The organism is Ruegeria sp. CG11 (assembly GCF_056537245.1).
The window spans coordinates 1-55,333 of record NZ_JBQFRE010000008.1 but is presented as its reverse complement, the minus strand read 5'-3'; the positions used below and the strand labels follow the sequence as shown (position 1 = coordinate 55,333).

The following is a 55,333-nucleotide window of genomic DNA, read 5'->3' as shown; positions in this document are numbered from 1 at the left end:
GAGCCGCCTCCAAATCCGGCCAGAGCGATAGCCACCGCGCTTTCGGACAAGCCCAGATCGGCGCGGACGATGACCACGGTGTTGACGATGACCATCGAACTCAGCGCCGCCGCCGTCCAGTTGAGCGCCAGCAGACCCCGCAGGCGAGGCGTGTTCAGATACAGGCGGATGCCCCGTGTGGTTGGGTCATAGATGCCCCGGCGTTGAGTTGGTTTGGGAGAGGGTAGTGCGACCGACACCACAAGCAGGACCGAAGCGATGAACCCCAGCCCGGTGCCCCAGAACAGGCTGTCAAAGCTGACGATCAGCAGCAGCGCGGCGGCCAGCATCGGGCTCAGCAGGCTTTCCAGATCATAGGCCAGCAGCGCCAGCGCCACGGTTGCCAGACTGGTGCTCGTCAGGGCAACCAGTTGGGCCGCCAGCAGGTGGCGATACGTTTGATTTCGCAGGACACTCAGCATCGGCAGGCTGGATCTTTTGGCCATTTGGACCACCCCAGAGCCCTCTGTGATCCGGGGCGTTGTGCCCGAAGCCATTTTCCCGCCAATGCCTTCGGGGTCAAGAAATCCGCGCAACTTGGTCGCATTCTATTGATAGCGTTGAGTTCGGGGGCCAAACCTCCTATCTCGGGGACGATACCGGACAAAGGAAGACCTGCGTGGCGAACCATCTCTATAAAAACGACCTGCCGGACGGGTTGGACCTGGGCCCTGTTGTGGCCATCGACTGCGAAACCATGGGGTTGAACCCGCATCGCGACCGCCTGTGCGTGATCCAGATGTCGGGTGGCGACGGCAACAGCCATATCGTGCAGGTCGAGAAGGGCCAGACCGAGGCTCCGAACCTGTGCGCGATGCTGGAAAACCCCGATGTGCTGAAACTGTTCCATTTCGGCCGGTTTGACATTGCCGCGATGTACCACACCTTTGGGGCGTTGGCGGCACCGGTCTATTGCACCAAGATCGCCAGCCGTCTGGTGCGTACTTACACCGACCGCCACGGCTTGAAGAACCTGTGCCAGGAGCTGATCGGCGTCGATATCTCGAAGCAGCAGCAGATGAGCGACTGGGGCGCCGAGACCCTGACCGACGCGCAGCTGGACTACGCGGCTTCGGATGTTCTCTACCTGCACCAGCTGAGCGAAGCGCTGGACGGGCGTCTGGCCCGCGAAGGGCGCTCTGAGATGGCGCAGGCGTGTTTTGACTTCCTGCCGATGCGTGCGAAACTCGACCTCGCCGGTTGGCCCGAAACGGATATTTTTGCGCACTCATGACCGATACCGAAGCATTCCTGAAAACCGCCCGGCAGGTCGTCACTGACGAGGCCCGCGCGCTGGACGTTCTGGCCGACAGTCTGGACGAACATTTTGCCGAAGCCGTGCAACTGATCCTGCAGGCCCCGGGCCGGATCATCATCAGCGGGATCGGCAAGTCGGGCCATATCGGCCACAAGATTGCCGCGACGCTGGCCAGCACCGGCACACCCGCCTATTTCGTGCACCCGGCCGAGGCGAGCCACGGCGATCTGGGCATGGTGTCCAAGGGCGACGTGGTTCTGGCTATTTCGAACTCGGGCGAAGCGCCGGAACTGGTAAACCTGCTGGCGTTCACCCGCCGTTTCAGCATTCCGTTGATCGGACTGTCCAGCAAGCCGGAAAGCACGTTGATGAAACAGGCCGATGTGCATCTGCTGATCCCGTCGATGGGCGAGGCCTGCGGCTTCGGCATGGTGCCCTCGATCTCGACCACGCTGACGCTGGCGATGGGCGATGCGCTGGCGATTGCGCTGATGAAGTATCGCGATTTCAAGCCCGAGGATTTCCGCGCCTTCCACCCCGGTGGCAAGCTGGGGGCGCAGCTGTCCACCGTGCGTGATCTGATGCACAAGGATTTGCCGTTGGTTTCGGTCGGCACCCCGATGAGTGAGGCTTTGCTGGTGATGAGCCAGAAGAGCTTCGGCGTCGTCGGTGTAACGGATGAAGCGGGCCGCCTGATGGGCATCGTGACTGATGGCGACTTGCGTCGAAACATGGACGGGCTTCTGAACAAGACCACCGAAGAAGTGATGACCGAAAATCCGCTGACCATCGCACCCAATGCGATGGCGGAAGAGGCGGTGGCGATCATGAACGATCGCAAGATCACCTCGCTGTTCGTGGTCGACCCCGAAACGCAGGGCCCGGCACAAGGGTTGCTGCACATCCACGACTGCCTGCGCGTCGGTCTGGGTTAAGCGGAGGGATACGCGGTGGACGGACATTCCCGCATGGTTCAGTTCTTCAAGGTGGTGCTGCCGTTGGTGGCCATCTTGATGCTGTCCACCGTTTTCCTTCTGTCGCGCAGTATCGAAACCAATGTCAGCGTCCCGTTTACCCAGCAGGACATCGACGAACGGCTGGCCGATCAGGTGGTGACACAGCCGAATTACCGCGGCACCACCCGCAAAGGCGAAGAGGTTCAGATCGAGGCAATCCGGGCAACGCAGGGCAGGGAAGGCTCTATTCCGACCGCAGCCGAATTCCGGGGCAGCATGAGCTTGTCTAGTGGTGGTGTCATTACGCTGGATTCCAATTCGGGCATGATCCGGCCCGACAAGAACACGGCCACGTTTGTCGGCGATGTCGTCATCACTTCGACCGATGGCACGGAGATCACCACCGACCTGCTGAACACCTCATTGGACGAAATCCGGGGCGATGCGCCCGGCCAGGTCAACGGAACCGGGATCATCGGCAATTTTACCGCTGGCAGCATGAGCTTTGGTGCGGAAAAAACCGATGGCCCTGTGCATATTCTTTTTACAGATGGCGTTAAGCTGATATACGAGCCTCAAAAAGCAGAAAGATAACCTGTGTTCGATTTCCGATTTGTTCCACTTTGCCTTTTTGTGATCCTTGGCGCCTTTTCTGCGGCGGCGCAGGAGACTCAGGTTGCGTTTGGCGCGACCCAGGCCGACCCCAGCCTGCCGGTTGAAGTGACCTCGGAAAAGCTGAACGTCAATCAAGAGGACGGATCGGCCGAATTTCTGGGCAATGTGATCGTCATTCAGGGTGAAATGCGCCTGACTGCAGAACGGGTGTTGGTCATCTACAATGAGGACCGCTCGGGCATCGAGAGGATGGAAGCGACCGAGAATGTAGTTCTGGTCAGCCCGCCCGATGCGGCCGAGGGCGACTCGGCCGAATACACCATCGATTCTGGCGTGATCGTGATGAAGGGCAACGTACTGCTGAACCAGGGTCCCAGCACCATTAGCGGCGATCAGATGAATGCCGACCTGACCGCAGGTACCGCGACGATGACCGGCAATGTCAAAACCATTCTGCAGCAGGGCAACAACTGATGGCGCGCCCTGAACTGACCGTGGCCGAGGGCAATTCCGGCCTCAGGATCGAAAAGTTACGGAAATCCTACCGCAAGAAGACGGTGATCCGGGACGTGTCGATGACGCTGGACCGGTCCGAGGTTGTGGCGCTGCTGGGGCCGAACGGGTCGGGCAAGACGACCACATTCTACTCGGTCGCCGGGCTGGTTTTCCCCGAGGCGGGCACGGTCACGATTGACGGGCAGACGGTGACGACCCTGCCGATGTACCGCCGCGCGCGGCTTGGGATCGGCTATCTGCCGCAGGAAATGTCGATCTTTCGTGGCATGAGCGTCGAGGACAACATCGCCGCCGTTCTGGACATTACGGTGCGTCACGCCCACCGCCGCAAGGAACGGCTGGAAGAGCTGCTGTCGGATTTCTCGATCGAACACCTGCGCCGGGCACCTGCCCTGGCCCTGTCGGGCGGTGAGCGTCGCCGCGTCGAGATTGCCCGCTGTCTGGCGGCTGACCCGAAATATCTGCTTTTGGATGAACCCTTTGCAGGTGTTGACCCGATCAGCGTCGGCGATATCCGACATCTGGTTGCGGACCTGAAAAAGCGCGGCATTGGCGTTCTGATCACCGACCATAACGTGCGGGAAACGCTGGAGATTGTGGATCGCGCCTATATCCTGCATGACGGGCAGGTGTTGATGTCCGGTTCACCGGATGAAGTGGTCGAAAACGAGAACGTTCGCCGCGTCTATCTGGGCGAAAATTTCCGGATTTCATGAGCTTGCGCAGAAATGCGCCGAATGCATGGCGGAAATCACGTATATACACGTCTGTTTTGATTGACTCTTCGGCCGTCTCTTGCCTCAATTGGGCCATGGCATTTCTTCGGTTCCCGTCTGGATCACGATGCCCCCTTGTCGAAGGGGGAACGATGCGGCTACCGCGGGAAATGTCTCTACCCCCCACCCGATAAAAACAAGCGCGTCGCGTTACGTGACGTCAGAATGGGTGTGAATTGTGAAGGAGATCACATGCGTTACCAAATCAGCGGAAAACAGATCGACATCGGTGTAGCACTCCAGACCCATGTGCAGACCGAACTGGGCGAGGTCGTGGGTAAATACGCCCAGCGTCCGACCGATGCCAATGTCGTCTTTTCCCGTTCTGCGCATGAATATGTATGCGAAACAACCGTACATCTTTCCACCGGCCTGACGGCGCAGGCCAAGGCTCACGCAACCGAAATCTACGCGGCGTTTGAGGCCTGCTGCGACAAGATGGAAACCCAATTGCGCCGCTACAAACGCCGCCTCAAGGATCACCATAAGGATCGGTCCGAGCCGGTTGAACTCTTTGGGGCTTCCTCATATATCCTCGCTTCTGACGAGTCTGAGTCGGCAGCAGAGCCGGAATCCCTGCAGCCGATGATCGTGGCTGAGATGGAAACCAAGATCCCATCGCTGAGTGTTGGTGAAGCCGTTATGCAGATGGAACTGGCCGGCGCTCCGGTGCTGGTGTTCCGGAATGAAAACAAGGACGGATTGAACGTCGTGTACCGCCGCGATGACGGCAACATCGGCTGGATCGATCCGTAACAGGCAAGAATAGCAAAGGCTCGCCCCTGCATCCCGCGGGGGCTTCGCCATGGAGCGTAATCATGGAGCTTTCGAGCATACTGAAGCCCGAAGCAGTGCGTGTACTGTCAGCCGCGTCCAGCAAGAAGCGGCTGTTTCAGGAAATCGCCGATGTGGCAGACGCAACTCTGGGCCTTGAGGCCCAGATCGTTGTGGACGGGCTGCTGGAGCGGGAAAGCCTGGGGCCCACCGGTGTCGGGCATGGCGTGGCTTTGCCACATGCGCGCATGTCCGAGCTTGAGGCCGTTGCCGGTGTCTTCGTGATGCTGGAAAAGCCGATTGATTTTGGTTCTGTGGACCGCCAGCCGGTGGATATCGCCTTTGCGTTGTTCGCGCCGGACGAGGCTGGGGTGGATCACCTGAAGGCGCTGGCTCTGGTGTCGCGGACCCTGCGCGACACTTCGGTTTGTGCGAAATTGCGGGCCAACCCTGATCCGGTCAAACTGTACGCCATTCTGACCGAAGCGCAGTCCATGCAAGCGGCCTAAACCGCTGTCGATACGAAAAAAGCCCCCGGTTTTCCGGGGGCTTTTTCTTTTTCGGATAGGGTTGCGGTTACCCGCCCGCGCCCATTTCCAGCGTCCACCAGATTTTGCCGCCGCCTTCCTGGTGCCAGGCAAAGCCCATCTGCGTGGCCTTGGGGTCCATGATCACCGAACGCGGGCCGGGTTCCTGCATCCAGGCGGCCAGAGTTTCGGTCTCAGTCTCATAGGTTTCCGAAATCGCCTCACCCAGGAAGGTGCCGTAATAGCCAACCCGCTGGGCGCGGTCGATCGGCGATGAGCCGTCCGAGCCAAAGTGCCAGGGGCGGTTCTGGCGTGCCATGTCCTTGGCATGCGTAGCGGCAGCGGCGTTGAGCTGCGAATTCAACTGCACCGCCTGCAGGCCCTGCGCCTGACGTAGCGCGTTGACCGAATCAAGCATACGGAACTGCAGTTTTTCGGGGTTGCCCCGGATCTTATAGACTGTCGGCAGCGGCCGTCCGTCCGATCCATAGGTTGGAGTGCTGCCGGGGGTACATGCGGCCAGCCCGACAAAGCAGGCAAATAGTAAAGAAATGATACGCGTCATGATCGACCTGATATTTGGTTTAACCTAGGGCATAGCGCGACAGACCGCCTTGGGCAAACGCGCATTGGCCCGGTTCCGCGTGATTCTGCCGGTTTGATTTGCGACTGACGCATTCTGGCCATAAAATACGCTTGAATTTCAGACTGGCCTTAGAAAAGGACCGCCCGTCATGGTCAAAAAACACATTCATGCGCCCTCCCGCCGGGGATTCCTAGCCGGAGCGTCGGCTCTGCTGGCCACGCCTGCGGTTGCCCAATATATTCCTGGCGACCCGCTGCGCCCCGCTCCCGAGCCGGAACCAGAGGTGCGTCGCAATATTTCGGGATTCCGTGCGCTGGACTGGCAGCCCTATTTTTCCAACACGAATAATGGGGCCATTCTGGTCGATACCGTCTCGCGCGCGCTGCACTATTGGTCCGAGGATCAGCGTGTGTACAAATTATACCCCTCTTCCGTGCCTCTGACCGAGGAACTGACCCGCCGCGGCCGCACCAGTGTGGTCCGCAAGGTCGAAGGACCCAGCTGGTCGCCAACGCCGTCGATGAAAAAGCGCAATCCGGAATGGCCGGACTATATCCCGCCGGGACCTGATAACCCATTGGGAACACACGCTTTGTACCTGAGTTGGAAATATTACCGAATCCACGGCACCCATGATACGCGCAAAATCGGTCGCAGATCGTCAAACGGCTGTATCGGCCTGTTCAATGAAGACATCGCGGAACTGTTTTCTATGGCGAAGGTCGGCACGCAAGTGTTGCTAATTTGACGACATTTTCGCGCACGAACCCGCTTGTGGCGCAAGTTGCAATTGCATTCCAGTTGGATAGCTGATTAGAAAAAACGTACGAGGTAAGTCTTGGATGTGCGGTTTCGCTATTTGGAACCGTGCAAATTCTGGAGGTTAATATGAAGAAACTCGTTCTCGCCGCTGCACTGACCGCTGCTGCTTCGACCGCTTATGCCGGTAACCTGGAAGAGCCGGTTGTAGAAGCACCGGTTGTTGTTGAGGAAACTCAAGGTACGTCGCAGGGCATCATCCTGCCGCTGATCCTGCTGGTCGTAGTTGCCGCAGCTGTTGCAGCAAGCTAATTTGACAAGCGTCATCTAGAGAAAAGGCGGTGGAGCAATCCACCGCCTTTTTTCATGCCTGGTTGGGTGGGCCTGATGGAAGGGCCGGTCAGTCCAGCCAGCCCTTCAGGTTGTCTTCGATCACCTTGCCGAGCGCCGCGATATGCGAATCATCGTCGTTGAGGCAGGGGATGTAGGTGAAGCTTTCACCGCCCGCCTCTTCAAAGCTTTCCCGGATCTCTTCGTTGATCTCTTCCAGCGTTTCGATGCAATCGGCAGAAAATGCAGGAGCGATGACGGCGATGTTCTTTTTGCCCTGCTTGGCCAGTTCGGCCACGTGGTCGACCGTATAGGGCTTCAGCCATTCTTCGGGTCCGAATCGGGACTGGAAGGTTGACACAAGCTGGTCGTCCGACCAGCCCAGCCGTTCTTTCAGCAACCGCGAGGTTTTCGCGCACTGGCAGTGATAGGGGTCACCCTGCTGCAAATAGCGTTCCGGCATTCCGTGGTACGAGACGACCAGAATATCCGGCCTGGTCTCCATCGCCGCATAGGCCTGTTCCACCGATCCGGCCAAAGCGTCGATGTAAGCGGGTTCGTCGAAATAGGCAGGCACGGTGCGGGTTGCCGGTTGCCAGGCTTCCTCCATCAGCGCGCGGAAGAACTGGTCATTTGCGGTGGCGGTCGTGGCACCGGCGTATTGCGGATAGAGCGGGAAGAACAGGATGCGGTCGCAACCTGCGGCCACCATCTCGCGCACTTTGGATTTGGTCGAGGGGTTGCCGTAGCGCATGCAGAAATCGACCAGCACACGATCGCCATAGCGCGCCTGCATCACGTCGCGCAGCTTAGCGGTCTGGTCCTTGGTGATCGTCATCAGCGGGCTTTCGCCCTTGTCGTGGTTCCAGATCGACTTGTAGGCCTCGCCCGAGCTGAAGGGGCGTTTGGTCAGGATGATGCCCTGCAGGATCGGCTGCCATTTCCACTTGGGATAGTCGATCACGCGCTGATCCGACAGAAACTCGTTCAGATAGCGGCGCATCGGCCAATAACTGTAGTCGTCCGGTGTGCCCAGATTGGCCAGCAGAATGCCGACGCGGCCCATCTTGACCTTGGGGTGGTCGGCGGGGGCGTGGGATGGGCGAGTGGCGTCAAACATGTCGAGCTTCCTGAGATTTCTCTATGCCAAGCTGAGATAACCGGAAAAACCCGGTCGTCAATCGGGCAGTTTGCCTTCTTTTGCACCCAGCGCATCGGCCAGACGCGCTTGGGCCGATCCGGGGCGCAGGGGTTTGGGTTGGCTGTCGTCGGGCGACCAGCCGGTCAGGCAGATCAGCTCGTACGTGGCGGTCAGGCGGCCCTGAGGGGTGGTGAAGTGGTCGGCATAGATCTGCTGCGCCCGGGCAAAGACCTGCCGTCTTGTGGGGCGTTTCACGCGGCCGGACAGGCTGTTGGTCTCTCCCATCGCTCGAAGATCGCGCATCAGGTGGGTCAGGTCGCGGTATTCCGCCGTCAGGTGCGCGGTGTCGGCGACCGGCAGCGCAAGGCCCGCCCGTTGCAGTAAACCGCCCAGATCGCGAAGCTCGGCCATAGGCGCGATGCGCGGGCTGAGGCCGCCTGCGATTTCGATCTCGGCCTGCCCAAGGGCGGCGCGCAACTCGTGCAGGGTCTCTCCGCCCAGACAGACCACCAGCAGCAGACCGTCGGGGCGCAGGGCGCGGTGGCATTGGATCAGCTGCCCAACCGGGTCATTGGCCCAGTGCAGCGCCATGGCGTGAATCACCAGATCATGGGCGCCGGGCGTCAGGTCCAGCACCTCATCATCCGCAACAATCCGCGCCCCGGGCACCACATCCTGCCAAACCTGTGCAAACGGCGTCACCACTGCGGGCGCCGTAAAGGTTTTGTTAACCATGGAGAGCCGATCCTGCACCTCGTCCACGGCGGCGTGGTGCAGAAACAGCGCGTCATCCTGCGCGCGGGCGCGGTGCCGGGTCAGGGCCAGGCGGTCGAACATAGAGGGTGCATTGGAGTCAGGCAGCTTCATAGGGCGCAATTATCGCATGTGGCAGCGGATTCAAACCGCTGTTCAACTGATCTATCCACCGCGTTGCCTGGGGTGCGGCGATCTGACCGAACAGGATTTCGGTCTGTGTGGCCAATGCTGGCGCGACACGCCCTTTATTGGTGGGGTGGTGTGCGAAAGCTGTGGCGTGCCCTTGCCGGGCGAGGCGGACGGACACCGGATCGAGTGTGACGACTGCATGAAAACGCCCCGCCCCTGGCAGGACGGGCGCACGGCGCTTTTATATGACGGCAAGGCGCGGTCCCTGATTCTGGCGCTAAAGCATGGGGACAGGCCGGAACTGGCAAAGCTGGCGGCCCACTGGATGGCGCAGGCTGGGAGGGATTTGTTCCGCGATGACATGCTGATTGCTCCGGTGCCGCTGCATTGGTCGCGGCTGTTGAAACGGCGTTACAACCAGTCGGCCTTGTTGGCGCAGCACTTGGGGCGTCAGACCGGGCTGGATGTCTGCCCTGATCTGCTGGTGCGACGGGTGCGGACCCCGGTTCTGGATGGCAAAACTGCTGCGGAACGGGCCGAGACTCTGGCGGATGCCATTATGACGCATCCCAAACGGCGTCACCGGATGCAGGGGCGCGATGTTTTGCTGGTGGATGATGTGATGACCTCGGGGGCAACTCTGTCGGCCTGTGCGCGTGTCTGCCTTGCCGCGGGAGCAAATCATATTTTCGTGTTGGCACTGGCGCGCGTTGCCAAGGATGCCTAATTCGCTCAGGATTGCGCGAAACCCGAAGGGACGGAATATGAAGCCGGTTGAACTCTACACCTCGCCGCTGTGCGGTTATTGCCATGCGGCCAAGCGGTTGCTGAAACAGAAAGGCGTCGAATTCAAAGAGATCGACGTCTTGCTGCACCCCAAACGCAAGCCCGAGATGATCCAGCGCGCGGGGGGCAAACGCACCGTGCCGCAGATTTTCATCGGCACCGAACATGTGGGCGGCTGCGATGACCTTTATGAGCTGGAGCGGCAGGGTAAGCTGGATCGCCTGCTGACAGCCTGATGAAAACCGCGCTGCTGCAGCTTTGCTCGTCGGATGATCCGGCCGAAAACCTGGCAACCGTGCGCGCCATGATGGCCGAGGCTGCCGGGCAGGGCGCGCGGTTCATCCTGACGCCCGAGGTGACGAATTGCGTGTCCACCAGCACGACACGGCAGCGCGAGGTGTTGCAGCACGAAGAAGATGACCAGACGTTGGTGGGCCTGCAGGATCAGGCCGTCGCGCTGGGCGTATGGCTGCTGATCGGCTCATTGGGGATCAAGACCCACGATGCCGACGGGCGTTTCGCCAACCGCTCTTTCATGATCGACCCGCATGGGCAGATCGTGGCGCGGTATGACAAGATCCATATGTTCGACGTACAGGTCTCGGACTCCGAGACTTTTCGCGAATCCAAGAACTACCGCCCCGGCGACCGCGCGGTGCTGGCGCAGACCGATTTCGGCGCGGTCGGCATGACCATCTGTTACGACATTCGGTTCCCGCACCTTTATGCAGCTTTGGCGCAGGCAGGGGCGCGTATCCTGACCGTTCCCGCGGCGTTTTCACCGGTGACCGGCGCGGCCCATTGGCAATCTCTGCTGCGTGCCCGGGCGATTGAAAACGGCTGTTGGGTGCTGGCATCCGCGCAGACCGGAACCCATCCGAAAACCCGCGGCAAGACGCGCCATACTTACGGTCACAGCATGGTTGTGGCCCCATGGGGAGAGGTCGTCATCGACGCAGGCACCGATCCGGGCATTCACTTTTTCGATTTGGATGATAGTTCTGTGACAGAGGCGCGCCGCCGCGTGCCCTCACTGACGCACGTGCGGCCTTTCGACGGGCCCTGACCCAGAACCGAGACATGACTGACGAACACAATGCCCTTGCGGTCACGCTTTTCAGTGAGATCCTGACTGCCGACCAGCTGTTGCGGAACCGGCTGAGCCGGGTGCTGCCCAAGGGCATGGAAATCTCGCATTTCTCGGTGCTGAACCATCTGGTGTTTGTGGGCGACGAGCGCACCCCAGCGCAACTGGCCAGCACGTTCCACGTCACGCGCGGAGCGATGACCAACACCTTGGCCAAGCTGGAATGGGCCGGATACATCCACATCCGCCCCGACTGGGACGACGCCCGCCGCAAGATGGTCGCGATCAGCCCCGCCGGTCGCCGGGCGCGGGATCAGGCCATTTCCTCGATCGCGCCGCTGATCAACCGCGTGGTCGGAGAACTGGGGCTGGAGCGCGTTCGTAGCACGCTGCCCGTGCTGCGGGATTTGCGGTTGCAGCTTGAGGGGGAGTAGGGTTTCTTCCATTTGATTGATTTGATCAAGCTGGGGATCAACCACGGCGGGAAGAAGCTAATTGAGATTTTACATAGTCATATTCGCCGTCATGGCCGTTCTGTTGACAGGTTGCGCTAAAAGAGCGGACTGGCATCAGAAAATGGTGCTGTACTTTGATACGCCTGACGGCCCCGTGACCGCGTCGAGTGTTACCAGGGTAGATGTTAGAGCCCCGATTGATTGGCTTGGTGGCATGGATTTTGGCCATATTGGTATCACTGGCGAGGCCGTCGTTGCTGATCTGGGCGGGCGATATCTGTTCGCATTGCTTGACGAGGGAGCCGGTCGGTTGATTTGGCTGACCATGCGGAGCGAATCCAAGAACGTTCCCGGGTTCAAAGATGCCATTCGTGAAGTGGAGAGGCAGACTAAACCTCTCGATGTACCTCCGAACTTATGGCCGCGAATGGTTACGTTCGAGAACATCGAAGACCCAACATCTATTCAACTGGTAAACCCTGACGAACTTGCTGACAGATTTGATGCTGGCTATGAACTTCACAGGTTGACGATCCAAGTCACGAAGGAACCGTTGACGGGGGGGGTAGAATCGGTTTTGCGATGGCTACCGACTTACAATGAGTGGCTTAAACCAATAGACGCTGATCTTGATCAACAATTGATCAGCCCGTTTGATTTCAAAACGGAACTGCGAAAGTGAGTAAGCGTAGGACGGGTGCTTGCACCCATAGCGTCTGGCTTGTCGTCGTAATGATAGGTTAAAAACCCATCCTACCCCGGCTTCACACTCGCCGTAACATAATTCACGCTCAAATCCCGGTCCGAGATCGACCAGCTCCACAGGATCGGGTTGAACACGAACCCCTTGCGGTCCACCGGCTCCATCCCGGCCTGACGCAGCAGGTCGAACAACTCATCGGGGGTGATGAATTTGTTCCACTCATGCGTGCCGCGCGGCAGCCAGCGCATGACGACCTCGGCCCCGAAAATGGCCATCGCATAGGATTTCGGGTTGCGGTTGATGGTCGAGCAGATCAGCAGACCGCCCGGTTTCAGCAAGTGCTGCGACGCAGTCAAAAATCCCGCGGGGTCGGCGACGTGTTCGACCACCTCCATGTTCAGAACTACGTCGAATTGCTCGCCCGCGGCGGCCATGTCCTCGGCGGTGGTGTGGCGGTAGTCGATTTCCAGCCCCGATTGCTCGGCATGGATGCGGGCGACGGGCAAGTTGCCCTCGGCAGCATCGGCGCCGACCACCGTGGCCCCAAGGCGCGCCATCGGTTCGCTCAGCAACCCACCACCGCAGCCAATATCCAGCAGGCGCAGGCCCTCGAACGGGCGCGGGGCCTTCAGATCACGGTCGAATTCGCCTGCAATCTGTTGTGTGATATAGTCCAGACGGCACGGATTCAGCATGTGCAGGGGCTTGAATTTCCCATGAGGGTCCCACCACTCGGCCGCCATCGCTTCGAATTTTGCGATCTCGGAAGGGTCCACCGTGTTCGGATGCGCTTGCATTCCTGTCTCCGTATGCTCTTTTACGTTTAAGGACTATATAGGGCCATAATGGACAAGTACCCGGACCAAAAGCGCGCAGTTCAATATCTGTACCCGCCGATCGATCCTTTCGATCAGCGCATGGTCGATGTGGGCGACGGGCACCGTATCTATATGGAACAATGCGGCAATCCCAACGGCAAACCAGTGGTGATCCTGCACGGTGGGCCGGGTGGCGGCTGCAGCCCGGCGATGCGGCGTTATTTCGATCCGGCCGTCTTTCGGGTGATTCTGTTCGATCAGCGCGGCTGTGGCCGGTCGCGGCCCCATGCTTCGGTGACCGACAACACGACGTGGCATCTGGTCGCTGATATCGAGCGGTTGCGGACCTTGCTGGATGTCGAGGATTGGACGGTGTTCGGTGGCAGCTGGGGCGCGACCCTTGCGCTGGTCTATGCGCAAACCCATCCTGACCGGGTGAACCGACTGGTGCTGCGCGGCGTGTTTCTGGCCACCAAGGCCGAGCTGGATTGGTTCTATGGCGGCGGTGCGGGCAAGTTCTGGCCCGAACCGTGGGCGAAATTCACCGCTCTGCTGACCGAGGAAGAGCTGTCCGACACCATCGGGGCCTACAACAAACGCCTGTTCTCGGGGGATCGCTCAACCGAGATTCTGTATGCGCGGGCGTGGTCGGCATGGGAAAATGCGCTGGCGTCGATTCACACCAATGGCGCGACAGGGGAAAGCCCCGGCGAATATGCACGCGCCTTTGCGCGGCTTGAGAATCACTATTTCACCAACGGCGCTTTCCTTGAGAAAGACGGGCAGATTCTGGATCAGGTCGAGAAGATCGCCCATATACCCGGCCATATCGTGCAGGGGCGCTATGACATGATTTGCCCACCGCAGGCCGCCTGGAATTTGGCGGAACGCTGGCCCAACGCGGACCTGAGGATGGTGCGCAACGCAGGTCACGCCTTGTCCGAACCCGGTATCAGCGCCGAACTGGTCCGGATCATGGACCGTGTGGCTGAGGGGGGGGCATGACCCGGATTGACCGCCGTGCATTGTTTGCCTCAGGTGCTGCCGCTGCGTTGCTGGCGGCGACGGGGGCCTCGTTGGCGGATACGCCCAAGAAAGGCGGCACGCTGCGCCTTGCGGTACCGCGCGACGACAGTCTGGAACAGGTGGCCCGCGGGGCCGTGTTCGACACTCTGACCGAGATTGCGCCCGACGGCACCCTGCGCGGTGAACTGGCGACTGGCTGGCAGACCGATGCCGACGCGCGCGTCTGGCGTTTTGACCTGCGCAGCGACGTGGCGTTCCACGATGGCGCGGCGCTGAATGTGGCCGACGTGGTCTCGGTGCTGCGCGAGGTCGGACGGGCCGAGGCGCTGACATCCGACTCGGTGCGGCTGGAACTGGCCGAGGCCAACCCGGGCCTGCCTTTCCTGCTGGCCGACAGCCGCTTTGTCATCACGCGCGAGGGTCAGGGCGTGACGCCTCTGCACGCGGCCAATGGCACCGGTTGTTATCGTGTCGAACGGGCCGAGGATGATCGCCATTTCCTGGGTCACAAGGTTGCCGGGCATTACAAGGACGGCGCCGCTGGGTGGGCCGACACCTTCGAGATCATTGTCATTCCCGATGCCCGCGTCCGGGCCGAGGCGTTGCGGGACGGCTACGTAGACGTGGCGGCCCTGCCCGAAGGCAATGATCTGAAAGGCCAGCGCGGTCTACGATACCACCCCAGCGAATCGGATGTGGCGCTGGCCGTGGCCCCGCATGTGGGTATGCCGCGTCAGATCGCGGCAAGGCACACGCTGGACGACGGACGCATTGCCGAACGGTGGTGGCGGGCGTAAATCCGTTCACGAAACCCACCGGGGGTTGCAGTTTCGGCAAACCCTGCGTATATGCAGTTTCAACAGCGGCGTGTCGGGCTTCGGTCCGGGGCTCCACCGGAAATTTCGACGGGCCGCGCGCCCGTTTTTTTGTGCCCGGCTGAAGGGTAGAGAACCTGATGACAAACGACCTTATTGCCAAAGCTGCCATTGACCGGCGACTGGCCGAGATCATCACCCCCGTGATCGAGGATCTGGGGTACGAACTCGTCCGCATCCGCCTGATGAGCGGCAAGCAGACCACGCTGCAGATCATGGCCGACAAGCCTGATGGCGGTATCGAAGTGGATGACTGCGCTGAGATTTCAAACGCCGTCAGCGCCACGCTGGATGTCGAGGACCCGATCCTCGACGCGTATACGCTTGAGGTGTCCAGCCCTGGCATCGACCGCCCTCTGACCCGTCTCAAGGATTTTGAGACATTCGAAGGGTATGAGGCCAAGATCGAGACCGCCGAGCTGATCGACGGCCGCCGCCGGTTCAAAGGTGAATTGGCCGGGATCGAAGGGGATGAGGTTTTGATCAACATCCCCGAAGGGGCCGAGACCATCACCATCGGTCTGCAATTCGACTGGCTGAGCGACGCCAAGCTGGTCCTGACAGATGACCTGATCAAGGAAATGCTGCGCCAGCGCAAGGACGCAGGTGCCCTGAACGAAAACGCTTTCGACGAGATTGAGACCGAAGGGTCCGAAGAGGAGACGAACTGATGGCAATCACCTCAGCCAACCAGCTGGAGCTGCTGCAGACCGCCGAGGCCGTGGCCCGCGAAAAGATGATCGACCCCGGTCTGGTTGTCGAAGCGATGGAGGAATCGCTCGCCCGTGCCGCCAAGAGCCGCTACGGCGCCGAGATGGACATTCGTGTCTCGATCGACCGCAAGACCGGTAAGGCGACCTTCACGCGCGTTCGTACCGTGGTCGAAGATGATGAGCTTGAGAACTATCAGGCCGAGATGACCGTTGAGCAGGCGAAACAGTACATGGAATCGCCCGAGGTTGGCGACGTCTTCGTGGAAGAAGTGCCGCCGGTTGAGATGGGCCGGATTGCAGCCCAATCTGCCAAGCAGGTCATCCTGCAAAAGGTCCGCGAAGCAGAGCGTGATCGTCAGTACGAAGAATTCAAAGATCGTGCCGGTACCATCATCAACGGTGCGGTTAAGCGCGAAGAGTTCGGCAATGTCATCGTCGATCTGGGCGGTGCCGAGGCCGTTCTGCGCCGCAACGACAAGATCGGCCGCGAAAGCTATCGCCCGAACGACCGCGTGCGCGCGTACATCAAGGAAGTCCGCCGCGAAGTGCGTGGCCACCAGATCTTCCTGTCGCGCACCGCTCCGGAATTCATGGCCGAGCTGTTCAAGATGGAAGTTCCGGAAATCTATGACGGCATCATCGAGGTCAAGGCCGTGGCCCGTGACCCCGGCTCGCGCGCGAAGATCGCTGTGATTTCTTATGATGGCTCGATTGACCCTGTCGGTGCCTGCGTTGGTATGCGCGGCAGCCGCGTGCAGGCCGTTGTGAACGAATTGCAGGGTGAAAAGATCGACATCATCCCGTGGAACGAAGACCAGCCGACCTTCCTGGTGAACGCGTTGCAGCCCGCCGAGGTTTCCAAGGTGGTTCTGGATGAAGAAGCCGGCAAGATCGAAGTCGTGGTTCCGGAGGAGCAGCTTTCGCTGGCCATTGGTCGCCGCGGTCAGAACGTACGTTTGGCCAGCCAGCTGACCGGTCTGGACATCGACATCATGACCGAAGCCGAAGAATCGGCGCGTCGTCAGAAAGAATTCGAAGCCCGCACCAAGCTGTTCATGGACAGTCTGGATCTGGATGAGTTCTTTGCGCAGCTGCTGGTGTCGGAAGGCTTCACCAACCTCGAAGAAGTCGCCTATGTCGAGCTCGACGAGCTGCTGGTGATTGACGGCGTCGACGAAGGCACCGCGCAAGAGCTGCAGACCCGCGCCCGCGAATTCCTGGAAGCACAGGCCAAAGCGGCGCTGGACAGCGCCCGCAGCTTGGGTGCCGAGGACAGCCTTATTGAATTCGAAGGCCTGACACCCCAGATGGTAGAGGCGCTGGCCAAGGACGACGTGAAAACGCTGGAAGACTTTGCCACCTGCGCCGACTGGGAGCTGGCCGGTGGCTGGACCACGGTCGATGGCGAACGTATCAAGGATGATGGTGTACTGGAGCCCTTCGGCGTGACGCTTGAAGAGGCGCAGGATCTGGTCATGACCGCCCGCATCATGCTGGGTTGGGTTGATCCGGCTGAGCTGGAGCAAGAAGCCGAAGAAGAAGGCGATGTTGCCGAAGAGGAGGCCGAGGCCTGATTTCAGGGCCTCGGGTGGCGCACATGGGTCGCGGTGGCGTCCATAAGGATCGGTCTGAAGGACCTGAGCGTAAGTGCATCGCCACGGGCGAGGTTCAGCCTAAATATGGGCTGATCCGCTTTGTGACGGGGCCGGACGGTCAGGTCTATCCGGATGTCGCGGCGAAATTGCCGGGACGTGGGGTCTATGTGGCGGCGGACCGCGCTGCGCTGGACAAGGCCGTGGGCAAGAAGCTGTTCGCCCGCGGGTTCAAGGCGCAGGTGAACGTGCCTAAGGACCTGACCGATGAGGTCGAAAAGCAGGTTGCGCGTCGCGTGGTTGAACTTCTCAGCCTGGCGCGCAAGTCCGGTGACGCGGTCGCCGGGTATGAAAAAGTCAAGACGTGGCTGGACCGGGAAGAGGCCCAGGTACTGATTCAGGCCTCTGATGGATCGGGGCGCGGCAAGTCGAAACTTAGCACGCCGCACTTCGGAAAATACATCGGATGGCTCACTGCGGACGAGTTGGGACAGGCATTTGGGCGCCAAACGGTGATTCATGCGGCCTTGGCCTCTGGTGGACTCGCCAAACGTGTTGTAGAGGAAGCGCAGCGCCTGCGTGGCTTGCGCGAAACGGATGACGGCGGCAGGGGCCGCGCGGAAGGGTAAGAAGCTTTATGAGCGATAATGACGGCAAAAAGACATTAGGTCTTCGTGGCGGGGCACGCCCCGGAAATGTGAAACAGAGTTTCAGCCACGGACGTACCAAGAATGTCGTGGTGGAAACCAAACGCAAGCGCGTGGTGGTTCCCAAGCCGGGCGCCGGCAAGCCGGGTGGCGGAGCAACGCCCTCGGGTGATCCGTCGCGCCGCCCTGCCGGGATTTCCGACGCGGAAATGGCCCGCCGGATGAAGGCATTGCAGGCCGCCAAAGCGCGCGAGGCCGAAGAGGCCGCAGCCCGCGAGGCCGCCGAAAAGGCGCGTGAAGAAGAACGCGCCCGTCGTCGTGCCGAGCAGGAAGCCAAGGAACGCGAACAGCGTGAAGCTGAAGAACGTGCAAAGGCCAAGGCTGAAGAGGAAGAGCGCAAGCGCAAAGAGGCAGAAGAAGCTGCCAAACGCGCCGCAGCCGCCCCGGCCCCCGCAGAGCCCAAAGCCGCCCGCGCCCCTGCCAGCAAGCCGGCGCCTGCCGCAGCTCCGCGCAAGCAGGAACGTGAACGCGAACAGCGTGGCCGTGGCAAAGGCCGTGACGACAACCGCCGTTCCGGCAAGCTGACATTGGGTCAGGCCACCGGTGGCGAAGGCAACCGCCAACGCTCGATGGCGTCGATGAAGCGCAAGCAGGAGCGTGCGCGTCAGAAAGCCATGGGCGGCCCGGTCGAGCGGGAAAAGGTAATCCGCGACGTTCAGCTGCCCGAGGCGATCGTGGTCTCGGAACTGGCCAACCGTATGGCCGAGCGTGTGGCTGACGTTGTCAAATCGCTGATGCAGATGGGCATGATGGTCACGCAGAACCAGACCATCGACGCCGACACCGCTGAGCTGATCATCGAAGAATTTGGCCACAAGGTCACCCGCGTATCCGATTCGGATGTTGAAGACGTCATCAAAGAGGTCGAAGACAGCGAAGAAGATCTGCAGCCGCGTCCGCCGGTCATTACCATCATGGGTCACGTTGACCACGGTAAGACCTCGCTGCTGGATGCGATCCGCGACGCGCGGGTTGTGGCTGGTGAGGCCGGTGGCATCACCCAGCATATCGGCGCCTATCAGGTGAAAACTGATGGCGGCACCACGCTGACATTCCTGGATACGCCGGGCCACGCGGCCTTTACCTCGATGCGTTCGCGCGGGGCTCAGGTCACGGATATCGTGGTTCTGGTTGTTGCTGCGGATGACGCGGTGATGCCGCAGACGATCGAGGCGATCAACCACGCCAAAGCGGCTGAAGTGCCGATGATCGTGGCGATCAACAAGGTCGACAAGCCGGGCGCGAACCCGGACAAGGTGCGTACCGATCTGCTGCAGCATGAAGTGATCGTCGAGAAAATGTCGGGTGAGGTTCAGGACGTCGAAGTGTCCGCCATCACCGGTCAGGGTCTGGACGAACTGCTGGAAGCCATCGCACTGCAATCCGAAATTCTGGAACTGAAAGCTAACCCGAATCGCGCCGCCCAGGGTGCCGTGATCGAGGCGCAGCTGGATGTGGGCCGTGGTCCCGTGGCCACCGTTCTGGTTCAGAACGGCACGCTGCATCAGGGCGACATCTTCGTTGTGGGTGAGCAATACGGTAAGGTCCGTGCGCTGATCAACGACAAGGGCGAGCGTGTTCAGGAAGCCGGTCCCTCGGTTCCGGTTGAGGTTCTGGGTCTCAATGGTACGCCCGAGGCTGGTGACGTTCTGAACGTGACCGAGACCGAAGCGCAGGCCCGTGAAATCGCCGAATACCGCGAGCAAGCCGCCAAGGACAAACGCGCCGCCGCCGGTGCCGCGACCACCCTTGAGCAGCTGATGCAGAAGGCCAAGGAAGACGAGAATGTGGCCGAGCTGCCGATCCTCGTCAAAGCCGACGTGCAGGGTTCTGCCGAGGCTATCGTTCAGGCGATGGAAAAGATTGGCAACGACGAAGTGCGCGTGCGTGTGCTGCACTCAGGCGTGGGTGCGATCACCGAGACGGATGTCGGTCTGGCCGAAGCGTCGGGCGCACCGATCATGGGCTTTAACGTCCGTGCCAACGCATCGGCACGGAACACCGCGAACCAGAAAGGTGTCGAGATCCGCTATTACTCGGTGATCTATGACCTTGTGGACGACGTGAAAGCGGCCGCATCCGGCCTGCTGAGCGCCGAGATCCGCGAGAAGTTCATCGGTTACGCCGAGATCCGCGAAGTCTTCAAGGTCACTGGTGTTGGCAAGGTTGCTGGCTGTCTGGTTACCGAAGGCGTTGCCCGCCGTTCCGCAGGTGTCCGCCTGCTGCGCGACAACGTGGTGATCCACGAAGGCACGCTGAAAACTCTCAAGCGCTTCAAGGACGAAGTGGCCGAGGTTCAGTCGGGTCAGGAATGCGGTATGGCGTTCGAAAACTACGACGATATCCGCGCAGGCGACGTGATCGAGATCTTCGAACGCGAAGAAGTTACCCGCACGCTTGACTGATTTGGTTCTGCACTGAAATACAAATCAGCGGCCCATTGGGGCCGCTTTTTTGTTTTGTGGTACTCCGTGTTCCATCGATGCCGCGTCCGGTAACTTCTGAATCCAGTCAGTACCGCGCAGCATACAATCCTGGCCCAAACCCCAAGTTAACCTGACTCAATGTCGGCTATGCGGACTTAGCTGTCCTTCAAGCTGCGCATTCAGTTCGGGCTGACCAGTAGAATGCCAAGGATCAGTTCTCCCCCCCAACATAACATGTCAATATTACTGACATGCTCAGCATGAGGGGCCATCAGACCACCGCAAATACTGGATATATGGTATACTGCGAAAACTGAACGCTTTCGAATCGAGGCTGGCCGAGCGTGTTCCTTCGGAAAGTGATTTTGTAGCTATTTCTTCATTGGCTGAATGTTCATTCTTGCAGGTTTGCGTGAAAGCCCGATCCATTCGTAAATGCTTGAATCAGGAGGTTAATATGAGAACAACATTTGTTTTTTTCTATACATGCCTAACCCTGCTTGCAGGTGCCCCGATGCTCCTTGCCGATACTGCCGCAATGATCGCCAGCGCTGAAAGCGCAGCCCCTCCAGTGGTGGCGTCGGACGCAACCATCAAGGCCCCGGACGGCACGGTCCTTCGTGACGGGACGAACGGTTATACATGTTATCCGCAACAGGAATCGATCGGGCCTATGTGTAATGACGCCACTTGGGATGCACTGATCGCTGCATTGATGAACAAGGAGGATTTTTCGCCCGATAAATTCAGCGTGTCCTATATGCTCGCGGGCGAAGGAACCGCCATCGGGGTCAGCAACAGCGATCCCTATGCCGACGATCCTGGCGCCAGCGACGATTGGATAAAGGAAGGCCCGCATCTGATGATCATCGTGCCGGACAAGGCAATGCTAGACGGTTTGTCGACGGACCCAAACGACCCGGTTTACGTAATGTGGAAGGACACACCCTACGCGCATATCATGGTAAAGATTGCTCCTGACAAATAATATCGTTTGTCAGATAGAGTGTGCGCCATTGTCAGCGGCCTAATTGTAGATTGGACAATAGTGGCAACAAGAATATTGCTGCTAGCGGGCAAGGCTGCTCGACTTGAGTTACTGCGCTGTAGTTTTCTTGATTGTTAAATTTGTTTGCGGCTGGTTGCCTGAAAGAATGCCAATCAACCGCCGAAGCTAATATTACAACCCTTCCGGTACTATTAAGTTGCCGAACAGGGAATTGTAACACGTCAAATATCTGCAAACACATACACCATGCCGAAAACGACCCGAATAGGATGGGCCACGCGCATGATCAAATAAGTTTTGCATTCAAAGGCCCTCCTGAGGCGAAGGTCTCATTTCGGCTAGAATCGGACATTCATGTCTCAGCAAAAAACGTCCGGTTCGTGGCGGTTTATTCAGCTTTGCGATGTAGAGCCAGATTTGTCTGCTGCCCAGCAATCATGACTACCGAGATGCGGGCAAAAACGTCCCCGGATGCATGATGATATCGAAATGCTGCATGCCTTTTTTAAGGTCGAAACTGACGGCGTGCCCACCTTTACGCAGCAACTCGGCATAGTCCCGGCTTTGGCGGATGAACTCGGGCGTGTCCCGCTCAGCCACAGTGACATGATAGCGCGGGCCAGGGGCAGGCAAGTGCCGGATTGGGGACAGGTCTTGAATTTCGACCGGCGTCAGTTGCAGCGGATCGTTGATCGGCGTCAGGCCGATTGGCTCCAGATCGTAGACGCCGCTGATCAGGATCACATCGCGCACCCGCATCCCGGCGCGGGCCAGCGCATCGGCCGACTCCGCCATGACCATGCTGACCAGATGCGCACCAGCACTGTGGCCGGACAGGGTGACGCGGGAGGGATCGAACCCCAGGTTAATTGCGTTCTCCGCCAACCAGAGCAGGGCGTTGCGACATTCCTCGATCATGTCTCCGATACGCGCATCCGGGGCGAGCGTGTAGTTGAGGGTGGCAAAGGACTGCTCGGCCTCGACCAGCGCCGGGGCCATCATCGCCGACTCGCGCTGGCTGAGGGCCTGCCAATAACCGCCGTGGATAAACACATGCAGCGGCGCGCCTGCGCCTTTGGCGGGAAAGAAATCCAGCACCTGAGTCGGGCTGTCGCCATAGGCCAGGTTCCCTTTCACCTTCATCTGTGCCCGGTGCTGTGCGCTGAGAGCGGCATAGCTGTCGATATAGGGGGTGAGATCACCGCCGATCATCGACCGGGGTGAGTACTCTTGATCCAGTTCCTCCTGCGTGAAACCCCGGTACAGCATCGCCTACTCCTGCTCGGTATACATCAGTTCGGTGCGCATGTCGTAGAGATCGTGGAAGAACCGCAAATCCAAGGCCTTGCGCAGGAACGCTACGCCGCTGGAGCCGCCTGTGCCGGGCTGGTTGCCGATCACCCGTTCCACCGCCGTGACGTGATCGAAGCGCCAGCGCTGGAACAGGGATTCCACATCCATCAGCTTTTCCGCCAGCGCATAGAGGTCCCAATACCGGTCGGTGTCGCGATAGACCTGTACCCAGATTTTGACCACGCGCGCGTCGCCGGAATAGGGCTGCGCATAGTCGCGATCCAGCAGGCCCTGCGGGACGTCGAACCCCTGACGCTCCAGCATGAACAGAACCTCGTCATAGAGCGACGGCTTGGTCAAAGCTGCGTTCAGTATCTCCATGACTTCGGGGTCATGTTCATGCACTTTCAAGGTCGAGGCATCTTTGTTGCCCAGAATGAATTCGATCTGACGATAGCCGTAACTTTGGAACCCCGAAGAGCTCCCCAATGCCTGTCGGAAGGTCATGTAATCTGCGGGTGTCATGGTCAGCAGGGTTTCCCATGCCGCGATCAACTGCCGCTGGATCGCCTTCACCCGGTCAAGGTTCTTCATCGCCGGGCCAAACGCATCCTGTTGCAGGAAGTGGCGTGTCTCGACCAGTTGGTGGTGCATCAGTTTCAGCCACAGCTCGCTGACCTGATGGATGATGATGAACAGCATCTCATCGGGTTGGGCGGGGTCCTGAAAGGTTTTTTGCAGGTTCAGCAAGGTCTTGAGCTGCAGGAAATCGCCATAGCTCTTGCGATGAGTCTGCGCGAAATCCGTGACCAGCGAGTCCTCGATCCCGCGTTCCAGATACCTGTCTTTATCGCCCATGTGCTCCTCCAAACGCGCGGGTTTTTCCCTGTTTAGGATCAAAACCCGCACGGTGCCAGAGCGTTAGGTCCAGTCAAGCACCACCTTGCCCGATCGACCCGATTTCATTGCGGCAAAGCCTTCGGCGAAATCGTCGACCTTCATCTCGTGCGTGATCACCCGGCTGACGTCCAGACCGTTCTGCAACATGGCAATCATCTTGTACCAGGTCTCGAACATCTCGCGTCCATAGACGCCCTTGATTGTGATGGCCTTGAACACGATGCGGGACCAGTCGACCGGAGATTTTCCGGGTGGAATACCCAGCAGGGCGATCTTGCCACCCATCACCAGCGCCTCGACCATCTGGTCCAGCGCGATTTGGGAACCGGACATTTCGAGGCCCACATCGAAGCCTTCTTTCATGCCCAGTTCGGTGATGACATCCTGCAACTCTTCTTTGGAGACATCGACAGTGCGGACGGTCGGCACCACACGCTCGGCCAGTTTCAGGCGATCCGGGTTGATATCGGTGATCACCACGTGCCGTGCGCCTGCGTGGCGCGCGACGGCAGCAGCCATGATTCCGATGGGGCCTGCGCCGGTGATCAGAACATCCTCGCCCAGCAGATCGAAGCTGAGGGCGGTGTGCACGGCGTTGCCCAGCGGATCCAGGATCGCTCCGATCTCATCCGGGACATCATCCGGCAGAGGCACCACGTTGAAGGCAGGCAATTTCAGATATTGCGCAAAAGCCCCCTGTTCGTTCACGCCAATCCCGCGCGTGCCCGGGTCCAGATGGAACTTGCCCGCGCGGCTCTGACGGCTGTCGGTGGTGATCAGGTGGCCTTCGCCGGAACAGCGTTGACCAATCTCAAGCCCTGTGACGTTGCGCCCAAGTTCGACGATCTCTCCGGCGAATTCGTGCCCGGTGATCATCGGAATCGGCACCGTCGCGGCGGCCCACTCATCCCAGTTCCAGATATGGATATCTGTGCCGCAGATTCCGGTCTTGTTGACGCGGATTAGAACCTCTTCCGGGCTGATTTCGGGCACCGGGGCCTGTATCATCCAAAGGCCCTCTTCGGGCTTGGACTTCTCAAGTGCTTTCATGGTGTTGGCTCGCATGAGTTTACTCCCACAAATCGGTGGACAGGTATTTCAGTCCGCTGTCACACATCACAATCGCAACGCAGCCGCCCTTTTCAGGCCCGCGTAACAGGTCGATGGCCGCAGCAAGGTTGGCCCCTGCTGAGAAGCCCGCGAAAATGCCTTCGGTCCGGGCCAGCAATCGCGCGCTGTCCCGTGCTGCGTCACCCGAAACCGACAGATGCCCGGCCAGAGTCGTTCCGTTCAGGTGGACCAGATCGCCCATGGCATATCCACCGCCCTGAATCGGGTGATCGGGGTTGCTGATGGCTTCTCCGGCGATGGCCCGCGCGCCTTCGGGTTCGACCGCATAGCAGCGCACGCCCAGCGGAGTCAGGTATTCTGCCGCCCCGGCCAGAGTACCGCCGGACCCCGCAAAGTCACAGAACGCCGTCACGGACCCGCCGGACTGATGCCAGATTTCCGGCCCAGTGCCGGTGGCATGGGCTTTGGGGTTGCCCGAATGACCGAACTGATCGGCGCGAAATGCATTGCGTTCGGCGGTGATGTGCTGTGCGGCCTCATCCACCAATGCCAGATCGGCCCCGGACACTTCGCCGGGCTTGCTGCCCTCGGCTTGTGGGACGATCACGACCTCGGCGCCCAAGGCCTGCATCATACGCGCGCGTTCGACCGAGTTTCCGGCGCTCATGACCGCGACGAAGGGGTGCCCCAGAATGCCGCAGACAATCGCCAGACCCGTGCCCATATTGCCCGAGGTCAGCTCAACCACCGTCTGCCCCGGAGCCAACGTGCCATCGGCCCGCGCAAGTTCGATGATGGACTTCGCAGCCCGGTCCTTTTTCGAAAACCCCGGCAGCAGGTAGTCCAGCTTGGCCAGAATGCGACCGTCCAGATCAAGCTTCCGGCAAACGCGCGAAAGGTCGACCAGCGGGGTGTCTCCGATTGCGTCGATGACAGAGGGCAGGATCACGAAATCACTCCCAGTTCTTTGCCAACTTTTCCAAACGCGGCCAGTGCGCGGTCCAGTTCATCCTTTGTTAGAGCCGCATTCATCTGTGTTCTGATCCGCGCTTGCCCACGCGGGACGACCGGAAAGAAGAAGCCCGAGACATAGACGCCCTCGTCAAACAGCTTGGCGGCCATGTCTTGTGCCAGCGTTGCCTCACCCAGCATCACTGGGATGATCGGGTGTTCACCGGGCAGCAGGTCAAAGCCCAGCTTTTCCAGCCCCGCACGCCAGTATTTGGCGTTGCCGAACAGTTGCGCGCGCAGCATGCTGCCTTCTTCGACCAGACGGATGGCCTCCAGACCAGCAGCGACGATAGAGGGTGGCAGCGAGTTCGAGAACAGATAGGGCCGCGCCCGCTGCCGCAGCAGATCAATCACTGGCTGCGGCCCGGCGATGTAACCGCCGATTGCCCCCCCAAGTGCCTTGCCCAAGGTTCCCGTCAGAATATCCACATCGACGCCGAAATGATCCGGTGTGCCCGCGCCGTTCGGCCCCATGAAGCCAGTGGCGTGGCAGTCATCGACCATGACAATGGCATCGTATTTGTCGGCCAGCTCGCGAATCTTCGGCAGGTTGGCCAGATAGCCGTCCATCGAGAACACGCCGTCTGTCGCGATCATGATATGCCGCGCGCCATCCTCGCGCGCCTGCTTCAACCAGGCTTCGAGGTCATTCATGTCGTTGTTCAGATAGCGATAGCGCTTGGCCTTGCACAACCGAACCCCGTCGATGATCGAAGCGTGGTTCAGACTGTCCGAGATGATGGCGTCTTCAGGCCCTAACAAAGGCTCAAACAGCCCGCCATTGGCGTCGAAACAGGCGGCAAACAGGATCGCATCGTCCTTGTTCAGGAATTTCGCCAGCTTCTGCTCCAGTTCGCGGTGAATATCCTGGGTGCCGCAGATGAACCGGACCGAGGCCATGCCGAAGCCCTTGGGCTCCATCGCGCCCTTTGCGGCGTCGATCAGCGCCGGGTGATCGGCCAGACCCAGATAGTTGTTGGCGCACAGGTTGATCACCTGCTTGTCGCCCACCGTAATCTCACCGCCCTGAGGCGAGGTGATCATTCGTTCGTTTTTGTACAGGCCTTCCGCCCGGATTTGGCTGAGCGTTTCGGTGACGTGGTTCAGGAAATCTTGAGACATCGAATCCTCCTTGCGCAGGGCATTATCTATCATAGCGGAATTGATTCCGGAATACGGGAATTTCTGTATTACGGAATAAAATCCGAAATATTGGAATTACAAGAGGCGCACCCCGTCAGATAAATCTATCTACTTAGGATCGTTTATCTTTTTCTGAAATTCTTTGGAGGAGTTGGTTAACGGATAGGATTCGTCAGGGGTGTCGACCCCAAGAAAAGCGCACAGAGGGTCCCAACCGCTCCCGGTTTCATAGATCAGCAGCCGACCCGCCGGGATTGTTTCGCGTACTGTATCGATATGTGCCTCGAACACGCGTGTTGCGTGGTCGCGATCATTCAATTGACCACCAAAGATATCCTGCGCAATGAACTTGCTGCACATTTCGGCAATAGCATTCAAATGCGGTTGATCGTGTTTGCCCCGCATTGTTGTCATGAACGGGCCAATGGTGGCCTGCACACTGTCAAACCACGCGTCAGGGTCGCGGACGCTCAGGATGACTTTGGCGTCGGGATAGTGCGCGGCCAGTTGTTGCCAGTAGGCTGCGCCGGGCCAGTCGACCTGCGCGCGATAGCCTTGGAACATGGTATCCCAATCCGAAGCCTCACCCCGTGCGGCGGCTTCCCATGCGGGCAACTGATCGGGATTATCCCGAACTTCGAACATGTGATGGCAAGGGCCAAAACCCAGACGTTCCAAAGCGATTTTTAGTGAATTGGTTCCCGTGCGGCCAAAACCGGCCCCAATAACTTCAAGCCCCATCCGGATGCCCCCAATGGTTGAGAAAGCTCCAAACTATCACAGAATCAGAGTTTTTCCCAATTACGGGGCGGAAACCGTCATGCGTTCTTGACGATCAGGAAGACGCGCGCGGGGCTTTCAGCCGTGATTGAATGGGCCACATCAGCGGCATAGCGTGCCGTGTCACCCTGCTGCAAGTTGTTGGAAGCCGCGCCTGAAGTCACGCGGACTGACCCTTCCAGCACCGTCAGTTGCTCTCGGGCGCCCCGCGCATGGGGCTGGCTTGTCAACGCGCCCCCTGCGTCGAATTCGATATCATAGACCTCGTGCCCGCCGGCCTCTTCGGGCGGGGACAGAATGCGGATTCGGCAGTTTTGGCCCATATTGTCGATGCTGGGCACTTCGGCCTTGCGCAGTACCTCGATCTGGTCGGCGGTGTTGGCCTCTTCCAGCAGGCCCGCGAAATCCACCTGCAGGGCACGGGTCAGGTTCCAAAGTGTTGAGATGGTCGGGCTACTTTCGCCCCGTTCGATCTGGCTGACCATCGAGCGGGACACACCGCTGAGATTGGCCACGGCCTCCAGAGACAGGCCCTTGGCCCGGCGCGCTTCTTTCAGGCGGGCGGGCAGGCGTGTCAGGATATCGTCAGTGTTGTCCGTCATGACGGAATTTCATGCGCTTTGCGGGGATGGATGTCAATTCCAACCGTGACGGGACGTCCCATAGGACATGTCTTTGCTGCAGGTGCATACTGCCTGCGAATCCCGGAGGAGACTGACATGACCGATATCGTATTGCTGGACGGTGCCCGCACCGCAATTGGAACCTTTGGCGGCGCGCTGGCCTCGACCGCGCCCATCGACCTGGCAACCGTTGCCACCGAAGCCGCGCTGGAGCGGTCGGGCGTCGAGGGCGCGCAGATCGGGCATGTGGTGTTTGGTCATGTGATCAACACCGAGCCGCGCGACATGTACCTGTCGCGCGTTGCGGCGATGCAGGCAGGTATTCCCAATGGAACGCCTGCGATGAATGTGAACCGCCTGTGTGGATCGGGTGCGCAGGCGGTTGTCTCGGCGGTGCAGTCCCTGATGCTGGGCGACGCCGATTTTGCCGTGGCAGGCGGGGCGGAAAGCATGTCGCGCAGCCCCTACATCGTGCCGCAGGCGCGGTGGGGCGCAAAGATGGGCGATGTGACGTCGCTGGACATGATGCTGGGGGCGCTGAACTGTCCCTTCGGCACCGGTCACATGGGGGTGACCGCTGAGAATGTCGCCGATGAGCATCAGATCAGCCGCGAGCAGATGGACGAGTTTGCGATGACCAGCCAGACCCGTGCGGCGGCGGCCATCGAGGCCGGATATTTCGGCAGCCAGATCGCGCCGGTGCAGGTCAAGGTCAAGCGGGACATGGTCGACTTCAAGGTCGATGAACACCCCAAGGCTACCACGGCCGAGGCTTTGGCCGGTCTGCGGCCCGTGTTCAAGAAAGACGGTCGTGTGACGGCGGGCAATGCCTCGGGCATAAATGACGGCGCAGCGGCGATGGTTCTGGCCACGGCTGATGCGGCCGAGAAAGCCGGGCTGAAACCCAAGGCGCGCATTCTGGGCTATGCCCACGCTGGTGTACGCCCCGAGGTGATGGGCATCGGGCCGGTTCCGGCGGTGCGGAACCTGCTGGACAAGACCGGTCTGTCGGTGGATGATTTCGATGTGATCGAAAGCAATGAGGCATTTGCGGCGCAGGCACTGGCGGTGAATCAGGAGCTTGGTCTGGATGCGTCGAAGGTGAACCCGAATGGTGGGGCGATTGCTCTGGGGCATCCGGTCGGCGCGACCGGGGCGATCATCACGCTGAAGGCGCTGTACGACTTGGAGCGCACGGGTGGGTCCAAAGGGCTGATCACCATGTGCATCGGTGGCGGGCAGGGGATCGCCATCGCCATCGAGCGGCTCTGAGCCGAAGCCGGGCAGGGGGGCTGTCTGCCCCCCATCGCGCGGGGCGCGATTCCCCCCGAAGGTATTTTCAGCCAGATGAAGCAGGCGGGCCGGTGTCTAGCTGAGCGCGTTAAGCAGAAGAACCAGCGCGGCACCTGCTGCGGCGCCAATACCAGCGGGCAGGGCGGCGGACCACAGAGGCGATTTCTGTGGCTCGTCTTTCTGGGTTTGGGCGATCAGGGCGTTTTCGACCAATCCCGGCAGGCGGGGGCCGAAGCGGGCCAGAACCCAGGCGGTTTTGCTGAAATCGCGCAGCGCCGCGCGGGGGCCAATGGATTGCTTGATGTAGTCCTCGACCACAGGGCGGGCGACCTCCCAGATGTTCGTATGTGGATCGAGTGAGCGTGCGACGCCTTCGACCACCACCATGGTGCGTTGCAGCAGGATCAACTCGGTCCGGGTTTCCATCCCGAACCGTTCGGTGACCTCGAACAGGTAGTTCAGCAGGCGCCCCATCGAGATATTCGAGGCGTCCATACCGAAGATCGGCTCACCCACTGCGCGCAGGGCGCGGGCGAATTCATCGACATCCTGATTGGCTGGGACATAGCCAGCCTCGAAGTGCACCTCGGCCACGCGTTTGTAGTCGCGGCGGATGAAGCCGAAGAGGATCTCGGCATAAACCCGGCGGGTGTATTCGTCGATATGGCCCATGATGCCGTAGTCATAGGCGATGATGTCACCGTTGGCGGCGACCTTCAGGTTGCCTTGATGCATGTCGGCGTGAAAATAACCATCGCGCAGCGCGTGCTGCAGGAACAGGCGCAGGACCCGTTCGGCCAGATCGCGGCGATTGTGGCCTGCGGCATCAAGCGCTTCGTTTTCGCCCAGTGGAATCCCGTCGGCCCAGCTGAGAGTCATCACCCGTCGCGCCGACAGAGACCAGACCACAGGGGGCAGCCAGAACCCGGCGTCATCCTTGGTGTTGGCGGCGTATTCCGAGGCGGCGGCGCTTTCCAGACGCAGGTCCAGCTCGCCGCGCACGACGCCGTCGAAATGTTCGATCACTTCCATCGGGCGCAGGCGGCGCGCACCGGGGGCGAACAGCTGTGCGATGCGGGCGGCGAAATAGAACGCGTCCACGTCCTTGCGGAACGCGCGTTCGATGCCGGGGCGCAGAACCTTGACGGCGACATCCTCACCCGTGCTGGTAAGCTTGGCCTTGTGGACCTGTGCGATCGAGGCTGCGGCGATGGGTTCGCTGAATTCCGAGAACACCTCCTCCACCGACTGGCCGAGTTCTTTTTCGACCTCGGCCATTGCCTCGGTGCGGGAAAATGGCGGCAGTTTATCCTGCAATACGCGCAACTGGGCGGCCAGGTCATTGCCCACCACGTCCGGGCGGGTCGAGAGGACCTGACCGAACTTGATATAGGCCGGGCCCAGCGCCGTTAGCGCCCTGGTGGCCGGTGGCATGTCAGGATCACCCTTGTAGCCCAGCCATTGGAACGGTTTGCCCAAAGCGTGAGCAATAAAGCGCAAAGGACGGGGGGCTTCGAAAGCGTCCAACACCACGTTCATTGCGCCAGTGCGCTCTAGCGTGGCGCCTGTGCGGATCAGGCGGATGATATTGTGAGGGCCGCGCATGGATCAGATCTTCCAGCCGGAATGCAGCGCAGCGATACCCATGCTGAGGTTTCGGTATTTGGCGTTTTCGAACCCGGCGGTGCGGACCATGTTCAGGAAGGTCTCCTGATCCGGGAATTTGCGGATCGATTCCACCAGATACTGATAGCTGTCGTAATCGTTGGCGATCAGCTTGCCCATGCGCGGGATGACATTGAAACTGTACAGATCATAGAGTTTCTGCAGCCCGTCATTTGGTAATTGGCTGAATTCCAGCACCATCAGGCGGCCACCGGGTTTGAGCACGCGGAAGGCTTCGTTCAGCGCCTCTTGCGGGCGGGTCACGTTCCGGATGCCGAATGAGATGGTGTAGACGTCGAAGGTGTTGTCTTCGAACGGCAGGGACATTGCATCGCCCACCACCCAGTTCAAACTGTCGGACATTTGGTCGGCCTCGGCGCGTTGGCGGCCTTCGACCAGCATCGGCTCGGTCAGGTCCAGCACGGTGGCGTGGCCGTAGCCCGCGCGTTTGAGGAAGCGAAATGAGATATCGCCCGTACCGCCGGCCACATCCAGCAGGCGTTGACCGGGGCGCGGGGCCAGCCAATCCATCATCGCGTCTTTCCAGACCCGGTGGATGCCCATCGACATGACATCGTTCATCACGTCGTATTTCGAAGCGACCGAGTTGAACACGCCCTGTACGCGCCCGGCTTTGTCGGCCTCGCGTACGGTTTCGAACCCGAAATGTGTTGTCTTGTCGTTGCTGTCGGACATTGAAAGGACGCCTTTGCCTGTGTTGCTCATCCTTATAGGCCTCAGCGCGGGGAAGACAATCGCGCCCCGCCTGGACGGACAGATTGGCGCAGTTTGGAGCGCTCCAAAGTCACAAATGTGCCCCATTGACGGTACATGTTCGCGGCGGGTCGTACACGGCAGCCCGCGTGATAGGATATTGCTGACAAAATGATTGAGGTTACTCCGCTTCTTGTGTTCCAGACGTCGGTGTTTGTCATACTGGTTGTCTTGTTTGTCCGGGCGATCCGCTTTGGGCGCCGGTATTTCGCGAAATGGCGCGGTCCGAATGAATGGAACGACATACGCGATCAGAGCAAGGAACTGCCAATATGGGATCGCGGCTTCGAAAGAACGGCCATGCGCGGCAGCCAAAACTCACCCGAACACACACTGAATAAAACCACCTATCGGACGACCTATGGGCTGCGTTTTAAAACTCTGTTTGTGCTCGTGGCGGTTTATCTGGCTCTCGCTTACAAACTCGATGTTTACGCGATGGGAGCGCTTGAGGCGGAATTCGGCAGTTATCCCGTCACCCTTTTCAAGGTCGCGCTGATAGCAGTGCTTGCCTTCAATGTGTTGCACCATTTCGTATATCGGTTGACCATTGATGGAAAGGAACTGACTGTGACCGGGGCGTTGTTTCAACGCCATTCCTTTGATCTGGGCAAGCTTGTGGCGGTCGAACACAGCAACGGTCCGATGTTTCGTTTGCGTTTTTCAGATGGGAAGACGGCGCGCATTCTGAGATACGTAGCCGGACATGATGAAATGGTGCAGGCGTTCGAAAATGCGCTTGCGGCAAATCAGGAGAGCACATGCCGGAGCTACCCGAAGTCGAAACGGTCCGCCGTGGGCTGACCCTGGCGATGGAGGGCGTGGTGATCGAACGGGCCGACGTGAACCGCCCCGATCTGCGCTGGCCCTTCCCCGAGCGCATGGCAGAACGACTGACCGGGCAGCGGGTCGACCGGCTGCGGCGGCGCTCGAAATACATTTTGGCCGATCTCAGCAGTGGGGAAACCTTGCTGATCCATCTGGGCATGTCCGGACGGATGACGGTGTCGGGCGATCCGTTGGGACAGTTCGTCCACGAACACCCGATGCCCGAAAAACATGACCACGTTGTTTTTCATATGGCCAATGGCGCACGGGTCACCTTCAACGACCCGCGCCGGTTCGGTGCGATGGACCTGCTACCGACAGCCACCGCCGAGGCGCATAAGCTGTTGTCGGTCCTGGGGCCGGAACCGCTGGGCAACGATTTCCACGAGCAACATCTGATCGAGGCGTTCCACGGCAAGAACACCCCGGTCAAATTGGCGTTGCTGGATCAGGGAATCGTTGCCGGATTGGGCAATATCTACGTCTGTGAGGCACTTTATCGCGCAGGCGTGTCGCCACGTCGCAAAGCCGGGCAGATTTCTGCGGCCCGTGTCGCGGCACTGGTCCCGATCATTCGGCAGGTGTTGCAGGACGCCATCGAGGCCGGTGGGTCGTCCCTGCGCGATTTCCGCCAAGCCGATGGAGAACTTGGATATTTTCAGCACAGCTTTGACGTTTACGGTCGCGAAGGCGAACCCTGCCGCACCGAGGGCTGCGAAGCGGTCGTGAAAAGAATCACGCAGTCCGGTCGGTCATCCTTCTATTGCGCGCAATGCCAAAGATAGCTTGATCCAGCTTCCTCGCGTGATAAGGAATCGTAACTGAACGGAACAACCGGAAGCTTACACCTCATGGCTTTTGAGACGATCATCGTCGAAATCGAAGACCACGTCGCACTTATCAAGCTCGACAGACCCGATGCACTGAACGCGCTGAACGCCCAACTCACGCAAGAGCTTTGCTCGGCGCTGGAAGAGGCGGACAAGAACGACAAGGTGCGCTGCATCGTAATCACCGGCTCGGACAAGGCCTTTGCGGCTGGCGCGGATATCAAAGAGATGTCCGAGATGAGCTTTGTCGACGTCTATGCGTCCAATCTGTTTGGCGACTTCAATGACCGCATCTGTGCGATCCGCAAACCGATCATTGCCGCCGTTTCCGGCTATGCGCTGGGCGGTGGGTGCGAACTGGCCATGCTGTGCGACTTCATCATTGCCGCCGACACCGCCAAGTTCGGTCAGCCCGAGATCAATCTGGGCGTCATTGCCGGGCTTGGAGGCACGCAGCGTCTGACCCGCTTCGTCGGCAAGTCCAAGGCTATGGACATGAACCTGACCGGTCGCTTCATGGACGCCGAAGAAGCGGAACGTGCCGGGCTGGTCAGCCGGGTCGTTCCGGCCAAGAAGCTGATGGAAGAAGCGATTGGTGCGGCCCAAAAGATCGCCGAGAAATCCCAGCTGAGCGCGATGGCCGCCAAAGAAGCCGTCAACCGAAGCTATGAGGTCACGCTGAGCGAAGGCATGCTGTTCGAACGCCGCGTCTTTCATTCCATGTTCGCGACCGAAGATCAGAAGGAAGGCATGGCCGCGTTCCAGGAAAAACGCGCCGCCCAGTTCCGTGACAAGTAAGGCGCGCGTATTGGGTCGAGATCAGGCGGGCCATGCCCGCCTTTTTCATGCCTGTCCTGTTCAGTTAAAGAATCGGCTTGGCAAAGCACGCAATCTTGGATAACTAGCGCCGCTATACATGCGCGTGCGGCCCGCTTGGCCCGACTCACACCCGTGATTCTGATCCGGTGCGGGTAATCCGTGACGCGTAACTGAATATAACCGTACCGAACGAAGGTCAGAAACACATGGCAAATTCGCCCCAGGCTAAAAAACGCGCGCGTCAGAACGACAAGCGCTTCGCAATCAACAAAGCACGCCGCTCGCGCATCCGCACCTATCTGCGCAAAGTCGAAGAAGCGATCGCATCCGGCGACAAGGACGCAGCGACTGCAGCTCTGCGTGCCGCTCAGCCCGAACTGATGCGCGGCGTCACCAAAGGTGTCTTCCACAAGAACACCGCCTCGCGCAAGATGTCGCGCCTGTCGGCCCGAGTCAAAGCGCTGGGCTAAACCTGTGAGTTGACCTAAGGTCAACAAATCACGGTTGAATTGTTTACAAAAGCGTCACAATTTGTGGCGCTTTTTTTATGCTGTTGCCGGAAAGCCGCGTCTTCACGAAGACGAGAGATTCTTTCGGCCAAAGACCCGAGTCAACATCAGAGTTTCGTTGCCGTACGCCTTAGCCTCTTGTTACCACTAAGTCAGCGATTCACTCGCTTGGGGGGACAGGCTGTTTCATTGATCAAACTGACGGGCATCAGGATGGTCGCGAAACGAATGTTGGCAAACGGACACTGCCCGTTTGTTGATCTGCTAAAGGTCTTTGGGTCACCAAAGGTCTGAGCCCTGTCTAAAAAAATATGTTTGCGACGCGCAACCCGGCTTGTGGGGCGCCCTCTTTTCGGGTGTCCACTTGTCAGGCTGTGCTGAGTTTAAGGGACAGTCTCGCCAGACCAACGTGGTTTGGCGTGTGGGCACCCTATTGCGAGTGAACGCAAAATAACCGGGTAACCGGAACTGGGTAATAAGGCCGACAGGCCAATAAAGAATGGGATGCGTGAGGCGCTTGATGACACAAGAAAAATGGGGACAACTACGTAACAAATTGCTCAAGGCGGTCGGCAAGAACAACTACACCACCTGGATTGAACCTCTTGAGTTCCAAGAGCTGCAGGATGGCGTGGCCGTTTTTTCGGTGCCGACGAACTTCATGGGCAATTATGTAAGTCAGAATTTTGCGGATCTCATTCTGTATGAGATGAACACCGCAGGGGAATCAGTGCAGCGTTTGGCATTTCACGTTGCCGCCAATTCACCAGTGCGCCCGTCCAAAGAGCCCGTATCCGCACCCTCGGTCGCGCAGGACACGCCTCAACCCCAGTCTCTGTCGCAGCAGGCCGAGGCAGCAGGAGATGCACTGGAATCGCTGCAGGCCGCGCCATTGGACGCTCGGTTCACCTTTGACAGCTTCGTGGTCGGCAAGCCCAACGAACTGGCTCATGCTGCCGCGCGCCGTGTCGCGGAAGGTGGTCCCGTCACTTTCAACCCGCTGGTCCTTTATGGCGGGGTCGGTCTGGGTAAAACCCACCTGATGCACGCAATCGCCTGGGAGCTGAAAACCAAGCGGCCCGAACTGAATGTTCTGTACCTGTCCGCGGAGCAATTCATGTACCGCTTCGTGCGGGCCTTGCGCGAACGCCGGATGATGGATTTCAAACACCTGTTCCGTTCGGTTGATGTGCTGATGGTTGATGACGTACAGTTCATCGCCGGCAAGGATTCGACTCAGGAAGAGTTCTTTCACACGTTCAACGCGCTGGTAGATCAGAACAAACAGATCATCATCTCGGCCGACCGCGCCCCTGGTGAGATCAAGGATCTGGAAGACCGCGTAAAGTCGCGTCTGCAATGCGGTCTGGTCGTCGACCTGCATCCGACCGATTACGAGCTGCGTCTGGGCATCCTGCAGAACAAGGTGCAGCAATACAGCAAAACCTATCCCGACCTGACCATCGCCGATGGCGTTCTGGAGTTTCTGGCCCATCGCATCTCGACCAACGTCCGCGTGTTGGAAGGTGCCCTGACGCGCCTGTTCGCCTTCGCTTCACTGGTGGGGCGCGAGATCGACATGGAGCTGACGCAGGATTGTCTGGCCGATGTGCTGCGCGCGTCCGAGCGCAAGATCACCGTTGAAGAGATTCAACGCAAAGTCTCGGACTACTACAACATCCGTCTGTCGGACATCATCGGCCCCAAGCGCCTGCGGTCCTATGCCCGCCCGCGTCAGGTGGCAATGTATCTGTGCAAGCAACTGACCAGCCGCTCGCTGCCCGAGATTGGCCGCCGTTTCGGCGGGCGTGACCACACCACGGTCATGCATGGTGTCAAACGCATCGAAGAGCTTAAGACCACCGACGGCCAGATTGCCGAAGACGTGGAAATGCTGCGCCGCGCGCTGGAAGCCTGAGACTTACCTCAAGCCCCTCAGGAAACGCCCCGGACCTTCGTGCCCGGGGCTTTTTTGTGCGCTATAGCCCACGGTTGCACAGGAACTGTGCCCGCGCGGCCACGCGGCCCTTGACGCATTAGGCGTTCCGACCCAGAAAACAGTAAAAAATCCTTGTGCCTCAGGGTGGAACCGCTAACGTGCCAGTCCCGCCCATGTTGGCACGCAAGTCAGAGGAATTGAGGGTATGAAGATCAGCATCGAACGCGGCACCCTTCTCAAGGCCGTTTCCCAGGCCCAATCTGTTGTCGAACGTCGCAACACCATTCCCATACTTGCCAACGTGCTGATCGAGGCCGAAGGCGATCAGGCCATGTTCCGCGCCACCGACCTGGATATCGAAGTGGTCGATAAAGCTCCGGCACAGGTGGAAAAGGCAGGCGCGACAACCGTGGCCGCGACAACCCTGCATGAGATCGTGCGCAAACTGCCGGACGGCGCGTTGGTGACCCTGACCGCTGACAGCGCGGCGGGCCGTCTTACAGTTGAAGCGGGCCGGTCAAACTTCTCGCTGGCGACATTGCCGAAAGAGGATTTCCCGGTGATGGCATCCTCGGAATACCAGTCGAACTTCACGGCCTCGGCCGCGCTGCTGCGGCGGCTGTTCGACAAATCGAAATTCGCCATCTCGACTGAAGAGACGCGGTATTACCTGAACGGCGTCTACATGCACGTGGCCGACGGGTCCGAAGGTGGCAAGGTGCTGCGCTGTGTGGCCACCGATGGCCACCGTCTGGCCCGCATTGACGCGGACCTGCCGGATGGTGCAGCAGACATGCCGGGCGTGATCGTGCCGCGCAAGACCGTGGGCGAACTGCGCAAGCTGCTGGACGATGACGAGATGGACATTGCCGTCTCGGTCAGCGAAACTAAAATCCGTTTCGCAACACCCGATATCACGCTGACCTCGAAAGTGATCGACGGCACCTTCCCCGACTACACCCGCGTGATTCCGCAGGGCAACACCCGCCAGCTGGAAGTGGATGCCGCCGAATTCGCCCAGGCCGTTGACCGGGTTGCCACAGTTTCGTCCGAACGCTCGCGCGCGGTGAAGTTGCAATTGGACGCGGACAAGCTGGTTCTGTCGGTCAACGCGCCCGACAGTGGTGCCGCCGAGGAAGAACTGGCCGTGGCCTATGGCGATGAGCGGTTGGAGATTGGCTTTAACGCGAAATACCTGCTGGAGATTGCCTCGCAGGTCGATCGTGAGAACGCGGTGTTCCTGTTCAACTCGGCGGGTGATCCGACGTTGATGCGCGAAGGCAATGATCAGAGCGCGGTCTACGTTGTCATGCCGATGCGCGTCTGATCGACCCTACGGGGTGATCCTTAACGGAAGGGAGGGGTCATGACTTTGGCCCTGACCCAACTTACGGTCTCGCATTTCCGGTCCCATAAGCTGGCGCGGTTGTCTTTGGATGGGCGGCCGGTGGCGATTCATGGGCCGAACGGGGCCGGTAAGACCAATATTCTTGAAGCTGTGTCGTTATTCTCACCCGGTCGCGGGATGCGTCGGGCAAGTGCGGCCGAGATGACTCGACGGCCCGAGGCGCTGGGCTGGAAGCTGTCCGGGCTGCTGAGCGCCCAGGGGCAGAATTACGAAATCGAAACATGGTCCGAAGGGGGCGCGGCGCGTCAGGTCCGGATTGATGGCAAGGCGACTAGCCAGATCGATTTAGGTAAGCTGGCGCGCGTGGTCTGGCTGATCCCGTCGATGGATCGGTTGTGGATCGAAGGTGCGGAAGGGCGGCGGCGGTTTTTGGACCGCATCGCGTTGAGTTTTGATCCCGCTCATGCCGAAGCGTCGCTGAATTATGAAAAATCCATGCGCGAACGGAACCGCTTGCTGAAAGAGCAGGTGCGCGATGCGCATTGGTACGCCGCGCTTGAGGGGCAGATGGCTGAAACCGGCCATCGTATTCATGCCGCGCGCTTGGCGGCGTTGGATCATCTGCAGACGGCGCAGGAGCAGGCAGAAACCGCTTTTCCTTCGGCTGATCTGGAACTGGTGCAGACCGAAGGGGCGATGCCTGAGACGGCCGAGGACTTGCGCGAGGCGTTGAATGAGAGCCGATTCCGCGATCTGGCGGCGGGGCGCACGCTGGTCGGACCGCATCGGTCGGATCTGTACGGGGTGTTCGCGGCCAAAGGGGTTCCGGCCAAGGATTGCTCGACCGGCGAGCAGAAGGCGTTGTTGGTATCGTTGATCCTGTCCAACGCGCGGGCACTGGCGGGGATGGTGGGCGCGCCGCCGATCGTGTTGCTGGATGAGGTGGCCGCGCATCTGGATGCGGGGCGGCGCGCGGCGCTCTATGACGAGATTTGCGCGCTGGGCGCTCAGGCCTGGATGACGGGCACCGGGCCTGAACTGTTTGCGGAATTGGAGGACCGGGCCCAAACGCTGGTCGTCACCGAAGGCGATGAGGGCTCGGTCGTGACCGCTTAGGCGGGTTCGCTGACTTTGCGCTCCCACAGGAAGCCGCGCATCACCTCGTCCACCGGGGTTTTGGCCATGTGGTTGACGTAGTTCGACATGGTTTTCTGCGCCAGACCCAGCACCACATCCAGAACCGCACGGTGCGAGTAGCCCGCGTCGAAGAAGGCCTGCAGCTGTTCCTCGGTCGGGTTGCCGCGGGTTTCCATCACTTGCAGGGTGAAGGTGCGCAGCGCCTCAAGCTTGGGGTTTGGAAGCGGGGTTTCGTTGCGCAGGGCTTCGGTGATCTCGTCCGAGACCTTCATCATCTTGGCGATGCCGGTGTGGGCGGGCACGCAATAGTGGCATTCGTTTTCCACGTTGATGGTCTGCCAGACGACAGTTTTCTCGTCATTGTCGAAATCGGTCTGCATGAACAGGCCGTGCAGAACCTGATAGCCTTCCAGATGCTGCGGGCTTTCGGCCATCACCTTGTGCAGGCCGGGCAGGCGACCGAATGCGGCCTGAGATTTCTCGAGCAGCGGTTTGGACCCTTCGGGCGCGGTTTCGAGGTCATGAGACGGGAAATTGGCCATGTCGGAACTCCTGTTTCTGGCGCGATGAGTCGTATTTAGGGTTTCTTGAGTGATCACTCAAGTATATATTTGAGCGAACGTTCAAGTATTGGTGAGATGATGCCCCGTAAACCTTCATATGACCGCGATGCGTTGATCGCGCAGGCCCGTGACATTTTCTGGCGTCACGGCTGGGCCGGGACGTCGTTGAAGGATCTGGAACGTGAATTGAACCTGAAGCCGGGCAGCTTCTACGCGGCGTTCGGGTCGAAGGATGCGCTCTATGCCCTGGCGTTAGAACGGTATGCGCAGGATGGGGTGGCCAACATGATGGCCTTGGCTGAGGATCTGGGCCCGCTCGGTGCGCTCAAGGCACAGCCGCGCCGTGTGGTCGAGGCGTCGGGACTGCCGGCCAAAGCCTGCATGTTGGCCAAAACCTATGCTGAATTGCAGGCCAAAGATCATGATCTGGCCGGTCAGGCACGCACCCATATGGCCGCGATGAGAACCTGTTTCGAAGACTTGTTTCGTCGCGCGCAGGAGGCCGGAGAGATTGCCCCCAACCACGACCCGAACCGCCTTGCAGCGCGGTATCAATCTGACCTCCTTGGGTTGCGGTTGTCAGCTGAACGCGACGATGTGAACGCGGTGGAAATTGCCAAGGACATCGCGGCGGACCTCGATCGGCTTTGATCCGCAAATAAAGCCCCCCCGGACCCACAAAATATTGGGGGAGCGCGTGACAATCCCCACCAGAAAACGTATAAGTTACCAAAATAATATAGGTACTAACGGCATGTCCGAAGACGCACAGGCACCACAAGAATACGGCGCTGATTCCATCAAAGTTCTCAAAGGCTTAGAGGCGGTTCGCAAGCGTCCCGGTATGTATATCGGTGACACCGACGACGGCTCGGGCCTGCACCACATGGTCTATGAGGTTGTGGACAACGGAATTGACGAGGCTCTGGCCGGTCACGCCGACCATGTGACTGTGAAAATTCACGCCGATTCCAGCGTTTCAGTCAGCGATAACGGCCGCGGAATTCCGGTTGATATCCACCCGGAAGAGGGGGTCTCGGCGGCCGAGGTCATCATGACCCAGCTGCACGCGGGCGGTAAGTTCGACAGCAACTCGTACAAGGTGTCAGGTGGTCTGCACGGCGTGGGCGTTTCGGTGGTGAACGCGTTGTCGGATTGGCTAGAGCTGCGCATCTGGCGTGCCAGCAAGGAACATGTCGCGCGCTTTGAGGGCGGCGAGACGGCTGAACATTTGAAAGTCGTTGGTGAGTGTGGTGATCGGACGGGAACCGAGGTACGGTTCCTGGCCTCGACCGATACGTTCTCGAACCTCGAATATTCGTTCGAGACGCTGGAGAAGCGCCTGCGCGAGCTGGCCTTCCTGAACTCGGGCGTGCGGATTATCCTGATCGATGAACGCCCGGCGGAGCGTCTGGAAACTGAGCTGTTCTATGAAGGCGGCGTCAAAGAGTTCGTCAAATACCTCGACCGGTCGAAAATCCCGGCGATGCCGGAGCCCATCTACATCAAGGGCGAGCGCGACGATATCGGCGTTGAAATCGCGATGTGGTGGAATGACAGCTACCACGAGACGGTTCTGCCCTTCACTAACAACATCCCGCAGCGGGATGGCGGTACCCATGTGGCGGGTTTCCGCGGCGCCCTGACCCGGACGATTAACAACTACGCGCAATCCAGCGGGATCGCGAAGAAGGAAAAGGTCAACTTCACCGGCGACGACGCGCGCGAAGGTCTGACCTGCGTGTTGTCGGTGAAAGTGCCGGACCCGAAATTCTCGTCTCAGACCAAGGACAAGCTGGTGTCGTCCGAGGTGCGCCCGGCGGTCGAAGGGCTGATGAACGAAAAGCTGGCCGAATGGTTCGAGGAAAACCCGAACGAAGCCAAGGGGATCGTCGGCAAGATCATCGAGGCCGCCTTGGCCCGTGAAGCTGCCCGCAAGGCCCGCGAACTGACGCGCCGCAAGACCGCGATGGATGTGAACTATCTGGCCGGGAAGCTGAAAGACTGTTCCGAGAAAGACCCGTCGAAAACCGAAGTCTTTCTGGTCGAGGGGGACTCGGCCGGTGGCTCCGCTCAAACGGGTCGGGATCGTTTGACGCAAGCCGTTCTGCCCCTGCGCGGGAAAATCCTGAACGTGGAACGGGCGCGGTTTGATCGGATGCTGTCGTCTCAGGAAATCGGTAATCTCGTGATGGCGCTGGGCACCGGCATTGGCCGGGACGAGTTCAACATCGAAAAGCTGCGCTACCACAAGATCGTCATCATGACCGATGCGGACGTGGACGGCGCACACATCCGGACGCTGCTTCTGACCTTCTTCTACCGGCAGATGCCGGAGCTGATTGAGGGCGGATACCTGTATATCGCGCAACCGCCGCTCTATAAGGTTTCGCGTGGTAAATCAGAGGTTTATCTGAAAGACCAGGCGGCGTTGGATGACTACCTAATCAATCAGGGCGTCGAAGGGGCTGTACTGAAACTCGGCTCGGGCGAAGAAATCATCGGTCAGGACCTCACCCGCGTGGTCGACGAGGCACGCCAGCTGAAGCGTGTGCTGGACGCCTTCCCGACCCATTATCCACGCCACATTCTGGAGCAGGCCGCCGTTGCCGGGGCCTTTGTGCCGGGCGCGGTGGATGCCGACCTGCAAGGCGTGGCCGACAAGGTCGCCGCCCGTCTCGACCTGATCGCGTTGGAATACGAGCGCGGCTGGCAGGGCCGCATCACGCAGGATCACGGTATCCGTCTGGCCCGCATCCTGCGCGGCGTCGAAGAGGTGCGCACGCTGGACGGCCCGATGCTGCGCTCGGGCGAGGCCCGCAAAACCGGCAGCTTCACCCAAAGCCTGCAAGAGGTCTACAACACCCCGGCCACGCTGGTTCGCCGCGACCGCATGCAGGCGATCCACGGCCCGCTGGACCTGCTGCGCGCCATTCTGGAAGAGGGCGAAAAAGGTCTGTCCTTGCAACGCTATAAGGGTCTGGGTGAGATGAACCCCGACCAGCTGTGGGAAACCACGCTGGACCCGGATGCCCGTACGTTGCTGCAGGTACGCGTGGATGATATGGTCGAGGCTGACGACCTGTTTACCAAGTTGATGGGCGACGTGGTGGAACCGCGCCGCGAGTTCATCCAGCAAAACGCCCTGAGCGTCGAGAATCTGGATTTCTAGAGTTTTGTAGGCTTGCGCATAACACTTCGCGCACCCCATAAGTTTGCGTAGTTTGCCCATAGTTTTGCGCTGTGCGATTGTCTGCCGTACCGATGAATTTGATCAGTTTTTGGCGTAGTCGTTGCTGTTATGGCCCTTTGCGTTGCTCAATCCCGCAAAGGGCCTCCCTAAAGAACCTTGGGTTCCATGCGGTCTTTTTGCTTGGATCCTCGCGAAGGCGTGCGGTGCGCAGAAAGCAGACTTTGCACAGTTGGGCTGCCGCCCATAGCTATAGTTGGACAAGTGCTCTGGATGCCGTTGTCGTAGCCCCTGTGATCGACATTCGAGCACAAGGCAGCATCTTTATGGGAGGGCGTGATCTAGTTGCTGGAAAACTGAAAAGCTTCGGTAACGTCAGTTAGGACGGCTTTTATTACAGAACCAACGCTGCCCTTGCACTCCTCCGCTTTACAAGCTTCGCGCATAATATCGCTGGCTAAATTGCACACTTGTCACCGAATAGCGGTGTTGGACGTTACAAGCCGCTATGTTTCCAGCTGGCTGCGGACCCAACTGAGAAGAGGAGATCGTGCGTCTCGCTCATGCCAAATTGCACGGATTCCCAATTCCGGCAGGGGGAAAGGGCAATCGCGCGTGATTAGGTTTCCGTTAAAGGTGGCAGCTTGGGCGAGCGTCTCCGGCACAAAGGCGATTAGATTTGTTCCTTCCAGGAAGGCGGGTTGCAGATGCAGAGTATCTGTCACCAGCCCAACCTGGCGTGGGGGCATACCCTTATCCTTGCCATAAAGGTGCACTGGGTCATCTTGTTTGGCCACGAGACGCAGCCGGACATGTGGATATAGAAAGATCGTATCAGATTTCCAGCTGTTCAAAGCTGGGTGGGTTCGGTCTAATAGGCACACAAGACGCTCGCGCAGCAGCAGCTTTTGAAGAAACTTCGGATTTGCCTGAAGTCCTGCGCCAACGATCAAATCGGCATCCCCGGAATCGAGCATCTGGTAACTGTGATCCGAATAGCTATGAATTTCGAACACGATCCCTGGTGCTTGCTTTCGAATACGCCGAACTGCGTTTGCAAGGAAACTGGTGGCAATAAAATCATGGGCATGGATTCGAATTTCTGCACTCGCGTTTTCAGGTGAGAATGTCACTGGCGCGGTTAGAACGGTGATCTCTGAAAGGATCGTGTTCAACCGCGCTGCAAGGTCCAGAGTGCGCGCTGTTGGTACCATTTCGCGCCCTTGCTTGACGAACAGAGGGTCGTCAAACAGGCGGCGCAATCTTGCCAGCGTATGGCTCATGGCAGGTTGCGTTACGTTCATTCGCTGCGCAGCCCGCCCGACATGCTGTTCCGAGATGAGGGCTTGCAGTGACTTAAGTAGATTGAGATCAATTCCATCAATTTTATTCATGTTGACAACAAGTAATGATTATTTCCAATTATGTCTATTGGTTGCCATTTTCCTCTCGACCACAAGAGGAACAGAAAGATGAATATTCTGATCACTGGGGCCAGCAGCGGCTTCGGAAAAGAAATGGCCATCAGACTTGCGGGCGAAGGTCATTCTGTATTCGCCGGAATGCGCGCTCTGAAGGGGCGAAACGCCGAAGTAGCAGCCAGCCTGAAGGCGACATCTGCGCGGATTTCTTGCATTGAGTTGGATGTCTGCAGTGACGCCGGCGTAGACAGCGCAATTGCCCATCTGATGTTAAAGCTGGATGGCCCACTTGATGTCGTGATCAACAACGCCGGGATCTATGTTGGCGGGCTCAACGGAACCATTTCTGCGGCACGATTTCAGAACATGCTGAATGTGAACGTGCTGGGACCGGTTCGTGTGCTACGCGCAGTGCTTCCCAATATGCGGGCCCAGAGTTTTGGCACGGTGATCAGCATCACCAGTGACATGTCCCGGTTTGCTTTGCCGATGAGCGGTTTTTACTCAGCCAGTAAAGCGGCGCTGGAACTAGTCGCCGAGACCTATGCTCTTGAACTCGCCCCATTGGGACTGGAATCCCTTATCGTTCAACCCGGAGCATTTGACACTGGCATCATGCAGAAATCGCCGCCAACGGATGAACCGGAACGCATGGCTGGATACGGCCCAACGTTGGAACAAGCACAGGCGATGGCCGGACGCTTCATGGGGTTGGCGCAAAAAAGCTTTGTTGAGGCGTCCCCTGCAATGGTTGCCGATGCCATCGCCGATCTGTTGAACCTGCCCTACGGCAAAAGACCATTGAGAACTATTGTCGACCCGTCGGGCATTGGCGCTCTGGCCAACGCAATGAATGCTGCCGTAGCCACCAAGCAGGAGAGGTTTCAGGACGCTCTCGGCGCCGAATTCTCCTTCCCCGTTCAGGAGGCTGCGGAATGAATGTGATCACTGTTTTCGTCGGACTTCTGTCCGTCTTCTTCCTCTTCGCAAGCTCGATCAAGATCTTCGGCTGGCAGAAGTTCATTTTTGAAACCCAACTGGCGATGTTCATCAAGTACGGGTTAAACCGCCAGATCATGGCCTTGGTTGGCGTGGTTGAATTGTTTGGCGCAATCGCGATCTGGTTTCAGGGATCCTGGATCGGAACTTTGGGCGCGTTGGCAATTCTTGGCACGTCCATCGGTGCAGTTGGTTGTCATCTGATCTGGGACACCTGGAAAGATGGCGTTCCTGCCATGGTCACAGGCACCTTGTCCGCTATCGTAGCTTGGTCTGGCCGTGAAACGGTGTTGAGCATTGTTGGTATTAGCTAAAACCATGTCTCTGACACAGGAGTGCATGTTGTGACTGACAGTATCCGTGTGGCAAATGCCAAGGGCCTTTATCTGGAAGGCATTCGTGACGGCAAAATGGTCGAAGCGCTCGATAAATTTACCGGGGATCGCTACACACAACACTCAACGGGTGTACGCGACGGTAAAGAAGGTTTCATCGAGTTTTTCACGCCTTTTCTTGAGCGGAATCCGGTGCGCGACATTCAGGTTCTGCGTACAATCGAGGATGGAAATTTCGTCTTCGTGCATGTGTATCAAAGCCTCAATAACGGTGAAGCCCTGTGGGTGACGGCCGATACCTTTGATACCGACGAGGACGGTAAAATCATCGAGCATTGGGATGTGATTGCCGCGTATAAATGGCCAACTGTCTCGGGCCGCAGCATGGTGGATGGCCCAACCGAAATCGAAGATCACGATCTGACCTAGGCCAACAAGGCCGTGGTGCAAGGGTTCATCGACAATGTCCTGATGGCAGGGCGCACCGATCTTGTAAATGACTACATATCGACCGAGCAATACGACCAGCACAACCCAGAAATAGCCGACGGATTGGAAGCTCTTTCCAAGCATCTTGGAGAGGTGACAAGTGACGGAAAAACCGCGCAATACGTCAAAGTTCACCGACTACTCGGCCAAGGAAATTTCGTGGTTGCCTTTAGCCATGTAAAACAAGACGAGGACGACTGGGCCGTCTTTGACTTGTTCCGGCTCAAGGATGGAAAGATCGTCGAACATTGGGATGTTCAGGAACAGATCGGCCCGAAAGATACCTGGAACAACTCTGGCAAATTCTAGGTGAGTAGAGCGCCACGTTTTCTCTGATAGAGGTCGAAAATGATTGCGTTTTCAAGGCAAGGGCGCATTAGCGCTGGCTCAACATTCCAGAAGCTGAATGGTTGTATTTGATTAATCCCGCGCGGTAATCTGAGTGCAGCTTTAGATCTTCGGACCATGTGTGGAGCATTAAATGAACAGGTTGGCGCTGACAGCAATGGCATTGATCTCTACTGGCGCGGTGTGGGCCGCCGGTATGGAACGGTGGGGTGAATCCGGGGACTGGACAATCCTGATTGATCCCGAAAAGGGCAATGGCTGTCTCGCGTGGAAACCGTTTGAAAATGAAATGACCGTTGAAATCGGCGCGGCACCCAATCAGGCCGGCGGCTTTTTTGCAGCTTTTAATCCGGCCTGGGTTCAAATTGAGGACGGCGCAACGGGAATCGTGAAGTTCGACTTTGGTGATGCGAAGTTTGAAGGCGAAGCAGTTGGTGTCTTCAAAAATGGTGTGCCCGGTGGCTACGCCTTTTTTGACAACCCGGCGTTTGTAACCGAGTTTGGAAAACGCCAAAGCGTTACGATTATAGGCGAAAGCGGGGCGGAGGTTGAACTCGACCTCAGCGGGTCTGCAAAAGCCATCGAAGCGGTTCTGACTTGTCAGGCTGAACAGCCGGAACCACTGAAGAACTAGGTCGCGTCCAATTATCGCAATTGATTGATGTCCGGCACACAAGGTTGCCTGTCGACAGGCATAGCATCAGCGCCCTCTGGAACCTTGTTTCTGGACCCGCCCCCATCCAGCTTGAACATTGGCGACGAAAGCTGGCCAGTCACATCCAAGGGCCAAGCGCTTCGGGGTAGGGGGTTGCCAACGCGCCGCGGCTACGCTCATATTGCTATCGTATCGTTCAGCTAATCCACTTGCCCCTTTGCAACCAACTGAACCGATCCCGTTTCAATGACGATGGAGTTTGAGCTCACCCTCCTAGCTTGAATATCAACCGGGGCGACCATACGCCCAGCGTTTATGCTGCGTGCCCGGTTTGCTTTTCACATCGAACTGCCGAAGGTCCACTGTGCAGCCTTGGCTCCGACGTAACATCGTAACCGGGCGCAAGCGGTGGCGCCAGACCGAGAATCGCGCGTTTTATTTGACCTTTCGGTCGCTCATTCTCGGCAAGTGTAAATTTCTTTCACCAGCGTGTTGCCTATACTTACATCGACTTGGAACGCACATACTGAGAAACGGAGAATTGGGCGGGCCACAGTAAAGGGCGCTACTCCGATGTGTTCTTCAAAGAGGCCATCAGGTTGTGAAACTTTTCCCCCTGCACCGCGACGTGATCGCGAAGGGCATTTGCTGTTTCCTCGGGGTTGCCATTGTCCAGAGCGCGCACGATCTCTTCATGCTCGGACATAGATTGAGTCATGCGACCCCGAAACCGAAGCTGTTGCCGCCGGAAGGGTTTGAGCCGTCTGTGTAGCTTGGACGCCTCTTGTTCCAGAAATGAATTGCCAGACTGGTTGTATATGATTCGATGGAAACGCTCGTTTTCGAGGTAGTACGTGTCAGGGTCACCGGCATCGACGGCCTCCTGACATCTCGCGTTGGCGTCAGTCAGGTCTTTCAAAGCTTGATCGGAAATGCGCAATGCGGCAAGCCGGCCGCAAACGGCTTCGAGCTCAGCCATGACCTCGAACATTTCCATCAGTTCCACAGGCCCGGGCTGTCGGACAAAAGCCCCCCGGCGCGGAATGAGGTCGACCAGCCCCGACAGGGCAAGCCGCTGAAATGCTTCTCGAAGTGGTGTTCTGGAAACGCCGAATTGCTCGGCCAGTTTGACTTCATCCAGACGGTCCCCGTCCGAAAATGTCCCGTCAAAGATCAGCTCTTCCAGATCCTGAGCAATGGTGTCGGCAAGTCTTTGGTCCATAGGTTTCTGTTTTAATCACGATCGAGTGGGAACTCAAGAATTCTAATCTTGTATACAAAAATGTTGACTTAAAAAACATAACCGCCCTATGCTTCTATTCATCCCCGGCAAGACCGGGTTTGAAAAAGGGAGGAGAAAATGAAAGCCATGTTCAAAACAGCCGTTGCTGCTTTGGCACTTGCGTCCGCGGGCACATTGGGTTCGGCAGAAGAGCTGCGCCTGTCTCATCAGTGGTCGAATAAGGACATCCGTCATCAGGTTGCACAGATCGTGGCCGATGAGGTAGCCGCGGCCGATGTCGATCTGGAAATCAAGATTTTCGGCTCAAAATCGTTGTTCAAACCGCGCGAGCAGTACAAGCCGCTCAGCCGGGGCCAGCTGGATATGACTGTTCTGCCGCTGTCCTATGCCGGTGGTCAGCAACCTGCCTATAACCTGACCCTGATGCCCGGTCTGGTGAAAAACCACGATCACGCAGCGCGTCTGGCCGACTCGCCTTTCATGGAGGCGCTTGAGGCTAAAATGGCCGAAGATGACGTGATGGTTCTGGTCCACGGTTATCTGGCCGGCGGTTTTGCGGGCAAGGACAAGTGCATCACCAAGCCCGAAGACGTCGCAGGTCTGCAAACGCGTGCGGCGGGCAAGTCCTTTGAGCAGATGCTGGCCGGAGCCGATGCCTCGATCGCGTCGATGGCGTCGTCGGAAATCTACAACGCCATGCAGACCGGCGTTCTGCAGGCGGCCAATACTTCGTCGTCGTCCTTTGTCAGCTATCGTATCTACGAGCAGGTCAGCTGCTATACGCCCGCAGGTGATGTGGCGCTGTGGTTCATGTATCAGCCGCTGCTGATAAACAAATCCACCTTCGAAGGTTTGAACGAAGATCAGCAGGCCGCACTGCTGACCGCGTCTGAGAAGGCACAGGCCTACTATCTGGAAGAGGCCAAGAAACAGGACGCCAACTCGGCCAAGGTGTTTGAAGAGGCTGGCGTCGAAATCGCCGAAATGACACCAGAGGACTTCGAAGCCTGGCGCGCGCTGGCGATGGAAACATCCTATAAAGCCTTCGTGGAAGAGGTTCCTGACGGGCAGGACCTGCTGGACAAGGCTCTGGCAGTCGAATGATCCCCTTTTGCCTGGGCGGCCCTGCTGCCGCCCGGCGCCTGGTCTCAGTTCTGATCTTCAGACTTAATTGCATCTCAATCACAGGAGGCGCAAATGGCTGGCCATAGCTCTGCCGTTGCTTCCCATACCGGGAACAATCCCTTCCTTCGCTTTGTCGCCGCGCTTTCAACTCTGGCCGGATGGTGTTCCGCAGGCATGATCGTCGCTGCTGTCGCAATCACGTGCCAGATGATCGTTGTGCGCTTTGTCCTGAACGGCTCGACCATCTGGCAGACCGAAGCTGTCATTTATCTGGTCATCGCCGCAACATTGGTCGGTCTGCCTTATGTTCAGCGTCTGCGCGGGCATGTGAACGTCGACCTGATCCCGATCTCGCTGGCCCCGCGTGCGCGCTTCTTCATGGCGATCCTGACCTCGGTTCTTTCCATCGCCATTGTCTCGGTCATGCTGTTCTACGGCTACGAGTATTGGCATTTCGCGTGGGAGCGTGGCTGGAAATCCGACACCGTATGGGGCGTGCGCCTATGGATTCCCTACCTCTCTATCCCGGTCGGTTTTGGACTGCTGCTGTTGCAACTGATTGCCGACCTCATCGCCGTCCTGCTTGGCATCGATAAACCCTTTGGTCTGGAGTAAAGCCGATGGATCCCCTTCTGCTCGGCGCTATTGTCGCCATCGCCACCATCCTTGTTCTGTTCTCGGGCGTATCGGTCGCTATCGGTCTGCTGATCGTCTCGGCCGGCTTCCTGATCGTCTTCGACGGCCCCCGGTCGCTGGAACTGATGCCGGAAATCCTGTTCGGTAAGCTCGATAACTTCGCCCTTCTTTCGATCCCGATGTTCATCATCATGGGGGCCTCGATTGCCTCAACGAGGGCTGGGGCGGATCTGTACGAAGCGCTTGAACGCTGGCTGACCCGCGTCCCCGGCGGGCTGGTCGTGTCGAACCTTGGCGCCTGTGCCCTGTTCGCTGCCATGTCCGGTTCATCGCCCGCCACCTGTGCTGCCATCGGCAAGATGGGCATCCCCGAGATGCGCAAGCGCGGTTATCCTGACGGTGTGGCCGCCGGTTCCATCGCCGCAGGCGGTACGCTGGGCATCCTGATCCCGCCGTCGGTCACCATGATCGTCTATGGCATCGCCACCGAGACCTCGATTGGCCGTCTGTTCCTGGCCGGTGTGATCCCGGGTCTTATGCTGGTGGGTCTGTTCATGGCCTGGTCGCTCTATTCCACTTGGAAATCCGGCGACGCCACCCGTCTGGGTTCGGGCAGCTACACCTGGGGTGAGCGGTTCGAGATCCTCCCGCGCGTGCTGCCCTTCCTCGGCATTATCCTGGGTGTGCTCTATGCCATGTATGGCGGCATCGCTACGCCTTCGGAAACGGCTGCCGTGGGTGCGCTGCTGTGCCTGCTGATCGCGATGATCATCTACAAGCTGTGGAATCCCAAGGACATCTGGGTCGTGCTGCGCGACAGCACCAAGGAAAGCGTGATGATCCTGTTCATCATCGCCGCCGCCGGGGTGTTCTCGTACATGCTCAGCTCGCTGTTTATCACCCAGGCGATTGCCGAATGGATCGGCACGCTGGACGTGAACCGCTGGGTTCTGATGGGCGCGGTCAACGTGTTCCTGCTGATCGCCGGGTTCTTCCTGCCCCCCGTGGCGGTGATCCTGATGGCCGCACCCATCCTGCTACCGATCATTACCACTGCTGGCTTTGACCCGATCTGGTTCGCGGTAGTGCTGACCATCAACATGGAAATCGGTCTGATCTCTCCCCCGGTCGGCCTGAATCTCTATGTGATCAACGGTATCGCGCCGGACATCTCGCTGAAAACCATCCTGACCGGATCGCTGCCTTTCGTGGCCTGCATGGTGATCGCGATTGTCCTGCTGTGCCTGTTCCCGGGCCTCGCGACATGGCTACCTGATCTGGTGATGGGGGCGGCGGTATGACCCTGCTTGCCGATCTTCTCTCAACCGTGTTCGAACGGCGCTATCGTCGCGCTGGTGCAGCGGCCCTCGATGGACGCCCGCTAACCGAACTGGCAGATGCGTTGGTTGGGTCAGCGGGGGAGACCTCAGGGCTGGCTTTGGCGGAAGAGATCTTGACCCGCTTCGACAAAATGGAAGATGACGAAAAGCTGGAGTTCTTCCGGTATCTCGCCACCGCCATGAATATCGATCCCGAGGCGGTTCGGTCATCGCTGGACGAATACGTGCGCGCGCCTTCGAAAGCGACCTATCGCAGCTTCGCGACCGCGGCGGAACCTGCTCGACAGGAGATGATCCGCCGCCTGAACCGGGTACCCGGTGCCACAGGTACCCTTGTTCAGATGCGCGCCGACCTGTTGCGGTTGGGTGGTAAAGAGCCCGAGCTGCAAGCGCTGGATTTGGACTTCCGCCACCTGTTCGCCAGTTGGTTCAACCGCGGCTTTCTGGTGCTGCGCCCGATCAATTGGGAAAGCCCGGCTCATATTCTGGAGAAAATCATCGCTTACGAGGCGGTACATGCCATCGACAGCTGGGATGACCTGCGCCGCAGGCTGCAACCCACCGATAGACGTTGCTTTGCCTTCTTCCATCCCTCGATGCCTGACGAGCCGCTGATCTTTGTCGAGGTCGCTTTGAACAGCGGAACTCCCGGATCGGTTCAGGCCCTGCTTGCCGAGGACCGCGACCCGATGCCAGCAGAGCAGGCTGATACGGCCGTGTTCTACTCGATCTCGAACTGTCAGGCGGGGCTGGCCAGCATCTCGTTCGGCAACTCGCTGATCAAGCAGGTGGCGTCGGATCTGGCAGCAGAGCTGTCAGGGCTGAAGACTTTTGTCACCCTGTCACCTATTCCGGGACTGACCAAGTGGCTGTCCCAGGAAGGCATCGAGTGGGACATCGAAGAACCCGATCAGATGAAGGCGCTGGCGGCGCATTACCTGCTGAACGCCAAGGGCCGGGGCAACATGCCATTCGATCCAGTGGCCCGGTTCCACCTTGGCAACGGCGCGCTGGTTCATGCGGTTCATGCTGATGCCGATACGTCGGACAAGGGGCGCTCCCAGTCCGGCGGCACCATGGTCAACTACCTCTACGATCTCGGCCGCGTTGCTCAGAACCACGAGCAGTTCGCCAATACCCGCGAGGTCATCGCCTCGCCCGAGGCCAAATCGCTTGCTGCGTCGGCCTCTCTCACCACGACACAGGAAAGGTAAACCTTATGGCCAATCCTCTCTATGACGGTTTGTTCGGCGCCCATGCCGGTAAAGACACACATTTTTTGCAACTGCTCAACGGTTCGGTGATTACGCATCAGGATTTCCTGAGCACCGCCGCACAGATCGCGCATGTGGCAACCCAACTGGGTCTTAAGCCCGGTGACCGGGTCGCGGCGCAGGTTGAAAAATCACCCGAAGCGCTGGCGCTCTATGCTGCCTGCGCGCAGGCGGGTCTTGTGTTCCTGCCGCTCAATACTGCCTACACGGTGGATGAGCTGACCTATTTCATTGAAAACAGCGGGGCCTTGCTGATTGTCTGTGACGCCAGAAGCGAGGAGAAGCTCACGCCCGTCGGCGCGCAACTGGGGGCGCAAGTTGAGACCCTGAACGCGGATGGGAGCGGCAGCCTGATGGATCAGGCCGCCGCCATGCCTGCCAGCTTTGAAACCGTTGATCGTGACGGTGATGATCTGGCGGCGTTTCTCTATACCTCGGGCACGACGGGCCGGTCGAAAGGCGCGATGCTGACCCAGAACAACCTGTTGTCGAATGCACAAGCGCTTGTCACGGAATGGCGTTTCACATCCGACGACGTGCTGCTGCACGCGCTGCCGATCTTTCACACTCACGGACTGTTCGTGGCAACCAACGTCACGCTGGCTGCGGGCAGCAGCATCGTATTTATGCCCAAATTCGATCTGGATGAGATCATCGGGCGGATGCCGAAAGCCACCACCATGATGGGCGTGCCGACCTTCTATACCCGCCTGTTGGATGACGATCGGTTCACCAAGGAGCTGGCCGAACATATGCGCCTGTTTGTTTCCGGTTCCGCGCCGCTGCTGGCGGAAACTCACGTCCAATTCGAGGAGCGTACCGGCCATCGTATCCTTGAACGTTATGGCATGACCGAGACCAACATGAACACCTCGAACCCCTATGATGGCGACCGCCGCGCGGGCACGGTGGGCTTTCCACTGCCGGGGGTTGAACTGAAAATCTGCGACTCTGATGGCAATGCCCTCCCGCAGGGCGAGATCGGCGAGATCGAGGTGCGTGGGCCCAACGTGTTCAAGGGCTACTGGCAGATGCCGGAAAAAACCGCCGCCGAGCTGCGCGAGAACAGGTTCTTTATCACCGGTGATCTGGGCCGGATCGACGAGGATGGCTATGTCCATATAGTTGGTCGCAACAAGGACCTGATCATCTCGGGCGGTTACAACATCTATCCCAAGGAGATCGAGTTGATACTGGATGACCAGCCTGGGGTACTGGAAAGCGCCGTTGTGGGAGTGCCGCATCCCGACTTTGGTGAAACTGTTCTGGGTGTAATCGTCTCCGAGCCGGGGCAGTCACCGGATATAGATGCGATGATGAGCGCCGTGCGTGACAGTCTGGCACGGTTCAAGCACCCCCGTAAGCTGATCTTGCTCAATGAACTGCCCCGAAACACCATGGGAAAGGTTCAAAAGAACATCCTGCGCGACCAATTCAAAGACCTGTTCGTGGCCGCTTAAGATGACACTCCCCGGTCCGACAGCCCTTTTCTCGACAATGCTGCGGGCCAAACTTCAACGGCTTGAAGGTTCGAAATCTTTGCCTTCAAGCCGTTGATTTTTCTCTCTTCAGGAGCTTGCAATATAATGTATCAGAATATTCTCGTCCCGATTTCGCTGGATGGAGACCGTGACACGGCGCGCGCTGTGCAAGTTGCGCGGGCGCTCAACTCCGACGATGGTCACATCACATTCCTGCATGTTGTCGAACACCTACCTCAGTATACGAACAATTTGCTTCCTGATGACCATTTGGAGCGTGTCAAAGACGTCGCTTCGAAAAAGTTGACGCCGTTGTTAAATGGTTTGGTGAATGCCCGGATCGAGATCGTCGAAGGTCACGCAGGCCGCGGAATAATTGACTATGCGAAATCACACGGTGTCGAATGCGTCGTGATCGCTAGCCATCAACCCGGTTTGCAAGACTATCTGCTTGGATCTACTGCGGCCCGTGTCGTGCGGCACGCACACTGCGCCGTTCACGTGATCAGGTAACGTCGTAGATATTGTCGTTGTCGTTTGAACTCGAATTCGAATGTGGTCTCTGCCCGAACGCCTTGGCTACGGATCGATCATACACGAAGGGCGGCTTTCGGCCTACTGCGCTGCATCATGCCAATACACGGCCAATGTTCGCATTGGACCAAGGTTAGCGACCAGCCATCTGATCAAACGGTCGGATGCTGCGTTTCGCATAAACGGACGCAAGCGTTGCAAATCCGACATTGACGGTGGTGAGACCGGCCTAAAATGACCATTTGAGGAAGAAATCACGAACGATCGCTTTGCATGTTTTATTAACGGCGGTTGAAATCAACCAGCGTAATCGTGCCCGAATGGTCGGTATCCAGGTCGGCGAACCATCCGTCCGACCCGACGAGGAACTCATGCTCA

At 58.8% G+C, this 55,333-nt stretch carries 59 protein-coding genes (1 of these 59 cut by a window edge); 42 read left to right on the top strand and 17 right to left on the bottom strand.

Going from position 1 to position 55,333, the window contains the following annotated elements; translation table 11 throughout:
* A protein-coding gene (locus ACR0KW_RS16330; RefSeq protein WP_480805949.1) for an MFS transporter crosses the window boundary here: on the bottom strand, positions 1-485 show its 5' portion. It extends 448 nt beyond the left edge of the window; the window shows 485 of its 933 coding nt (coding positions 1-485); its start codon is at positions 483-485; its stop codon lies off the left edge, out of view.
* A gap of 173 nt (positions 486-658) precedes the next feature.
* Between ACR0KW_RS16330 and ACR0KW_RS16325 the strand changes: the two genes are divergently transcribed.
* The 7 genes from ACR0KW_RS16325 to ACR0KW_RS16295 all read left to right on the top strand — a co-directional run bounded on the left by ACR0KW_RS16325 (position 659) and on the right by ACR0KW_RS16295 (position 5,443).
* Positions 659-1,273 (top strand): ribonuclease D, encoded by a 615-nt coding sequence (locus ACR0KW_RS16325; RefSeq protein WP_480805948.1) that lies wholly within the window; start codon positions 659-661, stop codon positions 1,271-1,273.
* Positions 1,270-2,232 (top strand): KpsF/GutQ family sugar-phosphate isomerase, encoded by a 963-nt coding sequence (locus tag ACR0KW_RS16320; RefSeq protein ID WP_480805947.1) that lies wholly within the window; start codon positions 1,270-1,272, stop codon positions 2,230-2,232. Before ACR0KW_RS16325 ends, ACR0KW_RS16320 begins: the two co-directional genes overlap by 4 nt.
* A 15-nt stretch (positions 2,233-2,247) precedes the next feature.
* Entirely contained in the window at positions 2,248-2,847 is a 600-nt protein-coding gene (locus tag ACR0KW_RS16315) for an LPS export ABC transporter periplasmic protein LptC (protein WP_480805946.1), read from the top strand.
* Between the two features lie 3 nt (positions 2,848-2,850).
* Entirely contained in the window at positions 2,851-3,342 is a 492-nt protein-coding gene (locus ACR0KW_RS16310; protein ID WP_170327806.1) for an LptA/OstA family protein, read from the top strand.
* Positions 3,342-4,100: an LPS export ABC transporter ATP-binding protein gene (gene lptB / locus ACR0KW_RS16305; protein ID WP_480805945.1), complete on the top strand. Its 759-nt coding sequence runs from the start codon at positions 3,342-3,344 to the stop codon at positions 4,098-4,100. The genes ACR0KW_RS16310 and lptB overlap by 1 nt, the downstream gene beginning before the upstream one ends.
* Before the next feature lie 252 nt (positions 4,101-4,352).
* Positions 4,353-4,916, top strand: a complete 564-nt coding sequence (hpf, locus tag ACR0KW_RS16300) for a ribosome hibernation-promoting factor, HPF/YfiA family (RefSeq protein WP_170327804.1) — start codon at positions 4,353-4,355, stop codon at positions 4,914-4,916.
* A 62-nt stretch (positions 4,917-4,978) separates the two neighbouring features.
* Positions 4,979-5,443: a PTS sugar transporter subunit IIA gene (locus tag ACR0KW_RS16295; RefSeq protein ID WP_480805944.1), complete on the top strand. Its 465-nt coding sequence runs from the start codon at positions 4,979-4,981 to the stop codon at positions 5,441-5,443.
* A gap of 67 nt (positions 5,444-5,510) precedes the next feature.
* Here the strand turns inward: ACR0KW_RS16295 and dalA are convergent, their stop codons facing one another.
* Positions 5,511-6,026 (bottom strand): divisome-associated lipoprotein DalA, encoded by a 516-nt coding sequence (dalA, locus tag ACR0KW_RS16290; RefSeq protein WP_480805943.1) that lies wholly within the window; start codon positions 6,024-6,026, stop codon positions 5,511-5,513.
* A gap of 169 nt (positions 6,027-6,195) precedes the next feature.
* On the opposite strand from dalA, the gene ACR0KW_RS16285 reads away from it, so the two are divergent.
* Both ACR0KW_RS16285 and ACR0KW_RS16280 read left to right on the top strand, forming a co-directional pair.
* Positions 6,196-6,795 (top strand): L,D-transpeptidase, encoded by a 600-nt coding sequence (locus tag ACR0KW_RS16285; protein WP_170327801.1) that lies wholly within the window; start codon positions 6,196-6,198, stop codon positions 6,793-6,795.
* A gap of 140 nt (positions 6,796-6,935) precedes the next feature.
* Positions 6,936-7,118, top strand: a complete 183-nt coding sequence (locus tag ACR0KW_RS16280; RefSeq protein WP_170379961.1) for a hypothetical protein — start codon at positions 6,936-6,938, stop codon at positions 7,116-7,118.
* Positions 7,119-7,206: 88 nt separating this feature from the next.
* Here ACR0KW_RS16280 and hemH read toward each other — a convergent pair whose 3' ends face one another.
* Both hemH and ACR0KW_RS16270 read right to left on the bottom strand, forming a co-directional pair.
* Positions 7,207-8,256 carry a ferrochelatase gene (hemH, locus tag ACR0KW_RS16275; RefSeq protein ID WP_480805942.1) on the bottom strand — a complete coding sequence of 350 codons (1,050 nt, stop codon included), beginning with the start codon at positions 8,254-8,256 and terminating at the stop codon, positions 7,207-7,209.
* 57 nt (positions 8,257-8,313) lie between these two features.
* Positions 8,314-9,144, bottom strand: a complete 831-nt coding sequence (locus ACR0KW_RS16270; protein WP_480805941.1) for a methyltransferase domain-containing protein — start codon at positions 9,142-9,144, stop codon at positions 8,314-8,316.
* Positions 9,145-9,160: 16 nt separating this feature from the next.
* Here ACR0KW_RS16270 and ACR0KW_RS16265 point away from each other — a divergent pair, with 16 nt between their 5' ends.
* From ACR0KW_RS16265 to ACR0KW_RS16245, 5 genes are all read left to right on the top strand, one after another.
* Positions 9,161-9,889, top strand: a complete 729-nt coding sequence (locus tag ACR0KW_RS16265) for a ComF family protein (RefSeq protein ID WP_480805940.1) — start codon at positions 9,161-9,163, stop codon at positions 9,887-9,889.
* 37 nt (positions 9,890-9,926) lie between these two features.
* Complete coding sequence (gene grxC / locus ACR0KW_RS16260) at positions 9,927-10,184, top strand: glutaredoxin 3 (RefSeq protein ID WP_480805939.1); 258 nt, start codon at positions 9,927-9,929, stop codon at positions 10,182-10,184.
* Positions 10,184-11,014: a carbon-nitrogen hydrolase family protein gene (locus ACR0KW_RS16255; protein ID WP_480805938.1), complete on the top strand. Its 831-nt coding sequence runs from the start codon at positions 10,184-10,186 to the stop codon at positions 11,012-11,014. The genes grxC and ACR0KW_RS16255 overlap by 1 nt, the downstream gene beginning before the upstream one ends.
* A 14-nt stretch (positions 11,015-11,028) precedes the next feature.
* Positions 11,029-11,469 carry a MarR family winged helix-turn-helix transcriptional regulator gene (locus ACR0KW_RS16250; protein WP_170327795.1) on the top strand — a complete coding sequence of 147 codons (441 nt, stop codon included), beginning with the start codon at positions 11,029-11,031 and terminating at the stop codon, positions 11,467-11,469.
* A gap of 91 nt (positions 11,470-11,560) precedes the next feature.
* Positions 11,561-12,172, top strand: coding sequence for a hypothetical protein (locus ACR0KW_RS16245; protein ID WP_480805937.1), 612 nt, complete (start codon positions 11,561-11,563; stop codon positions 12,170-12,172).
* Between the two features lie 71 nt (positions 12,173-12,243).
* Here ACR0KW_RS16245 and ubiG read toward each other — a convergent pair whose 3' ends face one another.
* Positions 12,244-12,990 carry a bifunctional 2-polyprenyl-6-hydroxyphenol methylase/3-demethylubiquinol 3-O-methyltransferase UbiG gene (gene ubiG / locus ACR0KW_RS16240; protein ID WP_480805936.1) on the bottom strand — a complete coding sequence of 249 codons (747 nt, stop codon included), beginning with the start codon at positions 12,988-12,990 and terminating at the stop codon, positions 12,244-12,246.
* A gap of 48 nt (positions 12,991-13,038) precedes the next feature.
* On the opposite strand from ubiG, the gene pip reads away from it, so the two are divergent.
* From pip to ACR0KW_RS16205, 7 genes are all read left to right on the top strand, one after another.
* Positions 13,039-14,016: a prolyl aminopeptidase gene (pip, locus tag ACR0KW_RS16235; RefSeq protein WP_480805935.1), complete on the top strand. Its 978-nt coding sequence runs from the start codon at positions 13,039-13,041 to the stop codon at positions 14,014-14,016.
* On the top strand, positions 14,013-14,834 hold the full coding sequence (locus tag ACR0KW_RS16230) for an ABC transporter substrate-binding protein (protein WP_480805934.1): 822 nt from the start codon (positions 14,013-14,015) through the stop codon (positions 14,832-14,834). The genes pip and ACR0KW_RS16230 overlap by 4 nt, the downstream gene beginning before the upstream one ends.
* Positions 14,835-14,992: 158 nt before the next feature.
* Positions 14,993-15,583 (top strand): ribosome maturation factor RimP, encoded by a 591-nt coding sequence (gene rimP / locus ACR0KW_RS16225; protein ID WP_170334691.1) that lies wholly within the window; start codon positions 14,993-14,995, stop codon positions 15,581-15,583.
* Entirely contained in the window at positions 15,583-17,199 is a 1,617-nt protein-coding gene (gene nusA, locus ACR0KW_RS16220; protein ID WP_170327790.1) for a transcription termination factor NusA, read from the top strand. The genes rimP and nusA overlap by 1 nt, the downstream gene beginning before the upstream one ends.
* 23 nt (positions 17,200-17,222) lie before the next feature.
* The gene (locus ACR0KW_RS16215; protein ID WP_170327789.1) at positions 17,223-17,846 is read left to right on the top strand and encodes an RNA-binding protein; all 624 of its coding nucleotides are present in this window, start codon (positions 17,223-17,225) and stop codon (positions 17,844-17,846) included.
* A gap of 8 nt (positions 17,847-17,854) precedes the next feature.
* Positions 17,855-20,329 carry a translation initiation factor IF-2 gene (gene infB / locus ACR0KW_RS16210; RefSeq protein ID WP_480805933.1) on the top strand — a complete coding sequence of 825 codons (2,475 nt, stop codon included), beginning with the start codon at positions 17,855-17,857 and terminating at the stop codon, positions 20,327-20,329.
* Between the two features lie 478 nt (positions 20,330-20,807).
* Positions 20,808-21,338 carry a hypothetical protein gene (locus tag ACR0KW_RS16205; protein ID WP_480805932.1) on the top strand — a complete coding sequence of 177 codons (531 nt, stop codon included), beginning with the start codon at positions 20,808-20,810 and terminating at the stop codon, positions 21,336-21,338.
* 462 nt (positions 21,339-21,800) lie between these two features.
* On the opposite strand, the gene ACR0KW_RS16200 is transcribed toward ACR0KW_RS16205, so the two are convergent.
* The 7 genes from ACR0KW_RS16200 to ACR0KW_RS16170 form a co-directional block, all read right to left on the bottom strand.
* Complete coding sequence (locus tag ACR0KW_RS16200; RefSeq protein ID WP_480805931.1) at positions 21,801-22,628, bottom strand: alpha/beta hydrolase; 828 nt, start codon at positions 22,626-22,628, stop codon at positions 21,801-21,803.
* 3 nt (positions 22,629-22,631) lie between these two features.
* On the bottom strand, positions 22,632-23,510 hold the full coding sequence (locus ACR0KW_RS16195; protein ID WP_480805930.1) for a tryptophan 2,3-dioxygenase: 879 nt from the start codon (positions 23,508-23,510) through the stop codon (positions 22,632-22,634).
* A gap of 63 nt (positions 23,511-23,573) precedes the next feature.
* On the bottom strand, positions 23,574-24,602 hold the full coding sequence (gene tdh / locus ACR0KW_RS16190; RefSeq protein ID WP_480806017.1) for an L-threonine 3-dehydrogenase: 1,029 nt from the start codon (positions 24,600-24,602) through the stop codon (positions 23,574-23,576).
* 19 nt (positions 24,603-24,621) lie between these two features.
* Positions 24,622-25,572 (bottom strand): PLP-dependent cysteine synthase family protein, encoded by a 951-nt coding sequence (locus ACR0KW_RS16185; RefSeq protein WP_480805929.1) that lies wholly within the window; start codon positions 25,570-25,572, stop codon positions 24,622-24,624.
* Positions 25,569-26,756 carry a glycine C-acetyltransferase gene (locus ACR0KW_RS16180; RefSeq protein ID WP_480805928.1) on the bottom strand — a complete coding sequence of 396 codons (1,188 nt, stop codon included), beginning with the start codon at positions 26,754-26,756 and terminating at the stop codon, positions 25,569-25,571. Before ACR0KW_RS16180 ends, ACR0KW_RS16185 begins: the two co-directional genes overlap by 4 nt.
* A gap of 129 nt (positions 26,757-26,885) precedes the next feature.
* Entirely contained in the window at positions 26,886-27,518 is a 633-nt protein-coding gene (locus ACR0KW_RS16175; protein WP_480805927.1) for a sulfotransferase family protein, read from the bottom strand.
* A 77-nt stretch (positions 27,519-27,595) separates the two neighbouring features.
* Positions 27,596-28,159: a helix-turn-helix domain-containing protein gene (locus tag ACR0KW_RS16170; protein ID WP_170327781.1), complete on the bottom strand. Its 564-nt coding sequence runs from the start codon at positions 28,157-28,159 to the stop codon at positions 27,596-27,598.
* 117 nt (positions 28,160-28,276) lie between these two features.
* On the opposite strand from ACR0KW_RS16170, the gene ACR0KW_RS16165 reads away from it, so the two are divergent.
* Positions 28,277-29,452, top strand: a complete 1,176-nt coding sequence (locus tag ACR0KW_RS16165; protein WP_480805926.1) for an acetyl-CoA C-acyltransferase family protein — start codon at positions 28,277-28,279, stop codon at positions 29,450-29,452.
* A gap of 96 nt (positions 29,453-29,548) precedes the next feature.
* Here ACR0KW_RS16165 and ubiB read toward each other — a convergent pair whose 3' ends face one another.
* Complete coding sequence (gene ubiB, locus ACR0KW_RS16160) at positions 29,549-31,078, bottom strand: 2-polyprenylphenol 6-hydroxylase (protein WP_480805925.1); 1,530 nt, start codon at positions 31,076-31,078, stop codon at positions 29,549-29,551.
* A gap of 3 nt (positions 31,079-31,081) precedes the next feature.
* Positions 31,082-31,834 carry a bifunctional demethylmenaquinone methyltransferase/2-methoxy-6-polyprenyl-1,4-benzoquinol methylase UbiE gene (ubiE, locus tag ACR0KW_RS16155; protein WP_480805924.1) on the bottom strand — a complete coding sequence of 251 codons (753 nt, stop codon included), beginning with the start codon at positions 31,832-31,834 and terminating at the stop codon, positions 31,082-31,084.
* A 189-nt stretch (positions 31,835-32,023) separates the two neighbouring features.
* Here ubiE and ACR0KW_RS16150 point away from each other — a divergent pair, with 189 nt between their 5' ends.
* The 7 genes from ACR0KW_RS16150 to recF all read left to right on the top strand — a co-directional run bounded on the left by ACR0KW_RS16150 (position 32,024) and on the right by recF (position 39,301).
* On the top strand, positions 32,024-32,716 hold the full coding sequence (locus tag ACR0KW_RS16150) for a hypothetical protein (RefSeq protein ID WP_480805923.1): 693 nt from the start codon (positions 32,024-32,026) through the stop codon (positions 32,714-32,716).
* Positions 32,674-33,525 carry a bifunctional DNA-formamidopyrimidine glycosylase/DNA-(apurinic or apyrimidinic site) lyase gene (gene mutM, locus ACR0KW_RS16145; protein WP_480805922.1) on the top strand — a complete coding sequence of 284 codons (852 nt, stop codon included), beginning with the start codon at positions 32,674-32,676 and terminating at the stop codon, positions 33,523-33,525. The genes ACR0KW_RS16150 and mutM overlap by 43 nt, the downstream gene beginning before the upstream one ends.
* 66 nt (positions 33,526-33,591) lie before the next feature.
* The gene (locus tag ACR0KW_RS16140) at positions 33,592-34,368 is read left to right on the top strand and encodes an enoyl-CoA hydratase (RefSeq protein WP_480805921.1); all 777 of its coding nucleotides are present in this window, start codon (positions 33,592-33,594) and stop codon (positions 34,366-34,368) included.
* Positions 34,369-34,595: 227 nt separating this feature from the next.
* Positions 34,596-34,859 (top strand): 30S ribosomal protein S20, encoded by a 264-nt coding sequence (rpsT, locus tag ACR0KW_RS16135; RefSeq protein WP_058282200.1) that lies wholly within the window; start codon positions 34,596-34,598, stop codon positions 34,857-34,859.
* Positions 34,860-35,418: 559 nt separating this feature from the next.
* Positions 35,419-36,816, top strand: coding sequence for a chromosomal replication initiator protein DnaA (gene dnaA, locus ACR0KW_RS16130; RefSeq protein ID WP_480805920.1), 1,398 nt, complete (start codon positions 35,419-35,421; stop codon positions 36,814-36,816).
* Positions 36,817-37,042: 226 nt separating this feature from the next.
* On the top strand, positions 37,043-38,164 hold the full coding sequence (gene dnaN, locus ACR0KW_RS16125; protein WP_170327773.1) for a DNA polymerase III subunit beta: 1,122 nt from the start codon (positions 37,043-37,045) through the stop codon (positions 38,162-38,164).
* A gap of 39 nt (positions 38,165-38,203) precedes the next feature.
* Positions 38,204-39,301, top strand: a complete 1,098-nt coding sequence (gene recF, locus ACR0KW_RS16120; protein WP_480805919.1) for a DNA replication/repair protein RecF — start codon at positions 38,204-38,206, stop codon at positions 39,299-39,301.
* Here the strand turns inward: recF and ACR0KW_RS16115 are convergent.
* Positions 39,298-39,864: a carboxymuconolactone decarboxylase family protein gene (locus tag ACR0KW_RS16115; RefSeq protein ID WP_480805918.1), complete on the bottom strand. Its 567-nt coding sequence runs from the start codon at positions 39,862-39,864 to the stop codon at positions 39,298-39,300. The two genes, recF and ACR0KW_RS16115, sit on opposite strands and share 4 nt — an antisense overlap.
* 99 nt (positions 39,865-39,963) lie before the next feature.
* Here ACR0KW_RS16115 and ACR0KW_RS16110 point away from each other — a divergent pair, with 99 nt between their 5' ends.
* The gene (locus ACR0KW_RS16110; protein ID WP_480805917.1) at positions 39,964-40,536 is read left to right on the top strand and encodes a TetR/AcrR family transcriptional regulator; all 573 of its coding nucleotides are present in this window, start codon (positions 39,964-39,966) and stop codon (positions 40,534-40,536) included.
* 103 nt (positions 40,537-40,639) lie between these two features.
* Entirely contained in the window at positions 40,640-43,057 is a 2,418-nt protein-coding gene (gene gyrB, locus ACR0KW_RS16105; protein WP_480805916.1) for a DNA topoisomerase (ATP-hydrolyzing) subunit B, read from the top strand.
* Positions 43,058-43,581: 524 nt separating this feature from the next.
* Here the strand turns inward: gyrB and ACR0KW_RS16100 are convergent.
* On the bottom strand, positions 43,582-44,469 hold the full coding sequence (locus ACR0KW_RS16100; protein WP_480805915.1) for a LysR family transcriptional regulator: 888 nt from the start codon (positions 44,467-44,469) through the stop codon (positions 43,582-43,584).
* Between the two features lie 78 nt (positions 44,470-44,547).
* Here ACR0KW_RS16100 and ACR0KW_RS16095 point away from each other — a divergent pair, with 78 nt between their 5' ends.
* The 5 genes from ACR0KW_RS16095 (at position 44,548) to ACR0KW_RS16075 (ending at position 47,301) form a co-directional block, all read left to right on the top strand.
* Complete coding sequence (locus tag ACR0KW_RS16095; RefSeq protein WP_480805914.1) at positions 44,548-45,435, top strand: SDR family NAD(P)-dependent oxidoreductase; 888 nt, start codon at positions 44,548-44,550, stop codon at positions 45,433-45,435.
* Positions 45,432-45,809, top strand: coding sequence for a DoxX family protein (locus ACR0KW_RS16090; RefSeq protein WP_480805913.1), 378 nt, complete (start codon positions 45,432-45,434; stop codon positions 45,807-45,809). The genes ACR0KW_RS16095 and ACR0KW_RS16090 overlap by 4 nt, the downstream gene beginning before the upstream one ends.
* A 30-nt stretch (positions 45,810-45,839) precedes the next feature.
* Positions 45,840-46,259: a nuclear transport factor 2 family protein gene (locus ACR0KW_RS16085; protein ID WP_480805912.1), complete on the top strand. Its 420-nt coding sequence runs from the start codon at positions 45,840-45,842 to the stop codon at positions 46,257-46,259.
* Positions 46,260-46,274: 15 nt separating this feature from the next.
* Positions 46,275-46,628: a nuclear transport factor 2 family protein gene (locus tag ACR0KW_RS16080; protein WP_480805911.1), complete on the top strand. Its 354-nt coding sequence runs from the start codon at positions 46,275-46,277 to the stop codon at positions 46,626-46,628.
* A gap of 172 nt (positions 46,629-46,800) precedes the next feature.
* Complete coding sequence (locus ACR0KW_RS16075; RefSeq protein ID WP_171105989.1) at positions 46,801-47,301, top strand: hypothetical protein; 501 nt, start codon at positions 46,801-46,803, stop codon at positions 47,299-47,301.
* Between the two features lie 586 nt (positions 47,302-47,887).
* Here ACR0KW_RS16075 and ACR0KW_RS16070 read toward each other — a convergent pair.
* Positions 47,888-48,544, bottom strand: a complete 657-nt coding sequence (locus ACR0KW_RS16070) for a GntR family transcriptional regulator (RefSeq protein ID WP_170328555.1) — start codon at positions 48,542-48,544, stop codon at positions 47,888-47,890.
* Positions 48,545-48,682: 138 nt separating this feature from the next.
* On the opposite strand from ACR0KW_RS16070, the gene dctP reads away from it, so the two are divergent.
* The 6 genes from dctP (at position 48,683) to ACR0KW_RS16040 (ending at position 54,934) form a co-directional block, all read left to right on the top strand.
* Positions 48,683-49,669 (top strand): TRAP transporter substrate-binding protein DctP, encoded by a 987-nt coding sequence (gene dctP, locus ACR0KW_RS16065; RefSeq protein ID WP_480805910.1) that lies wholly within the window; start codon positions 48,683-48,685, stop codon positions 49,667-49,669.
* Between the two features lie 93 nt (positions 49,670-49,762).
* Complete coding sequence (locus tag ACR0KW_RS16060; protein WP_480769072.1) at positions 49,763-50,305, top strand: TRAP transporter small permease; 543 nt, start codon at positions 49,763-49,765, stop codon at positions 50,303-50,305.
* Between the two features lie 5 nt (positions 50,306-50,310).
* Positions 50,311-51,627, top strand: a complete 1,317-nt coding sequence (locus ACR0KW_RS16055) for a TRAP transporter large permease (protein WP_170670147.1) — start codon at positions 50,311-50,313, stop codon at positions 51,625-51,627.
* Entirely contained in the window at positions 51,624-52,880 is a 1,257-nt protein-coding gene (locus tag ACR0KW_RS16050; protein ID WP_480805909.1) for a malonyl-CoA decarboxylase, read from the top strand. Before ACR0KW_RS16055 ends, ACR0KW_RS16050 begins: the two co-directional genes overlap by 4 nt.
* 5 nt (positions 52,881-52,885) lie before the next feature.
* Complete coding sequence (locus ACR0KW_RS16045) at positions 52,886-54,400, top strand: malonate--CoA ligase (protein WP_480805908.1); 1,515 nt, start codon at positions 52,886-52,888, stop codon at positions 54,398-54,400.
* A gap of 126 nt (positions 54,401-54,526) precedes the next feature.
* A complete protein-coding gene (locus ACR0KW_RS16040; RefSeq protein WP_480805907.1) occupies positions 54,527-54,934 on the top strand; it encodes a universal stress protein in 408 nt (135 codons plus the stop codon).
* Positions 54,935-55,333 lie beyond the last annotated feature (399 nt).

Excerpts from the sequence above, each read along its gene's own strand:
- ACR0KW_RS16320 (WP_480805947.1), top strand. The coding sequence starts at position 1,270 with ATGACCGATACCGAAGCATTCCTGAAAACCGCCCGGCAGGTCGTCACT.
- lptB (WP_480805945.1), top strand. The coding sequence starts at position 3,342 with ATGGCGCGCCCTGAACTGACCGTGGCCGAGGGCAATTCCGGCCTCAGG.
- hpf (WP_170327804.1), top strand. The coding sequence starts at position 4,353 with ATGCGTTACCAAATCAGCGGAAAACAGATCGACATCGGTGTAGCACTC.
- ACR0KW_RS16295 (WP_480805944.1), top strand. The coding sequence starts at position 4,979 with ATGGAGCTTTCGAGCATACTGAAGCCCGAAGCAGTGCGTGTACTGTCA.
- dalA (WP_480805943.1), bottom strand. The coding sequence starts at position 6,026 with ATGACGCGTATCATTTCTTTACTATTTGCCTGCTTTGTCGGGCTGGCC.
- ACR0KW_RS16285 (WP_170327801.1), top strand. The coding sequence starts at position 6,196 with ATGGTCAAAAAACACATTCATGCGCCCTCCCGCCGGGGATTCCTAGCC.
- ACR0KW_RS16280 (WP_170379961.1), top strand. The coding sequence starts at position 6,936 with ATGAAGAAACTCGTTCTCGCCGCTGCACTGACCGCTGCTGCTTCGACC.
- hemH (WP_480805942.1), bottom strand. The coding sequence starts at position 8,256 with ATGTTTGACGCCACTCGCCCATCCCACGCCCCCGCCGACCACCCCAAG.
- ACR0KW_RS16270 (WP_480805941.1), bottom strand. The coding sequence starts at position 9,144 with ATGAAGCTGCCTGACTCCAATGCACCCTCTATGTTCGACCGCCTGGCC.
- ACR0KW_RS16265 (WP_480805940.1), top strand. The coding sequence starts at position 9,161 with ATGTGGCAGCGGATTCAAACCGCTGTTCAACTGATCTATCCACCGCGT.
- grxC (WP_480805939.1), top strand. The coding sequence starts at position 9,927 with ATGAAGCCGGTTGAACTCTACACCTCGCCGCTGTGCGGTTATTGCCAT.
- ACR0KW_RS16255 (WP_480805938.1), top strand. The coding sequence starts at position 10,184 with ATGAAAACCGCGCTGCTGCAGCTTTGCTCGTCGGATGATCCGGCCGAA.
- ACR0KW_RS16250 (WP_170327795.1), top strand. The coding sequence starts at position 11,029 with ATGACTGACGAACACAATGCCCTTGCGGTCACGCTTTTCAGTGAGATC.
- ACR0KW_RS16245 (WP_480805937.1), top strand. The coding sequence starts at position 11,561 with ATGGCCGTTCTGTTGACAGGTTGCGCTAAAAGAGCGGACTGGCATCAG.
- ubiG (WP_480805936.1), bottom strand. The coding sequence starts at position 12,990 with ATGCAAGCGCATCCGAACACGGTGGACCCTTCCGAGATCGCAAAATTC.
- pip (WP_480805935.1), top strand. The coding sequence starts at position 13,039 with ATGGACAAGTACCCGGACCAAAAGCGCGCAGTTCAATATCTGTACCCG.
- ACR0KW_RS16230 (WP_480805934.1), top strand. The coding sequence starts at position 14,013 with ATGACCCGGATTGACCGCCGTGCATTGTTTGCCTCAGGTGCTGCCGCT.
- rimP (WP_170334691.1), top strand. The coding sequence starts at position 14,993 with ATGACAAACGACCTTATTGCCAAAGCTGCCATTGACCGGCGACTGGCC.
- nusA (WP_170327790.1), top strand. The coding sequence starts at position 15,583 with ATGGCAATCACCTCAGCCAACCAGCTGGAGCTGCTGCAGACCGCCGAG.
- ACR0KW_RS16215 (WP_170327789.1), top strand. The coding sequence starts at position 17,223 with ATGGGTCGCGGTGGCGTCCATAAGGATCGGTCTGAAGGACCTGAGCGT.
- infB (WP_480805933.1), top strand. The coding sequence starts at position 17,855 with ATGAGCGATAATGACGGCAAAAAGACATTAGGTCTTCGTGGCGGGGCA.
- ACR0KW_RS16205 (WP_480805932.1), top strand. The coding sequence starts at position 20,808 with ATGAGAACAACATTTGTTTTTTTCTATACATGCCTAACCCTGCTTGCA.
- ACR0KW_RS16200 (WP_480805931.1), bottom strand. The coding sequence starts at position 22,628 with ATGCTGTACCGGGGTTTCACGCAGGAGGAACTGGATCAAGAGTACTCA.
- ACR0KW_RS16195 (WP_480805930.1), bottom strand. The coding sequence starts at position 23,510 with ATGGGCGATAAAGACAGGTATCTGGAACGCGGGATCGAGGACTCGCTG.
- tdh (WP_480806017.1), bottom strand. The coding sequence starts at position 24,602 with ATGAAAGCACTTGAGAAGTCCAAGCCCGAAGAGGGCCTTTGGATGATA.
- ACR0KW_RS16180 (WP_480805928.1), bottom strand. The coding sequence starts at position 26,756 with ATGTCTCAAGATTTCCTGAACCACGTCACCGAAACGCTCAGCCAAATC.
- ACR0KW_RS16175 (WP_480805927.1), bottom strand. The coding sequence starts at position 27,518 with ATGGGGCTTGAAGTTATTGGGGCCGGTTTTGGCCGCACGGGAACCAAT.
- ACR0KW_RS16170 (WP_170327781.1), bottom strand. The coding sequence starts at position 28,159 with ATGACGGACAACACTGACGATATCCTGACACGCCTGCCCGCCCGCCTG.
- ACR0KW_RS16165 (WP_480805926.1), top strand. The coding sequence starts at position 28,277 with ATGACCGATATCGTATTGCTGGACGGTGCCCGCACCGCAATTGGAACC.
- ubiB (WP_480805925.1), bottom strand. The coding sequence starts at position 31,078 with ATGCGCGGCCCTCACAATATCATCCGCCTGATCCGCACAGGCGCCACG.
- ubiE (WP_480805924.1), bottom strand. The coding sequence starts at position 31,834 with ATGTCCGACAGCAACGACAAGACAACACATTTCGGGTTCGAAACCGTA.
- ACR0KW_RS16150 (WP_480805923.1), top strand. The coding sequence starts at position 32,024 with ATGATTGAGGTTACTCCGCTTCTTGTGTTCCAGACGTCGGTGTTTGTC.
- mutM (WP_480805922.1), top strand. The coding sequence starts at position 32,674 with ATGCCGGAGCTACCCGAAGTCGAAACGGTCCGCCGTGGGCTGACCCTG.
- ACR0KW_RS16140 (WP_480805921.1), top strand. The coding sequence starts at position 33,592 with ATGGCTTTTGAGACGATCATCGTCGAAATCGAAGACCACGTCGCACTT.
- rpsT (WP_058282200.1), top strand. The coding sequence starts at position 34,596 with ATGGCAAATTCGCCCCAGGCTAAAAAACGCGCGCGTCAGAACGACAAG.
- dnaA (WP_480805920.1), top strand. The coding sequence starts at position 35,419 with ATGACACAAGAAAAATGGGGACAACTACGTAACAAATTGCTCAAGGCG.
- dnaN (WP_170327773.1), top strand. The coding sequence starts at position 37,043 with ATGAAGATCAGCATCGAACGCGGCACCCTTCTCAAGGCCGTTTCCCAG.
- recF (WP_480805919.1), top strand. The coding sequence starts at position 38,204 with ATGACTTTGGCCCTGACCCAACTTACGGTCTCGCATTTCCGGTCCCAT.
- ACR0KW_RS16115 (WP_480805918.1), bottom strand. The coding sequence starts at position 39,864 with ATGGCCAATTTCCCGTCTCATGACCTCGAAACCGCGCCCGAAGGGTCC.
- ACR0KW_RS16110 (WP_480805917.1), top strand. The coding sequence starts at position 39,964 with ATGCCCCGTAAACCTTCATATGACCGCGATGCGTTGATCGCGCAGGCC.
- gyrB (WP_480805916.1), top strand. The coding sequence starts at position 40,640 with ATGTCCGAAGACGCACAGGCACCACAAGAATACGGCGCTGATTCCATC.
- ACR0KW_RS16100 (WP_480805915.1), bottom strand. The coding sequence starts at position 44,469 with ATGAATAAAATTGATGGAATTGATCTCAATCTACTTAAGTCACTGCAA.
- ACR0KW_RS16095 (WP_480805914.1), top strand. The coding sequence starts at position 44,548 with ATGAATATTCTGATCACTGGGGCCAGCAGCGGCTTCGGAAAAGAAATG.
- ACR0KW_RS16090 (WP_480805913.1), top strand. The coding sequence starts at position 45,432 with ATGAATGTGATCACTGTTTTCGTCGGACTTCTGTCCGTCTTCTTCCTC.
- ACR0KW_RS16075 (WP_171105989.1), top strand. The coding sequence starts at position 46,801 with ATGAACAGGTTGGCGCTGACAGCAATGGCATTGATCTCTACTGGCGCG.
- ACR0KW_RS16070 (WP_170328555.1), bottom strand. The coding sequence starts at position 48,544 with ATGGACCAAAGACTTGCCGACACCATTGCTCAGGATCTGGAAGAGCTG.
- dctP (WP_480805910.1), top strand. The coding sequence starts at position 48,683 with ATGAAAGCCATGTTCAAAACAGCCGTTGCTGCTTTGGCACTTGCGTCC.
- ACR0KW_RS16060 (WP_480769072.1), top strand. The coding sequence starts at position 49,763 with ATGGCTGGCCATAGCTCTGCCGTTGCTTCCCATACCGGGAACAATCCC.
- ACR0KW_RS16055 (WP_170670147.1), top strand. The coding sequence starts at position 50,311 with ATGGATCCCCTTCTGCTCGGCGCTATTGTCGCCATCGCCACCATCCTT.
- ACR0KW_RS16050 (WP_480805909.1), top strand. The coding sequence starts at position 51,624 with ATGACCCTGCTTGCCGATCTTCTCTCAACCGTGTTCGAACGGCGCTAT.
- ACR0KW_RS16045 (WP_480805908.1), top strand. The coding sequence starts at position 52,886 with ATGGCCAATCCTCTCTATGACGGTTTGTTCGGCGCCCATGCCGGTAAA.
- ACR0KW_RS16040 (WP_480805907.1), top strand. The coding sequence starts at position 54,527 with ATGTATCAGAATATTCTCGTCCCGATTTCGCTGGATGGAGACCGTGAC.